The 55,693-nt window shown below is 68.4% G+C and carries 52 protein-coding genes (1 of these 52 cut by a window edge); 21 read left to right on the plus strand and 31 right to left on the minus strand.

From position 1 onward, the window contains the following. Window positions 1-108: 108 nt before the first annotated feature. On the minus strand, window positions 109-2,646 hold the full coding sequence (locus ACVOK1_RS06020) for a methyl-accepting chemotaxis protein (RefSeq protein ID WP_481561425.1): 2,538 nt from the start codon (window positions 2,644-2,646) through the stop codon (window positions 109-111). A 202-nt stretch (window positions 2,647-2,848) separates the two neighbouring features. Here ACVOK1_RS06020 and ACVOK1_RS06025 point away from each other — a divergent pair, with 202 nt between their 5' ends. Further along, the gene (locus ACVOK1_RS06025; protein ID WP_481561426.1) at window positions 2,849-3,691 is read left to right on the plus strand and encodes an arylamine N-acetyltransferase family protein; all 843 of its coding nucleotides are present in this window, start codon (window positions 2,849-2,851) and stop codon (window positions 3,689-3,691) included. Between the two features lie 49 nt (window positions 3,692-3,740). Here ACVOK1_RS06025 and ACVOK1_RS06030 read toward each other — a convergent pair whose 3' ends face one another. Genes ACVOK1_RS06030 through ACVOK1_RS06040 form a run of 3 tightly spaced genes read right to left on the minus strand, consistent with a single transcriptional unit; the run spans window position 3,741 to window position 5,856 of the window. Beyond that, on the minus strand, window positions 3,741-4,103 hold the full coding sequence (locus ACVOK1_RS06030) for a VOC family protein (protein ID WP_481561427.1): 363 nt from the start codon (window positions 4,101-4,103) through the stop codon (window positions 3,741-3,743). 17 nt (window positions 4,104-4,120) lie between these two features. Continuing rightward, window positions 4,121-4,759 (minus strand): response regulator transcription factor, encoded by a 639-nt coding sequence (locus tag ACVOK1_RS06035; RefSeq protein ID WP_481561428.1) that lies wholly within the window; start codon window positions 4,757-4,759, stop codon window positions 4,121-4,123. Next, a complete protein-coding gene (locus tag ACVOK1_RS06040; RefSeq protein ID WP_200751576.1) occupies window positions 4,756-5,856 on the minus strand; it encodes a sensor histidine kinase in 1,101 nt (366 codons plus the stop codon). The genes ACVOK1_RS06035 and ACVOK1_RS06040 overlap by 4 nt, the downstream gene beginning before the upstream one ends. A gap of 149 nt (window positions 5,857-6,005) precedes the next feature. Here ACVOK1_RS06040 and ACVOK1_RS06045 point away from each other — a divergent pair, with 149 nt between their 5' ends. The 3 genes from ACVOK1_RS06045 (at window position 6,006) to ACVOK1_RS06055 (ending at window position 8,765) form a co-directional block, all read left to right on the plus strand. Continuing rightward, on the plus strand, window positions 6,006-6,428 hold the full coding sequence (locus ACVOK1_RS06045) for a DUF2141 domain-containing protein (protein WP_200751575.1): 423 nt from the start codon (window positions 6,006-6,008) through the stop codon (window positions 6,426-6,428). A 26-nt stretch (window positions 6,429-6,454) separates the two neighbouring features. Continuing rightward, entirely contained in the window at window positions 6,455-7,978 is a 1,524-nt protein-coding gene (locus tag ACVOK1_RS06050; protein ID WP_481561429.1) for a carotenoid oxygenase family protein, read from the plus strand. Window positions 7,979-8,048: 70 nt separating this feature from the next. After that, window positions 8,049-8,765 carry a transporter substrate-binding domain-containing protein gene (locus tag ACVOK1_RS06055; protein ID WP_481561430.1) on the plus strand — a complete coding sequence of 239 codons (717 nt, stop codon included), beginning with the start codon at window positions 8,049-8,051 and terminating at the stop codon, window positions 8,763-8,765. Window positions 8,766-8,900: 135 nt separating this feature from the next. On the opposite strand, the gene ACVOK1_RS06060 is transcribed toward ACVOK1_RS06055, so the two are convergent. Continuing rightward, window positions 8,901-9,839, minus strand: coding sequence for an AEC family transporter (locus tag ACVOK1_RS06060; protein ID WP_481561431.1), 939 nt, complete (start codon window positions 9,837-9,839; stop codon window positions 8,901-8,903). Window positions 9,840-9,932: 93 nt separating this feature from the next. On the opposite strand from ACVOK1_RS06060, the gene ACVOK1_RS06065 reads away from it, so the two are divergent. Then, window positions 9,933-10,808: a LysR substrate-binding domain-containing protein gene (locus tag ACVOK1_RS06065; protein ID WP_164074821.1), complete on the plus strand. Its 876-nt coding sequence runs from the start codon at window positions 9,933-9,935 to the stop codon at window positions 10,806-10,808. Window positions 10,809-10,921: 113 nt separating this feature from the next. Here the strand turns inward: ACVOK1_RS06065 and ACVOK1_RS06070 are convergent, their stop codons facing one another. After that, window positions 10,922-12,481 carry an alkaline phosphatase gene (locus tag ACVOK1_RS06070; RefSeq protein WP_481561432.1) on the minus strand — a complete coding sequence of 520 codons (1,560 nt, stop codon included), beginning with the start codon at window positions 12,479-12,481 and terminating at the stop codon, window positions 10,922-10,924. Between the two features lie 117 nt (window positions 12,482-12,598). Between ACVOK1_RS06070 and ACVOK1_RS06075 the strand changes: the two genes are divergently transcribed. After that, window positions 12,599-13,396: a D-alanyl-D-alanine carboxypeptidase family protein gene (locus ACVOK1_RS06075; protein ID WP_481561433.1), complete on the plus strand. Its 798-nt coding sequence runs from the start codon at window positions 12,599-12,601 to the stop codon at window positions 13,394-13,396. Here the strand turns inward: ACVOK1_RS06075 and ACVOK1_RS06080 are convergent. After that, on the minus strand, window positions 13,380-13,976 hold the full coding sequence (locus ACVOK1_RS06080) for a TetR/AcrR family transcriptional regulator (RefSeq protein ID WP_234455869.1): 597 nt from the start codon (window positions 13,974-13,976) through the stop codon (window positions 13,380-13,382). The genes ACVOK1_RS06075 and ACVOK1_RS06080 overlap by 17 nt on opposite strands. Window positions 13,977-13,993: 17 nt before the next feature. Next, window positions 13,994-14,587 (minus strand): NAD(P)H-dependent oxidoreductase, encoded by a 594-nt coding sequence (locus ACVOK1_RS06085; protein ID WP_200751569.1) that lies wholly within the window; start codon window positions 14,585-14,587, stop codon window positions 13,994-13,996. Between the two features lie 244 nt (window positions 14,588-14,831). Here ACVOK1_RS06085 and ACVOK1_RS06090 point away from each other — a divergent pair, with 244 nt between their 5' ends. Then, window positions 14,832-16,883 (plus strand): TonB-dependent receptor domain-containing protein, encoded by a 2,052-nt coding sequence (locus ACVOK1_RS06090; protein ID WP_481561434.1) that lies wholly within the window; start codon window positions 14,832-14,834, stop codon window positions 16,881-16,883. Window positions 16,884-16,950: 67 nt separating this feature from the next. Here ACVOK1_RS06090 and ACVOK1_RS06095 read toward each other — a convergent pair whose 3' ends face one another. The 3 genes from ACVOK1_RS06095 to ACVOK1_RS06105 are packed head-to-tail and all read right to left on the minus strand — an operon-like array spanning window position 16,951 to window position 18,728. Further along, the gene (locus ACVOK1_RS06095) at window positions 16,951-17,217 is read right to left on the minus strand and encodes a hypothetical protein (protein ID WP_200733385.1); all 267 of its coding nucleotides are present in this window, start codon (window positions 17,215-17,217) and stop codon (window positions 16,951-16,953) included. Window positions 17,218-17,221: 4 nt separating this feature from the next. Further along, complete coding sequence (locus ACVOK1_RS06100; protein ID WP_481561435.1) at window positions 17,222-18,049, minus strand: isocitrate lyase/PEP mutase family protein; 828 nt, start codon at window positions 18,047-18,049, stop codon at window positions 17,222-17,224. A gap of 52 nt (window positions 18,050-18,101) precedes the next feature. After that, a complete protein-coding gene (locus ACVOK1_RS06105) occupies window positions 18,102-18,728 on the minus strand; it encodes a hypothetical protein (protein ID WP_481561436.1) in 627 nt (208 codons plus the stop codon). Between ACVOK1_RS06105 and ACVOK1_RS06110 the strand changes: the two genes are divergently transcribed. The 4 genes from ACVOK1_RS06110 to accC all read left to right on the plus strand — a co-directional run bounded on the left by ACVOK1_RS06110 (window position 18,727) and on the right by accC (window position 22,093). Then, the gene (locus ACVOK1_RS06110) at window positions 18,727-19,437 is read left to right on the plus strand and encodes a DOPA 4,5-dioxygenase family protein (RefSeq protein ID WP_481561437.1); all 711 of its coding nucleotides are present in this window, start codon (window positions 18,727-18,729) and stop codon (window positions 19,435-19,437) included. The genes ACVOK1_RS06105 and ACVOK1_RS06110 overlap by 2 nt on opposite strands. A 293-nt stretch (window positions 19,438-19,730) precedes the next feature. Further along, window positions 19,731-20,174, plus strand: coding sequence for a type II 3-dehydroquinate dehydratase (aroQ, locus tag ACVOK1_RS06115; protein ID WP_108770182.1), 444 nt, complete (start codon window positions 19,731-19,733; stop codon window positions 20,172-20,174). A 61-nt stretch (window positions 20,175-20,235) separates the two neighbouring features. Then, a complete protein-coding gene (accB, locus tag ACVOK1_RS06120; protein ID WP_079223759.1) occupies window positions 20,236-20,715 on the plus strand; it encodes an acetyl-CoA carboxylase biotin carboxyl carrier protein in 480 nt (159 codons plus the stop codon). Window positions 20,716-20,725: 10 nt separating this feature from the next. After that, entirely contained in the window at window positions 20,726-22,093 is a 1,368-nt protein-coding gene (gene accC, locus ACVOK1_RS06125; protein ID WP_481561438.1) for an acetyl-CoA carboxylase biotin carboxylase subunit, read from the plus strand. Window positions 22,094-22,242: 149 nt separating this feature from the next. Here accC and ACVOK1_RS06130 read toward each other — a convergent pair whose 3' ends face one another. Beyond that, a complete protein-coding gene (locus tag ACVOK1_RS06130; RefSeq protein WP_108770185.1) occupies window positions 22,243-22,617 on the minus strand; it encodes a hypothetical protein in 375 nt (124 codons plus the stop codon). After that, window positions 22,614-23,579: a hypothetical protein gene (locus tag ACVOK1_RS06135; protein WP_108770186.1), complete on the minus strand. Its 966-nt coding sequence runs from the start codon at window positions 23,577-23,579 to the stop codon at window positions 22,614-22,616. The genes ACVOK1_RS06130 and ACVOK1_RS06135 overlap by 4 nt, the downstream gene beginning before the upstream one ends. Before the next feature lie 163 nt (window positions 23,580-23,742). On the opposite strand from ACVOK1_RS06135, the gene prmA reads away from it, so the two are divergent. The 3 genes from prmA to fis all read left to right on the plus strand — a co-directional run bounded on the left by prmA (window position 23,743) and on the right by fis (window position 25,863). Next, entirely contained in the window at window positions 23,743-24,663 is a 921-nt protein-coding gene (prmA, locus tag ACVOK1_RS06140) for a 50S ribosomal protein L11 methyltransferase (RefSeq protein WP_481561462.1), read from the plus strand. A 42-nt stretch (window positions 24,664-24,705) separates the two neighbouring features. Continuing rightward, window positions 24,706-25,473, plus strand: coding sequence for a DUF3426 domain-containing protein (locus ACVOK1_RS06145; protein ID WP_406234383.1), 768 nt, complete (start codon window positions 24,706-24,708; stop codon window positions 25,471-25,473). Window positions 25,474-25,587: 114 nt separating this feature from the next. Further along, the gene (fis, locus tag ACVOK1_RS06150) at window positions 25,588-25,863 is read left to right on the plus strand and encodes a DNA-binding transcriptional regulator Fis (protein WP_006397198.1); all 276 of its coding nucleotides are present in this window, start codon (window positions 25,588-25,590) and stop codon (window positions 25,861-25,863) included. A gap of 181 nt (window positions 25,864-26,044) precedes the next feature. On the opposite strand, the gene ACVOK1_RS06155 is transcribed toward fis, so the two are convergent. From ACVOK1_RS06155 to ACVOK1_RS06180, 6 genes are read right to left on the minus strand one after another with little or no spacing between them, the layout of a single operon-like run. Beyond that, window positions 26,045-27,040, minus strand: a complete 996-nt coding sequence (locus ACVOK1_RS06155) for a phosphatidate cytidylyltransferase (protein ID WP_108770189.1) — start codon at window positions 27,038-27,040, stop codon at window positions 26,045-26,047. Further along, a complete protein-coding gene (locus ACVOK1_RS06160; RefSeq protein WP_079223777.1) occupies window positions 27,037-27,666 on the minus strand; it encodes a lysophospholipid acyltransferase family protein in 630 nt (209 codons plus the stop codon). Before ACVOK1_RS06160 ends, ACVOK1_RS06155 begins: the two co-directional genes overlap by 4 nt. A 12-nt stretch (window positions 27,667-27,678) precedes the next feature. After that, complete coding sequence (locus ACVOK1_RS06165) at window positions 27,679-28,116, minus strand: hypothetical protein (RefSeq protein WP_481561439.1); 438 nt, start codon at window positions 28,114-28,116, stop codon at window positions 27,679-27,681. Further along, on the minus strand, window positions 28,113-29,447 hold the full coding sequence (locus ACVOK1_RS06170; RefSeq protein WP_481561440.1) for a phosphatase PAP2/dual specificity phosphatase family protein: 1,335 nt from the start codon (window positions 29,445-29,447) through the stop codon (window positions 28,113-28,115). The genes ACVOK1_RS06165 and ACVOK1_RS06170 overlap by 4 nt, the downstream gene beginning before the upstream one ends. After that, on the minus strand, window positions 29,447-31,198 hold the full coding sequence (locus tag ACVOK1_RS06175) for a bifunctional alpha/beta hydrolase/class I SAM-dependent methyltransferase (RefSeq protein WP_481561441.1): 1,752 nt from the start codon (window positions 31,196-31,198) through the stop codon (window positions 29,447-29,449). Before ACVOK1_RS06175 ends, ACVOK1_RS06170 begins: the two co-directional genes overlap by 1 nt. 34 nt (window positions 31,199-31,232) lie before the next feature. After that, complete coding sequence (locus tag ACVOK1_RS06180) at window positions 31,233-31,850, minus strand: CDP-alcohol phosphatidyltransferase family protein (protein ID WP_481561442.1); 618 nt, start codon at window positions 31,848-31,850, stop codon at window positions 31,233-31,235. 181 nt (window positions 31,851-32,031) lie between these two features. On the opposite strand from ACVOK1_RS06180, the gene purH reads away from it, so the two are divergent. From purH to ACVOK1_RS06200, 4 genes are all read left to right on the plus strand, one after another. Next, window positions 32,032-33,615 carry a bifunctional phosphoribosylaminoimidazolecarboxamide formyltransferase/IMP cyclohydrolase gene (gene purH / locus ACVOK1_RS06185; RefSeq protein WP_481561443.1) on the plus strand — a complete coding sequence of 528 codons (1,584 nt, stop codon included), beginning with the start codon at window positions 32,032-32,034 and terminating at the stop codon, window positions 33,613-33,615. A gap of 16 nt (window positions 33,616-33,631) precedes the next feature. Further along, entirely contained in the window at window positions 33,632-34,498 is an 867-nt protein-coding gene (locus tag ACVOK1_RS06190) for a hypothetical protein (RefSeq protein WP_481561444.1), read from the plus strand. A gap of 58 nt (window positions 34,499-34,556) precedes the next feature. Continuing rightward, on the plus strand, window positions 34,557-35,840 hold the full coding sequence (gene purD / locus ACVOK1_RS06195) for a phosphoribosylamine--glycine ligase (protein ID WP_481561445.1): 1,284 nt from the start codon (window positions 34,557-34,559) through the stop codon (window positions 35,838-35,840). A 191-nt stretch (window positions 35,841-36,031) separates the two neighbouring features. Beyond that, window positions 36,032-36,469 (plus strand): hypothetical protein, encoded by a 438-nt coding sequence (locus tag ACVOK1_RS06200; RefSeq protein WP_406234364.1) that lies wholly within the window; start codon window positions 36,032-36,034, stop codon window positions 36,467-36,469. Window positions 36,470-36,511: 42 nt separating this feature from the next. On the opposite strand, the gene ACVOK1_RS06205 is transcribed toward ACVOK1_RS06200, so the two are convergent. From ACVOK1_RS06205 to ACVOK1_RS06230, 6 genes are all read right to left on the minus strand, one after another. Then, window positions 36,512-36,844, minus strand: coding sequence for a helix-turn-helix domain-containing protein (locus ACVOK1_RS06205; RefSeq protein WP_481561446.1), 333 nt, complete (start codon window positions 36,842-36,844; stop codon window positions 36,512-36,514). Window positions 36,845-37,097: 253 nt separating this feature from the next. Then, window positions 37,098-37,973, minus strand: coding sequence for an RNA polymerase sigma factor RpoH (gene rpoH / locus ACVOK1_RS06210; RefSeq protein ID WP_481561447.1), 876 nt, complete (start codon window positions 37,971-37,973; stop codon window positions 37,098-37,100). A gap of 285 nt (window positions 37,974-38,258) precedes the next feature. Continuing rightward, the gene (locus ACVOK1_RS06215; protein WP_481561448.1) at window positions 38,259-39,881 is read right to left on the minus strand and encodes a TonB-dependent receptor; all 1,623 of its coding nucleotides are present in this window, start codon (window positions 39,879-39,881) and stop codon (window positions 38,259-38,261) included. A gap of 27 nt (window positions 39,882-39,908) precedes the next feature. Beyond that, window positions 39,909-42,434, minus strand: coding sequence for an Ig-like domain-containing protein (locus ACVOK1_RS06220; protein ID WP_481561449.1), 2,526 nt, complete (start codon window positions 42,432-42,434; stop codon window positions 39,909-39,911). A 109-nt stretch (window positions 42,435-42,543) separates the two neighbouring features. After that, window positions 42,544-44,373, minus strand: a complete 1,830-nt coding sequence (locus ACVOK1_RS06225) for a hypothetical protein (RefSeq protein WP_481561450.1) — start codon at window positions 44,371-44,373, stop codon at window positions 42,544-42,546. A gap of 156 nt (window positions 44,374-44,529) precedes the next feature. Continuing rightward, window positions 44,530-44,700 carry a hypothetical protein gene (locus ACVOK1_RS06230; protein WP_481561451.1) on the minus strand — a complete coding sequence of 57 codons (171 nt, stop codon included), beginning with the start codon at window positions 44,698-44,700 and terminating at the stop codon, window positions 44,530-44,532. Window positions 44,701-45,023: 323 nt separating this feature from the next. Between ACVOK1_RS06230 and ACVOK1_RS06235 the strand changes: the two genes are divergently transcribed. Beyond that, window positions 45,024-45,377 (plus strand): helix-turn-helix domain-containing protein, encoded by a 354-nt coding sequence (locus ACVOK1_RS06235; RefSeq protein ID WP_481561463.1) that lies wholly within the window; start codon window positions 45,024-45,026, stop codon window positions 45,375-45,377. Between the two features lie 18 nt (window positions 45,378-45,395). Here ACVOK1_RS06235 and ung read toward each other — a convergent pair whose 3' ends face one another. The 5 genes from ung to rhlB form a co-directional block, all read right to left on the minus strand. Continuing rightward, the gene (gene ung / locus ACVOK1_RS06240; RefSeq protein ID WP_481561452.1) at window positions 45,396-46,109 is read right to left on the minus strand and encodes a uracil-DNA glycosylase; all 714 of its coding nucleotides are present in this window, start codon (window positions 46,107-46,109) and stop codon (window positions 45,396-45,398) included. 10 nt (window positions 46,110-46,119) lie between these two features. Then, window positions 46,120-46,962 (minus strand): response regulator, encoded by an 843-nt coding sequence (locus ACVOK1_RS06245; RefSeq protein ID WP_200751548.1) that lies wholly within the window; start codon window positions 46,960-46,962, stop codon window positions 46,120-46,122. 7 nt (window positions 46,963-46,969) lie between these two features. Next, window positions 46,970-47,917, minus strand: coding sequence for a permease-like cell division protein FtsX (gene ftsX, locus ACVOK1_RS06250; RefSeq protein WP_481561453.1), 948 nt, complete (start codon window positions 47,915-47,917; stop codon window positions 46,970-46,972). Between the two features lie 3 nt (window positions 47,918-47,920). Beyond that, the gene (gene ftsE / locus ACVOK1_RS06255; protein WP_079223801.1) at window positions 47,921-48,607 is read right to left on the minus strand and encodes a cell division ATP-binding protein FtsE; all 687 of its coding nucleotides are present in this window, start codon (window positions 48,605-48,607) and stop codon (window positions 47,921-47,923) included. A gap of 217 nt (window positions 48,608-48,824) precedes the next feature. Further along, window positions 48,825-50,552 carry an ATP-dependent RNA helicase RhlB gene (rhlB, locus tag ACVOK1_RS06260; protein ID WP_200751546.1) on the minus strand — a complete coding sequence of 576 codons (1,728 nt, stop codon included), beginning with the start codon at window positions 50,550-50,552 and terminating at the stop codon, window positions 48,825-48,827. A 523-nt stretch (window positions 50,553-51,075) separates the two neighbouring features. Between rhlB and trxA the strand changes: the two genes are divergently transcribed. Continuing rightward, on the plus strand, window positions 51,076-51,405 hold the full coding sequence (trxA, locus tag ACVOK1_RS06265) for a thioredoxin (RefSeq protein ID WP_025878607.1): 330 nt from the start codon (window positions 51,076-51,078) through the stop codon (window positions 51,403-51,405). 227 nt (window positions 51,406-51,632) lie between these two features. Continuing rightward, entirely contained in the window at window positions 51,633-53,384 is a 1,752-nt protein-coding gene (gene rho / locus ACVOK1_RS06270; RefSeq protein ID WP_481561454.1) for a transcription termination factor Rho, read from the plus strand. Between the two features lie 154 nt (window positions 53,385-53,538). Here rho and ACVOK1_RS06275 read toward each other — a convergent pair whose 3' ends face one another. Then, window positions 53,539-55,693, minus strand: partial view of a glycoside hydrolase family 3 protein gene (locus tag ACVOK1_RS06275; protein ID WP_481561455.1) — the 3' portion only. It continues 377 nt past the right edge of the window; only the last 2,155 of its 2,532 coding nucleotides appear in the window; its start codon lies off the right edge, out of view — the gene reads right to left on this strand; its stop codon occupies window positions 53,539-53,541.

Below are 55,693 nucleotides of genomic sequence, written 5' to 3' on the forward strand. Positions count from 1 at the left end.
GCGGGGGCCCGCCGCCCCCGCCCCCCCGGGCCGCGCGCGCGCCCGCCCCCCCCCCCCCCCCCCCCCCCCCCCCCCCCCCCCCCCCCCCCCCCCACTACCGGCGCGCCATCACGCGGCCACGCGCGGGCGCCGCTCCGGCTGCAGGCGGAACGCCGACACCGCTTCGGCCAGCGCCTGCACCTGGGCCTGCATGTGCGCGGTCGATGCGCCAGCTTCCTCCACCAGGCTGGCATTGCGCTGGGTGCTCGATTCCATCTGCACGATGGTCTGGTTCACCTGCGCGATGCCGGCGTGCTGGTCCTGCGATGCACTGCGGATGGCCGTGAGCAGTTCGGCCAGCTGCTGCACGCTGCCGACGATCTCTCCCATGGTGGTACCGGCCTGCTCGGCCTGCACATTGCCCTGGCCGACGCGGGTGACCGAATCCTCGATCAGCTCCTTGATCTGCTTGGCCGCCTCGGCACTGCGCTGGGCCAGCAGGCGCACTTCGGACGCCACCACGGCGAAGCTGCGGCCCTGCTCGCCGGCACGCGCGGCTTCCACGGCGGCGTTCAGCGCCAGGATGTTGGTCTGGAAGGCGATGCCGTCGATCAGCTGGGTGATGTCGCCGATGCGGCGCGAGGCTTCGCTGATGCCATGCATGGTGGCTACCACTTGGCCGACGGCCTGGCCGCCACGCGCGGCCACCGCCGCCGCGCCCTGCACCAGCGCATCGGCGCGGCCGGCGGCATCGGCGTTGCGGCCGACGGTGTCGGTCAGTTCGTGCATCGACGCGGCGGTCTCTTCCAGGTTGGCCGCCTGCTGTTCGGTACGCTGCGAAAGATCATGGTGGCCGGCGACGATCTCGCCCACGCCCACATCCAGCCGCGACGTGGCCTGCTGGATGCGGGTGACGATGCGGCCGAGCTGGCCGACGGTGGCATTGGCATCGTCGCGCATGCGCGCGAACACGCCCTGCAGGTCGCCCTCCATGCGCACGCTCAGGTCACCGCGGGCCAGTGCCGCCAGCAGCGCCTGTAGATCGCCCAGATTGGTTTCGAACGTGGCCAGCAGATGGTTGATGCTGGTGGACAATGTACGCACGAAGCCCTGCTTGCCTTCCAGCGCGATGCGACCTTGCAGTTCACCGTGTGCGGCCGCGTCGACCAGCGCGGCCACTTCGGTTTCCAGCAGGGTTTCCAGCGCGCGGCTGCGCCATTCCACCGCCACGCCGAGGAAATGACCTTCATCGACGATCGCGTTGGCGATCAGCTGGTAGCGCACGCCGAGGTGATTGATCTCGCGTTCCTCGCTGCGGCGCACGCCGGACAGGCTGGTCATGACCGGGTGCAGGCGAACGGCATCGCTGCCAACCAGTGCGTCGGCCGGCATGCCCAGCAGCTGCAGCAGGGCGGGATTGGCGTAGGCCACCTGCCCTTCCGCATCGATCACCATCAGCCCGGTCTGTGCGCTGTCCAGCGCCTGGCGCACGCGGGTGTTGCCACGGGCCACCGCGCGTTCCTCCTCGATGCGCGCGCGCAGTCGCTGCTGCATGTCGATCAGGCGCTGCGCCAGCTGGCCGATCTCATCGTTGGCGTTGTGCACGCGCAGGGTGGTGTCGAGGCGATCATCGGCAATGTCCCTGGCGAAACGCAGGGTGTCCTGGATCGGACGGCGTACCGCGCGCAGCACCAGCACCAGGCTGGTGATCAGCACACCGGCCACCAGCACGAGCGTGGCGGCGAACAGCACGCTCATGGTGCGTGCACCGGCCTGCTGGCGTGCCTGCGCCTGGGCCAGCGCCTGCACCTGGGCCTTCTGGAAGGCGGCCAGTGCAGGCGCCACGCTGGCGGCGGTATCCAGCAGCGACTGGGCTTCCACATCCAGGCCGACGCGGGCGGCGGTGTAGCCCAGCAGCGCGGCCTGGTAGGCATCCATGTCGGTGCGCAGGCTTTCCTGCGCCTCGGCCGGCAAGCCGGCCAGGGCCAGGTCGAAGGGCAGTTTTTCTTCGCTGGCGCGGTCGGCATGGGTGGAATCGCCATCGAGCAGCAGCAACGCCTCCTGCCGACGCATCTTCTGCACATGCAGTTCCAGCGCCGGACGCTGCAGCGCGGTCACGTTCGCCTGCAGCGTGTCTGCGGCCCGCTGCAGCTGCGCGGCCAGGCCCGCGTCGCCGCGGCCCATCTCATCCACGCGCTCGAACAGCGCGGCGATGCCCTGCGAAAAGCCGTCGACCGCCTCGGCCAGGGACTGCAGCGCCTTGCGCCGGCCGGCATCCATCGGCATCGCGCGCAGCGCCTGCAGATCCTGCTTCAGCTCCTGCTGGGTGGCCAGCAGCTGGCTGCGGTCGGCATCATCGAAACTGCGCGCATACTGTGTCTGCAGGCGCCGTGCTTCGGCCACGCGGGTGGCCAGCGCCGCCGCCAGATCGCTGCCGTGCTGGTAGCTGGCCTGGGTGCGGGCAGCCTGTGCGCTGGCGTGGCCGGTCCAGGCGTAGACGCCGGCGATGGCGACCAGGCCCAGGCCGCAGACCCACAAGGTGGCCTTCAGCTTGTCGGCCACGCTGAGCCGGTGCGGCTGCAGCCAGCGCAACGGGCCGGGAAACGCCGAGCGCAGCCCATCGAAGTGGGTGCGCAGGGACCGAAGGCGAACAACCGCGGTCGACATGACAGACTCCAGGCAAAAGGACGCACCTGTATCGGCCTGGATCAGCGGGACTTTAGAACTATTTTCGAGAACTGCCACCGGGGCGCACTTGCGGTCTTTGTACCGGCCGCAGGCGACGGGGCGATGACATCGGCGCCCTGCCCTTGACCTCAACCCCGGTTGCGGTTGCACAGTAGGTGTCCCTGCCCCGCCTGGTGCCGTCATGACCACGCTCGATATCCCCCGCTACCTGCAGCGCCTGCAGCTGCCGGCCGCGCCGCCGGCCACCCTGGCCGGGCTGACCCTGCTGCAGCAGCGCCACAACGCCCATGTGCCGTTCGAGACCCTCACCTGCCTGCTGCGCGATGCGGTGCCGATCGACCTGGACAGCGTGCAGCGCAAGCTGCTGGACGCGCAGCGCGGCGGTTACTGCTTCGAGCTCAATGGCGCCTTCCTCACACTGCTGCAGGCGCTGGGCTTCGATGCCCATGCCCTCAGCGCGCGCGTGCTGCTGTCGGCCGCCGAAGGCGAACTGACGCCACGCACCCATCTGTTGATCCGGGTGCGGCTGGACGGCGAGGACTGGCTGGTGGATACCGGCTTCGGCAGCCTGACCCCGACCGTGCCGCTGCGCCTGCTGGAAACAGCCGCACAGGACACGCCGCATGAACGCTACCGGCTGCAGCGCCTGGATGACGGCGATTACCTGTTGGCGGCCAGCAGCGGTGACGACTGGCGGTCGCTGTACCGGTTCGACCTGACGTCGCCGGCGGCGGCCGACAACGAGGTGGGCAACTGGTATGTGTGCACGCACCCGCACTCGAGTTTCCCCGGGGAACTGCGTGCTTCGCTGACGTGGCCGGAGGGGCGGCGCACGATCGGCAGCGGCAACTACACCGAGTACCGGCCAGGCCACGCGCCGGAGAAGCGTGCGCTGCGCGATGTGGCCGATGTGCGGCAGGTGCTGCAGGAACGCTTTGGCGTGCGGCTGCCGGACGATGCGCGGCTGGACCCGGCCATTGCCGGGTGGCTGCAACGCTGGCAGGCGACGAATTGCGCACGTTGATTCTGTAGAGCCGAGCCCATGCTCGGCTCTACAATTTGGCGTCAGGCCGTTATCGGGGCCTGCACGGCGATGCGGTTGCCTTCGCTGTCGGCGATCTCCGCCACGCGCCAGCCCCTGCCTCGGCGGGGCCGAATCGCAGCGCGGCACCCGCCTGCAGCGCACGGGCAAGGCTGGCATCGAGATCCTGCACGCCGACATAGATGCGCGCGCCCCGCTCGGACGGCAGGTAATCCGCGCCATGGACCAGCGCCATGCTGGCACCGCCTGCATCGTCGTCGAACGGCAGGTACGCCATCGTGCAGTCGTGCACCTCCACCGGGGCACCGATTTCCACCTGCAGCCACTGCTGGTAGAACGCGATGGCGCGGGCCAGGTCGGCCACCGGAATCTCGACGTGCATGACAGGGTTCATCGCCGCACCATACCGCTTCAGATGATGCGCAGGGTAATCGCCTTCAGCACTGCGCGGGTGCGGTCGCGGGTGCCCAGCTTGTCGAGGATGCTGGACACGTAGTTCTTCACCGTGCCTTCGGCCAGGAACAGGCTGCGCGCGATTTCCTTGTTGCTGTAGCCACCGGCCAGCAGGCGCAGGATGGCCACTTCGCGTTCGCCGAAGGTGTCGCTGGGCGGCGCTTCATCGTGGAAGCGGTAGCGCGAGCGCACCGGTTCGGTACTGACCGGCAGCAGCAGGGTTTCGCCAGCGGCGACGCGCTCGATGGCTTCGCGCAGGTCGGCCGGCGCTGCATCCTTCAGCAGGAACCTCTGTGCACCCGCTTCGCTGGCGCGCAGCAGCAGGTCGCTTTCATCGAAGGTGGTCAGAAGCAGGCAGGGCGTGGCGTCGCCGCGCCCTCGCAGCTGGCGCAGTGCCTCGATGCCATCCAGGCCGGGCATGCGGATATCACTGAGCACCACGTCCACCGGCTGCGTGGCCAGCGCATCCAGCAGTGCCTGGCCATCCTCGGCTTCCAGCACCACCTGCACGCCCAGGCCCTGCAGCAGCGCGCGCAGGCCGGCGCGGACCAGGGCCTGGTCATCGGCCAGGGCGACACGGATCGGTGCGCCGCTCATGCCGGCAACCGCGCGATCAGGTGCATGCCGCCCTGCTCGGTACGGGCCAGCTCCAGCTGCCCCTGCACATCGGCCAGGCGCTCACGCATGCCGGAAATGCCATTGCCCTCGCGGATGCGCTCGGCGCGCTGGCCGTCATCGCGGATATCGATACGCAACCGGGAATCCTCTTCGCTCATCGTCAGCCATACGTTATCGGCTTCGCCATGCCGTGCGGCGTTGGTCAGGGCTTCCTGCACCAGGCGCAGCACCGTCTCGGCCGTGCGTGGATCGGTGACCCGCACGCCCTCGGCAATCCGCAGCTGCAGGCGCGGGCGCGGGAACGGCGCGGCCAGCGCATGCAGGGCGGTGTCCAGATCCAGCCCGCGATCATCGCGCATGGACTGCACGACCTGGCGGATGTCGGCGAGCAGTTCGCCGGACAGCTGTTCGGCGGTCTGCAGGCCCTCGCGTCCGGCCAGCACCGGATCGGCGGCCAGCGCACGCAGGTTGAGGCGCATGGCGGTGAGCTTGTGCCCGGCGACGTCGTGCAGTTCGCGCGCCAGGCGCAGGCGCTCGGCATCGCGGGCGCTGTCGGCCAGCAGGGCACGGGTGGCCAGCAGATCGGCATTGACCCGCGCCAGCTCGTCGCGGGCCAGCGCCGTGCTGCGCGCATAGTGCGCGGTCAGCGCGGCAAAGGCCTGGAAGCCGCCGTACAGCAGCACCACCAGCAGCGGCTGGGTGAAACCACTGTGGCGCAGCACGGCGTACTCGGCCAGGTTGGCCAGCAGCGCAACCACCAGCACGAAGCGCGGCGGCCAATGCTCGGCCAGCTGCGCAACCAGCACCACCAGCAGCACCGGTGCCGTGCCGGTGCGTGGCTGCAGGGCGATGAGGGCGACCGCCAGCAGCGCCTGCAGCACGGCAACGACCGCGCGGAGGCGGGTCGGCAGCCCGACCCAGCCGTGCACCGCGAACAGCAGCAGGAAGGCGCCGAGCAGCAGCAGGCTTGATCCGGCCCCGCTGCGCTGCACGCCGAATGACAGGCCGACCACCAGCACGGTGATCACGCCGGCAAGGCTGAGGGGACGCAGGAGATGGCGGAGCAGGCTGGGCATGGCGGCATGCTGACCGGCCCGGCCCCCTGCCGGCAATGGGTCCAGCGCAGAAAGTGACTTCTGGCACGTCGGATCGATGACCACTGGCCCTGAACCCGGGCCAGCCCCCGGCGCAGACTGGCCCCACACCTCCAGACGGAACTGCCGCCATGATCCGCACCGCCCTGACCTGCTCCCTGCTCGCTGGCCTGCTGCTTGCCGGCGGCACCCATGCCGCCGAGCTGACCGTGAACGTGCACGATGTCCGCGCCCAGACCGGCACCCTGCGCGCCGCCCTGGTGTCCTCCGACGAGGCTTGGAACGGCAAGGCCGCACCGGTGCAGGCGCAGCAGGCACACCCGCAGGGCGACAGCGTGCACTTCACCTTCAAGGATCTGCCGGCCGGCAACTATGCCGTGCTGCTGACCCACGACGAGAATGACAACGGCAAGCTCGACACCAACCTGGTCGGCATGCCGATCGAAGGCTACGGCTTCAGCAACAATCCGCAGGTGATGCGCAAGCCGACCTTCGAGGAAGCACGCTTCGCGGTGTCCGCCGCCGGCACCGCCATCGACATCACCCTGCGCTGATTCTCCTTCCCGCACCGAGGCCCGCCATGGATCGTCGCCGCTTCCTCCGCACCCTGATCAGCAGCACCGCTGGCCTGGCCCTGGGCGCCACCGCCCTGCGCAGCGCCCCGGCCTTCGCCAACGACCCGGCGCAGTTCGCCCAGGGCCTGCAGGCGCATCCGTGGCTGCTGGGCTGGCGCGGGGTGAGCAGCGAGACGCTGGGCCCGGCCACGGTGCAGCTGCAGGGCCGGCTGCCGGCCGGCCTGGCCGGCACCCTGTACCGCAACGGCCCGGCCTGGAGCGAGCGCGGCACCCTGCGCTACGACCACTGGTTCGACGGCGACGGCATGGTCCACGGTTGGCACTTCAACGGCGACGGCAGCCTGACCCACCGCGCACGCATGGTGGCCACGCCGAAGTTCACCCGCGAGCAGAAGGCCGGTCGCTTCCTCTACCCCGCCGCCGGCACCAGCGTCCCCAACGCACAGGCCGTGCGCAACAACGACGATGCCAACGTGGCCAACACGTCGGTGATGGCGCTCAATGGCCGCGTGTTCGCCCTGTGCGAATCGGGCTCGGCGTTCGAGGTGCATCCCGATTCGCTGGAGACGATCGGCCCGGTGACCTGGCGCCCTGACCTGGCGGCCCTGCCGTTCTCGGCGCACCCGCTGGTGGACCGCGATGGCAGCGTCTGGAACTTCGGCTCGATCAGCCTGATGGGCGGCGCCGGCCTGCTGGTCTGGCACATCGGCAAGGATGGCCAGCTGATCAGCGCCGATGTGATCGCCACGCCGGGCCGTGGCTACCTGCATGCCTTCACCATGACCGACCAGCACCTGGTCTTCGTGCTGGCGCCGTTCGACTTCAATGAGAGCGGCGGCAGCTTCTTCGAACGCATGCAGTTCGCCCCGCAGCGCGCGGCCAACATCGCGGTGGTATCCAAGGATGCGCCGGACAAGGCGCAGTGGTTTGAAGCACCGTTCGCGGCGATCTACCACTTCGGCGATGCACACCGCAGCAAGGACGGCATCGTGGTGCGTGCCGTGCGCCGCGACAACATGGACGAAGCTCGCTCGCCGATGAAGGAAGCGATGGCCGGTGACGGCGCCCACGCCACCAACGGCCACAGCAGCCTGGTGGAACTGCACCTGGACCTGCGCCGTGGCCAGGCGCGCTGGCAGGATACCGGCATCAGTACGGTGGAATTCCCGCTGTTCGACCCGCGCACGCCCGACAGCCGCGCGGCCCGCCTGTACGCACCGACCGTCGATGGCGCCAGCAACACGCCGTACTTCAATGCGGTGGCCGCCTTCGACGTGGAACGTGGCCGCCGCCAGGTGTGGCGCTATGGCAGCGACATCATGGCCGAGGAGCATGTGTTCGTGCCCCGCCCCGGCAGCCGCAATCCGGATGATGGCTGGCTGGTCGGGACCCTGCTGGATCCGGTGAACAAGCGCAGCGGTATTGCCGTGCTGGATGCGCGCCATGTGCAGGACGGCCCGCTGGCGCAGGCCTGGCTGCCGTACGCGGTGCCGCTGGGTTTCCACGGCACGTTTGCCGCGCGGGCGTAACCGCAGGCGCACGCCGCGCGCACGCGGCCGCTGGCATGCTGGCGTTCCCCGTGTTCCCCGGAGTGCCCCCATGCCGCTGTCCGACCACCGCGCTGTACTTGCTCCACACGGTCACCTGCGCGTGGCGATCAACCTGGGCAACCCGGTGCTCGCCCAGGGCGATGCGCGCTCGCCGCGCGGACCGTCCGTGGAGCTGGCCACGACGCTGGCGCAGCGGCTGGGCGTGCAGGCGCGTTTCACCTGCCACGATGCGGCGGCCTCGGTCGTGGCCGCTGCCGCCGAGGATGGCTGGGACCTGGCGTTCCTGGCGGTGGATCCGGCGCATGCCGACCGGATCGCGTTCAGTGCGCCCTATGTGGAGATCGAAGGCACCTACCTGGTGCGCGGAGCCAGCCCGGCGCGAACGGTGGCCGACCTCGACCGCGAAGGCGTGCGCATCGCGGTGGGTCGCGGCGCGGCCTACGACCTGTACCTGAGCCGCGAGCTGAAGCATGCGCGGATTGAGCGCGCCGAGACATCGGCGGCAGCGATCGCGCTGTTCGACCAGCAGCAGCTGGATGCAGCGGCCGGTGTACGCCAGCCGCTGCAGGCCTGGGCGCAGGCACATCCCGGGCATCGGGTGCTGGCCGATCGCTTCACCGCGATCCAGCAGGCGGTGGCCGCCCCGGCCGCGCGCCCGGCGGATGCACTGCAGGCGTTGTTTGCCGAGGTGGAAGCGATCAAGCAGGGGCCGTTGCTGGGGGAGGCGTTCGCGCGGGCCGGGCAGGCGGTGACGCTGGTGCGGTGAGGGGTTCGTTTTTTCTGTAGAGCCGAGCCCATGCTCGGCTGCCGTGTGCGGGGTTCCTGCGAAGAGCAGCCGAGCATGGCTCGGCTCTACTGGGTGATGGGTTCCTGCGAAAAGCAGCCGAGCATGGGCTCGGCTCTACAGCTGCAGCAGCGCCAGGTAGCCGGTCACCGTCAGCAGGGACAACAGGGTTGTTCCCAGCACCGTGGCGGCCGTGGTCGATGCTTCGCGGCGGTGGAACTCGGCCAGCATGAAGGGGCCGGTGCCGGTGGGTAGCACAGCCATGAGCACCGCGGCGTGGGCAAGCGCGGCCGGCAGCGCAAACACCTGCGTGGCGAGCAGCCACACCAGCAGGGGATGCACCAGCAGCTTCAGGCCGCCCAGCACCACCGCGCTGCGCCCAGCACCCGGCACCGGCGTGCGCCGCTCCCCGAGGAAAAGGCCCAGCGCGATCAGCGCACACGGGGCCGCCGCGCCGCCGAGCAGCTTCAGGAAGGTTTCCGCCGGCGCCGGCATCGACAGGCCCAGCGCCATCGGCAGCACGCCGGCCAGCGGCGCCAGCAGCAGCGGATTGCGCAGCAGCGAGCGCGCCACCTTGCCCAGCAGATGGTGCAGGCGATGCTCGCGCTGCAGGCCGACCTCGATCAGCACGATGGCTGCGGCGAACAGCACGCACACCGTCAGCAGGGTCGCGACCAGCGTCGGGGCCAGCGCCGACGGCCCGAGCGCGGCCACCGCCAGCGGAAAGCCGACGAAGCCGGTGTTGGCATAAGCGGCGTTGAGCCCGTCGATGCTGGCATCGGCCAGCGCATGGCCGCGGCGTCGACGCCACCACACCGTGGCGGCAAACAGCAGCGCGGTGCCACCGCCGAAGCTGGCGATGAAACCCGGATGCCAGAGCTGCTGCCAGCGCGCATTGGCCACCACGTCGAACAGCAGCGCCGGCAGCGCCAGCTGCACCACGAAGCGGTTCAGCTCACTGGTCGAATGCGGGCCCAGCGCACCACTGCGGCGGGCCAGCCAACCGGCAAGGATCAGCGCGAACACGGGAAGGACGATGGCCAGGACGGACAGCATGGGCGGCGCGAAGGGAGGGAATGCCGCGCAGGCTACGCGCCATCATCAATACCTTCCAATGCTTTTAACGGGCACCAGCGATACCATTCGCGCATGATCGACATCCGCCCGCTGCGTTACTTCCTGGCCGTCGCTGACACCCTGCACTTCGGTCGGGCCGCCGAACGCCTCAATGTCACCCAGCCGCCGCTGAGCCGGCAGATCGCCGCGCTGGAGGACTCTCTGGGCGTGGCGCTGCTGGAGCGCGACTCGCGGCACGTGCGCCTGACCGCGGCCGGCCAGCGCTTCCAGGAGGACGCGCGCGGGGTGATGAACGCCCTGCAACAGGCCTGCCACGCTGCCCGCCAAGTCGGTGCGGGCGAGCTGGGTGAGCTGCAGGTGGGCTTCATGATGCATGCCGCGCACAGCTCGGTACCGCCGCTGGCCCGTCGCTTCATTGCCGCGCATCCACAGGTGCAGCTGCGCCTGCGGGAGGCGCTGCCGATGGCCCTGCTGGACGGGGTGCGTTCGGGTGCGCTGGATGCAGGTATCGGCTTTGCGCCGGCGTCGCTGCGCGGGCTGGAACTGCTGCCGCTGCAGGAAGAACCGCTGTGCGTGGTGGTGCCGGCCGACCATCGCCTGGCGCGCCGCCGCAGCGTCGATATCACCGCTCTGGCCGGCGAGGCGCTGATCACCGCGCCGGCCGACGTGGTGCCGACCCTGCGCGAGGCCATCGAAGCCAGCTTCCATGCCGCCGGCCTGCAGGCCGATGTGCGGCTGGAAGTGCAGCTTCAGCAGAGCATCGTCAGCCTGGTGGGCGAAGGGCTGGGCATCGCGCTGGTGCCAGCCTCGCTGCAGCGCATGGGCATGCCCGGCGTGTCCTTCGTTCGCCTGAAGGACGCGCCGCGCGTGCAGCAGGTGGTGTTCTGGAAGGCGGACAACCGCAATCCAGTGCTGCCGCGGTTCCTGGCCTGCGTGGTGGATCGGTAGAGAAGCAGCCGAGCATGGGCTCGGCTCTACAGAGAGCCAGAGCAGTCGAGCATGGCTCGACTCTACAGAGAGCGAAGAAGAGCCGAGCGTGGGCTCGGCTCTACAGGGGGCGGTCAGCGCTGCAGGGCGTCCTGCACGGCCTTGGCCACGTCGGTGTTGTCGATGTAGCTGCCGTCGTTCCAGCGCACGTGCTGGCGGTAGCCGGCATCGACGCCGCGCACGCGCTGGCCCAGCAGTTCGGCACCGTTACCCTTGGCCCACAGCGGCACCAGGCCGTTGGAGTGGTTGCCGGTGGGGCGGAAGCTCATGCCCGGCATCTGCCCGCGGCCGTTGTTGCGCACCGGCTCGAAGGCCACCTTCTGCGCGTCCGGGCCCATCGGCATGCTGTTGTCGTGGTCGGTGGTGACGATCAGCAGGTTGCGCTCCCAGCCGCCGTTCTGCTCGATCCACGCCACCACTGCCGACACCGCATCGTTGAACTCGGCGGTCTCTTCGATCAGGCGGCCGTACTGCGGCTGGCCGGTGCAGGCACCGTAGTGCCACTCGGTACCGCAGGCGCTGGTGTGCGCGGCCCAGTCGGTGGCGCCACCTTCAACCATCAGGAACAGGCCCTTGGGCGAGCGCTGCTGCAGGAAGCGCAGCGCGCCGCGGGTCATCGTGGCCAGGTCCGGCACGCTGTCGATCTTCTTCACCCCCGACGGCGTCGCGGCATCGCGCCCGACCACCGGCAGCTGGCGCGCCTGCTGCAGGGTGTTGGCCACGCGCGGCACGCCGATCAGCGGGCGGTCGGCCGGAAGGCGGCCATCGGCCAGTGCGGCGAAGTCATCCTTGCTGCGGATCAGGCGCCACGCGCCGGACGGGTTGCCGGCAATCGGCGTGCCCGCTTCCAGCTGCTGCCAATCCTGCTGCGACACCCATTCCCACGGGTTCTGGCAGCCTTCGGCGGCGACCTTGTCCATGCCGTCCACGCAGGGCGTGCCGTCGACGCTGTAGCCGGGGCCGCCGGTGCCCAGCACCAGATCCATGTGGCCCTGGGCCAGCATCTGGTGGGCGATCTGGTGGTAGCTGTTGCGCGATTCGCTCTGCGCCGCGAACGCCGCCGGCGTGGCGTGCGGGAACGGCACCGAGGTGACCACGCCGGTGGCCATGCCCAGCGCCTTGGCGCGCAGGGTGTTGAACTCCACCGGCTGGCCATCGTTGTTGTAGTTGATGGCGTTGTTGTAGGTCTTCACCCCCGACGACAACGCGGTACCCGCAGCAGCGCTGTCGGTGGCGACGGCAGCCAGGTACTGGTAAGCGCCGAACGGCAGATCGGGCGCCGGCACCTCGGTGGTGTCCCAGGCCTGCATGGGGTCGTAGCCGATGCGCTGCGAATCATCGCGGGTGGGCTGGCCACTGGCGTTGAGCGGGAACGTGGTGACGGCCAGGCGCTGCGGGAAATCCGCATACGGTGCGCCTTCGCGGCTGCCGTACTGCCAGTAGGCCGCCGCATCCCAGGTCCCCCAACCGGCGCCGTCGTTGATCATCACGATGACGTTGTGCGGGCGCGCTTCGGCGGTCGTTGCGGTGGCCGGCTGCGCATCGGGGCGCGTCGTCGGCTGACAGGCAGTGAGCGCGGCAAGCGCCGCCAGGATCGACGGGCACAGCCAGCGTCGCGCGAGGGGTCGGGTCATGGAGATTCCTGCAGTACGAAAGGCGGCGACACCGCCAACAGCGGCACGTTATATCATTGCAATGTTGCAGATTCGTGCGGCTTTTCGCCCTGCGTGCTGCGCGTTATCGTGTTGATGATGTCACTGCCTGCTTCGCCGATACCGGCACTTTCTTCGATCACCGTGGATGCGGCCACGCTGCACACCCTGCAGCAGCACGAGGCCAGGCTGCCTCGCGCGCCCGCCTCGCTGACCAAGCTGATGACCGCGCATGTGGCCTATGAGGCCATCGCGCGCGAGGGTCACGCGTGGACAGACAGCACCGTGATCGATGCGCGTGACGTGCACGCGGTGGCCGCCGATGAAACGCGGATGGGCCTGGTGCCGGGCGAGACCGTCACCCTGGGCTTCCTGCTGGAAGGCCTGATGGTGGTGTCCGGCAACGATGCCGCGTTGGCGCTGGCCCGCCACCTGGCAGGTTCGGAGGCTGCCTACGTGCAGCACATGAACGACACGGCCGCACGCATGGGCCTGCGCGATACGCACTTTGTTTCCGTCTCGGGCATCACCACGCCGGGCCATGTGTCGACCGCGCATGACATGGCGATGCTTGCCGCGCGACTGCTGGCCGATCATCCGCAGGTGCTGGCCATCACCGCGCAGCGCCACTTCAGCCACGGCACGTTCTGCAAGGACAACCAGAACACGCTGCTGGGCTCGGATGGCATCGATGGGCTGAAGACCGGCTATACCCGCGCGGCAGGTTTCTGTCTGGCGGCGACCGCGTGCCGCGACAGCGAAGAGGCCACGCACCGGCTGATCAACGTCACCCTCGGCGCGCCCACGCGGGAAGCGCGCAACGCGTGGGTGCAGCAATGCCTGCAGGACGGTTTCGCGCAGCTGCAGCGCGACGCGGCGATCAGCGCGCGCGGCTGACGGTTTCGACGATCAGCCGTTGCAGTTCCGCTTCCGCATCCGGCTGCAGCAGTGCGCCGGCAGCCACCGCCTCGGACAGTGCTTCGGCGGCGCCAAGGATCGCCCAGCGCCCGGCCACGGGCACATCGCCGCCAGCGGCAAACGGGCCCAGCCACTGCGCACACTGCTCGACGAAGTCCTGCTGGTACCGGTGGCGCACGTCGCGCAGCTCGGGCGAACCGGCCAACGCGGCGAGGATCGCCTGGATGTCGCTGCCCTGCGACAGCACGCAGTCGATGTAGCCCGACGCGATGGCCTGCGCACGCTCGTGCAGGCGCGCCGGTGCCGCGCCGATGCGCGCATCGAACACGGCGGTCTGGCGCTGGTCGTAGTCCGCATACAACGCGGCCAGCAGGCCGTTGCGGGTGATGAAGTGATCGTAGGCCACCGGTTTGGTCACGCCGGCCGCCTCGGCCAGGCGTCCCAGGCTGAGCGCGTCGGTGCCCTCGCCGCCCACCAGTGTCCAGGCCACGTCCAGCAGCTGGCGGCCACGCTGTTCGCGTGACATCCGGCGACGGGTGGGCGTGGCGGCGGTGGACATGCAGCGGCTCTACATCATCAGGCAGGTGTGCCTATGGTACGGCCGATGCCCGTGGCGGTCTGCAGATGCGCCGCGGCCTGGCCGCTGTCGGCATCCAGCAGCAGCGTGGACGAGTGCACGGTGGCACCGCAGTAATCGAAGATGCCCATGTCGATCTGTGTCTTCATTGCCGCACCGTAACCGCGGCGTTCGATCATCTCCGCGCCCGCGCCGCCGATGCCGACCAGGTGCACCTGCAGCCGCTGCAGTTTCTTTTCCACCTTGCCGTCGGCACCGTCGGCGTAGGCCCAGCCCTGGGTGAACACCCGGTCGATCCAGCCCTTCAGCAGCGCGGGGAACGACCACCAGTACAGCGGATAGACCAGCACCAGCGTATCGGCGGCATCCAGCCGCGCATGTTCGGCGGCTACGTCGGCCGGCACCGCCGCGCCCTGCTTGAACAGGCCGATATCGGCGGCGTTGAAGCGGGGATCAAAACCCTCGGCGGCGAGATCGGCCAGGGTCACGCTGTTGCGCGCATCGGCATCGGTGATGGACTGTCCGATGCGCGCGGCAACGGCATGGGTAAGCGAAGCGGAATCGGGATGGGCGACGACGATGAGGCTGTGCATGGGGAAAGACCCGCAGATTGATTAGTTACCAACGGTAACTAGTGGCAGAAATTCCACCAGTACACCCCGCAGGACGCTGATTTCGGCGCGCTGGCTCTCCCTGGGCTGCCGCCCAAGCGGACATCGATATGTCACCAAACGTCAAATGCGAATGATTCGTGATACGATTGTTAAGGAATTCTGAAACCCCCACACACGGACGTCCCAGCCATCGCCAGTGGACCCTCAACAGGAGTACTGCGCGATGTCGCATGCCGTTCTGAAATCCCGTCGTTCCGTTGCCGCCCTGACCGCCGCGATTGGTTTTGCGCTGGCCAGCACCGCCCACGCTGATGCCGCTGCCGACGCTTCGTCGGCCAAGCAGATGGACACCGTGGTGGTAACCGCCACCGGCGCCCAGCAGTGGATCAAGGATGCGCCGGCCAGCATCAGCGTCATCACCCGCGAGGAGATCGAGCGCAAGCCGGTCACCAGCATCGGCCAGCTGCTGAGCACCGTGCCGGGCGTGACCGGCGGCTATGCACTGTCCGGCGCGCAGTCGAAGATCCGCCTGCGCGGCCTGCCCGAGCAGTACACGCTGATCCTCATCGACGGCCGCCGCCAGGGCAATTCCTCCGGCGTGAACTACCGCGACGACCTCGGTCCGCAGGATCTGAACTGGCTGTCGCCGGACATGATCGAGCGCATCGAAGTGGTGCGCGGCCCGATGTCCTCGCTGTACGGCTCGGATGCGATGGGTGGCGTGATCAACATCATCACCCGCAAGATCAGCGACCACTGGGGCGGCTCGGTCACCCTCAACCACAGCATGCCCGACTCGGACACGCGCGGTGACACCACGCAGATGGGCGCGCTGTTCAGTGGCCCGCTGACCGAGAACCTGGGCGTGCGCATCGGTGCCAACGTCACCGACCACAAGTCCGATACCGGTGCGCGGCAGACGCCCGGCAACAAGGCGCAGAACGCCAACCTGCAGTTCCACTGGCGCCTCAACGACGATCACGCGCTGACCCTGGAAGGTTCGCGCGGCGAACAGCGCAACACCGGTGCCGGTGATGTGTATGCCTGGGGCCTGTCCAAGCTGGTGCAGACCGGATATGTCGTCAGCCACGACGGCCGCTACGGCGACAGCACCACGTCCAAGAGCACGCTGGTGCAGAACGACTACAAGGACAAGGGCAGCGTGCTGGGCACCCACTCCAAGGAGACGGTGTTCGACACCGCCTTTACCCACGGCTTCCACTGGGGCTTCGAGCAGAGCCTCAACGTGGGTGCGCAATGGAAGCGCGAGGAGCTGGAGAACCCGGACACGATCGGCACCGTGCCGGTGACCTGGACCGGCAGCGGCCGCATCAGTCCGGTGAGCCAAGCCGATTCGTGGGCGCTGTTCGCCGAGGACCACATCACCCTGCACGAGCGCTTCGTGCTGACCGTGGGCCTGCGCTGGGACAACACCGACAACTACGATGACAACATCAGCCCGCGCATCTACGGCGTGTGGCATCCGGGCGATGCATGGACCGTGCGCGGTGGCGTGTCGCAGGGCTTCAAGGCGCCGAACCTGAAGCAGGGTACGGCCGGTGCGGCGACCCAGTCCGGCGGCAACGGCTGCACGGCACTGACCGCCGAAGGCTGGACCAGCCGCTCGGTGAGCGCCGATGGCACCACCGGCTGCTACATGGCCGGCAACCCGAACCTGGAACCGGAAACCAGCACCAACTACGAGCTGGGACTGGGCTACGACAAGAACGGCTGGTCCGCATCGGCGACCTACTTCCTGACCGACTTCGACGACAAGATCCAGCAGGTTCCGCTGCGCGAGATCTCCGGCCAGACCACCAGCTTCGTCAACGGCTTCTGGTGGACCGTGGCGCAGAACGTACAGAAGGCCCGCACGCGTGGCATCGAAGCCAGCGTGACCGTGCCGCTGCACGAGCGTGTCAGCTGGACCACCAACGCCACGCGCATGCTGGAATCGAAGAACCGCACCACCGGCGCCAGCCTGCTGGTGGTGCCGAAGATCACCGGCAACACCTCGTTGAACTGGGACGTGACCGATGCCTGGTCGCTGAACCTGAGCGCACAGCACATCGGCAAGCAGCTGGTGTCCTCCACCAGCGCGACGTTCGCCAAGGCCTACACCACGGTGGATCTGGTGACCGGCTATGACGTGAACGAAAACCTGACCCTGCGCGCGGGCGTGCAGAACCTGGGCGACGTGTCCACGATCGAGGAAGGCAACAACTACGACGGCGGCGCGCGTACGTTCTTCGTGGGCCTGACCGCGCGGTTCTGAGGAAGTAACGGGGTCGGATCCCTTCGTGCAACGAAGGGCTCCGACCCCATCCACGCATGGCGTGGATCTACACCAGATCCTGCAGTGGCACGACCAGGGTTTCCCGCAGGTGCTCGTGGTTCCACGTGCTGGCGCCCCGCGCGTGGCCCTCCAGCCGCAGCGCCGTGTGTCCGGCATCCTGCCAGCGCACGAGGATCTCCAGCTCCAGCGGTCCCTCGTCGCGCTCCAGCACGCGTACAAGCGCCGGACCGTCGACGCGGGCCAGCAGCCCCGGCGCCTGGCGCAGCGCCTCCATCTCCCTCACCAGCGCCGCGTAGGCGGTGACGTTGTCCATGGCCTCAGCGGAACAGGACGTTCAGTGCCGCGCCCGCGGCGGCCTGCTGCAGGCCATCGAAACGGCCGTCGCGCAGGATCGGATCCGTGGCGTGCATCAGCCCGCCCCATGCCGCGCGCGCCAGGGCCCCGCCCAGGCTGACCCGGCGCACGCCCAGCGCGGCGATCTCCTGCAAGGTGAGCGGCGTGGGCCCACCGACCAGCAGGTTCACCGGCTTCGGTCCTGCGGCCGCAACCACCGCCGCGATCTGCTCGCGCGTGGTGATGCCCGGTGCGTACAGCACGTCGGCGCCGGCGGCGGCATAGGCGTGCAGCCGCTGCAGGGTGTCTTCCAGATCGGGCACGCCGACGAAGAAGTTCTCCGCACGCCCCACCAGCAGGACGTCGGCACCGGCACGGTCGATGGCCGCACGCGCAGCCGCCAGGCGCTGCACGGCTTCCTCCAGCGGCCGCAGCGGCGCCCCCGCCACGCCGCTGGCATCTTCGATGGACAGCGCGGCGATGCCGGTATCCAAGGCGGCGGTGACCGCTGCGCCGACCTCGTCCGGCGTCGCGCCGAAACCATCGCCTAAATCCGCGTTCAACGGCAGCGACGTCGCGCCGGCCATCAGGCGCAGATGTTCCAGCGTGGCTTCCAGCGAAACGGCACCATCGGGCCGGCCCTCGCTCCACGCGCAGCCGGCACTGGCGGTGGCCAGCGCCTGGAAGCCCTGCCGCTGCAGATAGCGCGCACTGCCCACGTCCCACGGGTTGGGCAGCACGAAGCAGCCCTGGGCGTGCAGTTGGCGGAAGGCAGCGCGCTTGCGGGCAGTATCGGCATCAACAGCGGTCATGGCGAAGGTCCGGTGCATGGCCCGGCCACCCTAGCCCGGCCGCGGGCACGACTCAACGTGGGAGACCCGGGGCCAGGCCGGTGTGCTCGCGCAGCGTCCGCTCGATCACCGTGCGGTTTATCCGGGCGGACAGGAACACCCGATGATCGACGCCGGCATGATCGCGCAGGCTCAGTGCGCCTTCGCCCTCCACCGTGACGAAACCGTAGCTGGCAATGGCCTGCCATGGCAGGAGCAGAATGCTCTCGCCCTTGATGATGACGATGCCATTCGGTCCGTGATCGATCTTGCGCGGGCTGAGCCAGTAAAAGATGTAGGTCAGCAACGCGATTGCGGGCCCCATGCCGACGCAGATCGCCAGCGACAGGGCGATATCACTCGCACTGCGTTCCCGGGTGAGCACCGTCACCACCCCGACGACAGCGAAAATTCCGCTGCACACCAGCGCGCTTTTCAGTACCTGCCACTGGAAAGGGTTGAATCGCGGCTGGTGCTGCAGTCCCAGCAGCCAGGGTTCACGCCACTTCATCGATCGGCCACGTCCGTTGTGCAGTCGCACGTTGTAGCGCATCGCGGCGACGCCCGGAAGATGCGCGGCATCACCTGATGCCTGCTGCTTATTGGACGGCGCGGCCACCATCGCCGAGCGTGGCGGCTCCGCCACCAGGACGCTGGCCATGCCGCCGCATACCCCTGCCCCACCCTTTGATGCGGCCGAAGACGCCGGTTGGGCCGACCTGCTTTCACCCGTACGCCGGCGCCTGATCGCCTCGGCGGGCGTGGCGATGGGCGGGCTGGCCGCTGCGAGCACGGCCAGCGCCGCGCCCAACACCACCGAACCCGGCCGCCCCGGCTTCCGCCCGATCGTGCCGCCGCCGGCGCAGGGCCACAGCCCCTGGGGCCAGGACACGGCCGCCGAAGCGACACCGCGCCCGGCCAGCGTGCGTCCGGGCGAGTCGCCGCTGCCCAGCCGGCCGCGTGCCTATACCGATATCAAGAGCTACCACGCACACATCTATTTCGACGAAGACAGCTACCAGAAGGCTGCCCTGCTGCGGCGCTGGGCCGCCGAGCGCTTCCCGGTGGAACTGGGCAACTGGAACCTGGAACCGCGCGGCCCGCATGTCACGCCGTCGTTCTATTTCGGCTTCAGCAACGACCTGCTGCCGGTGCTGGTGCCGTGGCTGCAGCTCAACAGCCTGGGCCTGACCATCCTCATCCACCCCAATACCGGCGATGGCCGTGCCGACCATCTGTATTACGCGCTGTGGGTGAACCGCGCGCAGCCGGTGAACGCCTACAACTGGCCGGCGCCGAAACCCGGAGAGACCGAGGCGCTGGAAGAGGTGCTCCCGAACGTGGTGCCGACGGTGCCGCTGGAGACCTGAGTCCGGCGGCGGTCATCCACGCATGGCGTGGATCTACCGGGCGCGGACGTGGTCATCCACGCATGGCGTGGATCTACCGGGCACGGGCGAGCGTGGATCTACGCCATCGTCGGCCTTCGTGCGGGCATCCCCGCCGCCATGGCGTTCAGCGGGCCTTGATCCGGCGCCACCCATACGGCCGCAAGCGCTTCCACGATTTTCAAACGATTGCTTTAAACACCTGCAATTTCGCCGAACTGGACAGCATCCACAGGTTCCGCCAGACTGCCGCCCTTTCCTGTTGATCGGATTCCATGGCGAAGCTGCTGGTCCTGCATGGCCCCAACCTCAACCTGCTCGGCACCCGCGAGCCGGAGGTCTATGGGCACACCACGCTGGCCGACATCGACCAGGCGCTGGCCGCCCAGGCCGCTGCGGCCGGGCATGCGCTGGAAAGCCTGCAGTCCAACGCCGAACACGTGCTGGTGGACCGCGTGCAGGCCGCGCGCTCCGACGGTACCACGTTCATCCTGATCAACCCGGCCGCCTTCACCCACACCTCGGTCGCCCTGCGCGATGCGCTGGCGGCGGTGGCCGTGCCGTTCATCGAGATCCACCTGTCCAACCCGCACACCCGCGAACCGTTCCGCCAGCACAGCTATTTCAGCGACAAGGCGGTGGGCGTGGTGTGTGGCTTCGGCGCCGACAGCTACCGCTACGCGATGGACGCGGCGCTGCTGCGGGTGTCCGCCACCTGATTGTCGACCCGGGCGCCAGCCGGCGCTCTACCTCACCTAGATAGAAACCAAAGAGGCCCTCATGGATCTGCGCAAAATCAAGAAGCTGATCGACCTGCTGGAAGAGTCGAACCTGGCTGAAATCGAAATCAAGGAAGGCGAAGAGTCCGTGCGCCTGTCGCGCGCCCCGGTGGCCGGCTATGCCGCACCGATGCCGGCCCCGGTGTACGCCGCTCCGGCTGCCCCGGCTGCGCAGGCCATGCCGATGCAGTCGCCGACCGAAGCCTCCACCGGCGGCACCGCCAAGCCGGGCCCGGCCCTGCCGGAAGGCCACGTGCTGCGTTCGCCGATGGTCGGCACCTTCTACGCATCGGCCGCTCCGGACAAGCCGGCCTTCGTCACCGTTGGCCAGCAGGTCAAGGAAGGCGAGACCCTGGCCATCATCGAAGCGATGAAGATGTTCAACCCGATCGAAGCCGACAAGTCCGGCACCATCGTCGCCATCCTGGGCGAGAACGGCCAGCCGGTGGAGTTCGACCAGCCGCTGTTCGTGATCGGCTGAGGGGCACGCCATGCTCGACAAAGTCGTCATTGCCAACCGAGGGGAGATCGCGCTGCGCATCCTGCGCGCGTGCCACACCCTGGGCATCCGCACGGTGGCCGTGCACTCCACGGTCGACCGCAACCTCAAGCACGTGGCCATGGCCGACGAGTCGGTCTGCATCGGCCCGGCACCGTCTCCGCAGAGCTACCTCAACATCCCGGCGCTGATCGCCGCGGCCGAAGTCACCGACGCCCAGGCCATCCACCCGGGCTACGGCTTCCTGTCGGAGAACGCCGACTTCGCCGAGCGCGTGGAGGAGTCCGGCTTCATCTTCATCGGCCCCAAGGCCGACACCATCCGCATGATGGGTGACAAGGTCGAAGCCATCCGCGCGATGAAGTCCGCCGGCGTGCCGTGCGTGCCCGGCTCGGGCGGCCCGCTGGGCGAGGATATCGTCGCCAACACCAAGATCGCCCGTGAGATCGGCTACCCGGTCATCATCAAGGCGGCCGGTGGCGGCGGTGGCCGCGGCATGCGCGTGGTGCACGCCGAAGCCTCGCTGAAGAACTCGATCGAAACCACCAAGAGCGAGGCCAAGGCCGCGTTCGGCAATGGCGAGGTCTACATGGAGAAGTTCCTGGAGAACCCGCGCCACGTGGAGATCCAGGTGCTGGCCGACGGCCAGGGCAACGCCATCCACCTGGGTGAGCGCGACTGCTCGATGCAGCGCCGCCACCAGAAGGTGGTGGAAGAAGCACCGGCACCGGGCATCAGCGCCGAACAGCGCGATGAGATCGGCAAGGTCTGCACCGAAGCCTGCGTGCGCATCGGCTACCGCGGCGCCGGCACCTTCGAGTTCCTGTACGAAGACGGCCGCTTCTACTTCATCGAAATGAACACCCGCATCCAGGTGGAGCATCCGGTCACCGAAATGGTCACCGGCATCGACCTGGTGGCCGAGCAGCTGAAGATCGCCGCCGGCCAGAAGCTGTCGATCAAGCAGAGCGACGTGGTGCTCAGCGGCCATGCCATCGAGTGCCGCATCAACGCCGAAGATGCTGAAACCTTCGTGCCGAGCCCGGGCACCATCACCGGCTTCCATCCGCCGGGCGGCCCCGGCGTGCGCGTGGACACCCACATCTACAGTGGCTACCGCGTGCCGTCGAACTACGACTCGATGATCGGCAAGCTGATCGTGCACGGCCCGGACCGCGAGACCGCCATCGCCCGCATGCGCGTGGCGCTGAGCGAGATGGTGGTGGACGGCATCAAGACCAACGTGGCCCTGCAGCAGCGCATCATGCGCGACAAGGGCTTCCAGGCCGGTGGGCAGAACATCCACTACCTGGAAAAGCGCCTGGCCGAACGCAAGAACAAGCCGATTGCCCTGACCTGATCGGCGGCAGATGCTGGACACGAAAAGGGCGGGGATTTCCCCGCCCTTTTCTGTTGCCTTTCGGTAGCGCCGGGTCATACCCGGCGGACCTGCAATGTGGCATCGGCACGCAACACCGCCGGGCATGGCCCGGCGCTACCGGGCACGCGTCAGCGCTTGTCGGCGACTTCGGCCGGAATCTGCGTCTCGGCCAGCGGGCGCACGCCGTTGGGCGAGGTCGGGTCGACGATCACCATGGTTTCGGTGGAGCCATCGGGCCAGACCACCTGGAAGGTGCTGCCGGCCGGCAGCGAGGCAAACGGCGCGCCACTCTGCGCGCGGTACACCGCGGCCACCTGGCTGGCACCGGCGCGGCGCACGTCTTCCTGCGCCTTCACCGAGGTCAGTTCAACCTTGGAAAGGTGCCGGTAGCGATCCTCGTAGGTGTCGATCATCAGCAGGCCAACCGCGCCGGCCGAGTACGCGACAAACAACGCCACCCAGAACCAGAACTTGGCCCCGTGCAGGAATCGACGGTAATTCATTGCCCGTTCCTCTTTCCAATCAATTGCTTGATCCATTCGTTCATCTTCCCCGCACCTTGCCGCGATACAGCAGCGTCATACACGAAATCCTGGAAATCCTGCGTCCCATCCTGCGAACAGATCCCTCCGTTCGCGCAGTAACTGTTCATCAGCACACTGTCGGCCCCACACGGTAGACCGAGCTGGCAGGCCGCCACCCGCCACGCCATCTCACTGAGCTGCTCGCCGGCCACCATGTTGGCCAGGGCCTTGTCGCCAGCAGCGCGCACGCCCATGCCCGGCGCCAGGGCCATGTAGGCCTCCGGGTCGCGCGAGGTACGCACGCGCTCCACCAGGTCGCGGCGGTACTGGTCATTGCTGTGCAGCGGCTCACCCTCGGCGAACAGCGCGGCTTCGGCGGCCAGGTTGCCCTGCAGGGCCGCACGACGGCGTTCGTTGAACACCAGCGACGGGCCCAGCTTGTCACCCGGCACAAAACCACCGCAGCGCTGCGCCACGCGCTCGCGCGCCTGCACCATCGCCGGCGCCGCGCTCAGGCCGAGGCCGGCCAGCACGTTGTTGTCCAGGCGGTAGCCACCGGGATCGACCGCGTACTGCGCGCAGTAGTCGTAGACCCGGCTGAGCATCCAGCGCGCTTCATGATTGCCCTGCTCGGCCTGCGCCTTCAGGCGCTGCGCGTAGGCAAACAGATCGGTCTCGCCTTCGATGTCGGCGCGGATATCCAGCGGCAGGCCCGAAGGCAGCGCGCTGCTGCGCTCGAAGCCAGCCAGGCGGCGGGCAAGCGCTTCAGGCATCACCGGTTCCAGCGCATCCTGCACGCTGGCGGCGGACACCGCCATCGGCGCGCCCACGTCCACCTGCGCCGCGTGGCCATGGCCACTGGCCCGATAACCGGCCACGCCCAGCACGGCCACGGCCGGCAGCACGAGCAACCAGGTTTTCAGGGTCGGGGCGAGAGCCATCGGCGGTCGGTTACGGCACGTCGGGCAGGAAAGCGCCAAGTTTAGCAAGGCCCGTGAGGCCTGTCCGAATCAGCCTCGTTCAGCCCCGGCCAGCATCTCAGGGGATACGGAGACGGCCGGATGGTCTAGCATGGCCCCCTTTCCCGCGATTGCCCCCACCGCCATGCCGTTCCTGGAACTGACCCTGCGCTGCACCGAAGCCACCCAGCCCCGCTATGAGAACGCGCTGGAGGACGTGGGCGCGCTGGCGGTCACCCTGCTCGATGCCGAGGCCGACACCAGCAACGAACAGGCCATCCTCGAGCCGGGCGTGGGCGAAACCCCGCTGTGGGACACCCTGGTGCTGAGCGCGCTGTTCCCGGCCGACAGCAACGCGCTGTTGCTGCTGGCGGCGCTGGAAGCGTTCGACCCGGAGCTGGACTGGACCGGCGGCAGCTTCCGCGCGGTCGAGGACGAAGACTGGGAACGCGCCTGGCTGGACCAGTTCCAGCCGATGGATTTCGGCAGCCGCACCTGGATCGTGCCGTGGAACCATGAACTGCCGGAGGCGGCGCAGGCCGCCGACGCCGCCGTGGTCCGCCTGGACCCGGGCCTGGCGTTCGGCTCGGGCACCCACCCGACCACCGCGCTGTGCCTGCGCTGGCTGGACCAGCTGGCCATGGATGGCCTGCTGCAGGGCCAGCGCGTGCTCGACTTCGGCTGCGGCTCGGGCATCCTCGCCCTGGCCGCGCTGAAGCTCGGTGCCGGCGAAGCGATCGGCGTGGACAACGATCCGCAGGCGCTGATCGCCACCGCCGACAACGCCGAGCGCAATGGCGAGCAGGCCCGCATGCACGTGTACCTGCCGCAGGACGAGCCGGTGGCCACCTACCCGATCGTGGTCGCCAACATCCTCGCCTCGGCACTCGATGCACTGGCCGAACTGCTGGCCGCGCGCGTCGCTGCCGGTGGCCGCATCGCCCTGTCGGGCATCCTGCATGGCCAGGAAGGCGAACTGCTGCAGCGTTACGCGGCGTGGTTCGACGACCTGCAGGCCACCCAGGACGGCGACTGGATGCGCATCACCGGCGTACGCCGCGCCTGATCGTGGTTGAATGACCGCTGGATCCGAGCCCGCGCCCTGAGCATGTCCGAGCCGAACCCGCCGCGTCGTCCGCTTGCCACCTTCCTGCGTTCCGCGCCGGGAACCGACGCGCCGCCCGACACCGGGCAGGCGCAGGAACCCGCTGACGACACGACGGATGCCACCGTCGATCAGACGGCGCCGTTGGAACTGCCGGCCGAACCGGTGGTGGACACAGCGCGACCGCCGCAGACGCGACAGTCCGATGACACTGTCATCGAAACGTCCTCGCGCATCGACGCGCCGGCATCGGTCGCACCCGCCAGCGATGCGCCCAGTTTCCTCGGCGCCCGCCCGCGTGCCCTGCCGACGCCGCGCTGGCACTGGGCCCTGGTAGCCGTGTTGGCATTGCTGGTGGTGCTGCAGAGCGTGCTGGCCGATCGTGCGCGACTGGCTGCTGATGCCGCGCACCGCCCGTGGGTCAGTGCGTTGTGCGGTGTCCTGCGGTGCAGCCTGCCGGCATGGCGCGAACCGACCGCATTGACCATGACCAGCCGCGAGATCCGTCCGCTGCCCGGGCAGGCCGGTGTGCTGCAGGTCCAGGCCAGCATCCGCAACGATGCGCGCTGGGCTCAGGCATGGCCCGACCTGCGCCTGTCACTGGCCGATGCCGATGGCCGGGTGATCGGCACCGGTGTGTTCCCGCCCGCGCAGTACCTGGGCGAGAACCCCGGTGCGGCCCTGCTGGAACCGGGGCAGAGCGCACGCATCGCCTTCCGCGTACAGGAACCTGCGGCCTCCACGGTCGCATTCACCTTCGAGTTCCTCTGAGCGGGACGAAGGCGTCCAGCCGTGGCAGGTCGGGCACGCTCGCGCTAGACTGGCCGCCACCACCTCGTCCGGCCGCGCGCTCCGCGCGCACGGGCCACCGAATCGGGAACCCCCTTGAACGCTGTCCTTTCTCGTCCTGACAACAGTCGTGGCGCTGCCCGGCCACCGCTGCGTGAACACGTCGCCCAGTCCGTGCGCCGCTACCTGCGTGACCTCGATGGCTGCGACGCGGACGATGTCTACGAGATCGTGCTGCGCGAGATGGAGATTCCGCTGTTCGTGGAAGTGCTCAACCACTGCGAAGGCAACCAGAGCCGCGCCGCGGCGATGCTGGGCATCCACCGCGCCACGCTGCGCAAGAAGCTGAAGGAATACGGCATCAGCGCGTAGTAGATCCACGCCATGCGTGGATAAAGGTCCGGCGCTACCGATGCCGGCCAGCGGCCGGCACTACCATTGCATAGCCCGGTCATCCGCCAGTAGATCCACGCCATGCGTGGATGAAAGCCCGACGGAATCGCAATGAGAGTCAGAGCCCTTCGCTGTGCGAAGGGATCCGACCCCGGGTTGATCACCCTACTCCGCCGGCCTTCCAGTAATACCGCACCACATGGAAGAACACCGGCGCGGCGAAGCACACTGAATCCAGCCGGTCGAGCATGCCGCCATGGCCCTCGATCATGTGGCCCCAGTCCTTGATGCCGCGGTCGCGCTTGATCGCCGACATCACCAGGCCACCCCAGAACCCCATCAGGTTGATCAGCAGCGACAGGCCGAATGCCTGCAGCGGCGTGAACGGGGTGATCCACCACAGCGCCGCACCCAGCGCGCTGGCACTGAGCACGCCGCCGACGAAGCCTTCCACCGTCTTCGACGGCGACAGCTTCGGGGCAATCAGATGCTTGCCCAGCAGCTTGCCCCAGATGTACTGCAGGACGTCCGAGGACTGCACCACGATCACCAGGAAGGCGAACAGCAGCACGTTGCGCGACGGGTCGTGGCCGGGCACATGCAGGTTCAGCAGCAGCGGCACGTGCGAGATGCAGAACACGCAGATCATCAGCCCCCACTGCACCTTGGCCGTGCGTTCCAGGTAGTGCGTGGTGTCGCCACCGATGGTCGACAGGATCGGCAGGAACAGGAACGCATAGACCGGAATCAGCAGCGTGTACATGCCGTACCAGTCGATCCACACCAGGTAGTACTGCCATGGCAGCACGATGTAGAACGCGGCCAGCAGCGCGTAGTAATCACCCGAGCGCGTGGGCGCCAGGGTGATGAATTCGCGCAGCGCGAACAGCGAGATGATCGCGAACAGCACGATCACCCCGGCGCGGCCGAACAGCAGCGCACCGCCGACGACAATCGCCATCACCCACCACGCGCGGATGCGCGAGACGAGATTGGCGATGACCGCGCTGGGGTTCTCGCGCTGGCGCCAGCGCAGCGTCTCCGATACCAGCGTGGCCAGCACCAGCACCGCGCCGACACCGGCAAACAGCAGGCCGGTCTGCTGGCCCACGCTCTGCGTGGCCAGGTCGCCGGATACATCCAGCAGGAAGCTCATGCGCGGCCTCCGTTCGGTGCCAGGTCCAGCAGCGCCTGGCGGCTGCGCGCGAGGAACGCGGCCTTGTCCTCATCGGCCTGCAGCCGCAGCGGCGTGCCGAAGGTCGCCGTGCACAGCAGCGGCAGTGGCAGGAAACGCCCCTTGGGCATCACCCGCTTCAGGTTGTCGATCCACACCGGTACGAACTCCAGTTCCGGGCGCTGCCGCGCCAGATGATAGATGCCACTCTTGAACGGCAGCAGCGGTTCATCGCCGATGTTGCGCGTGCCTTCCGGGAACAGGATCAGCGAACATCCTTCGTCCACCGCATCGCGCAGCCCCTGCAGCGGATCCTGCTGGCGCCGCGCGGCGTCGCGCTCGACCAGCACGCCGTTGAACACCGCATCGATCAGGTAACGGCGCAGCGCATCGCCCTGCCAGTATTCGGCGGCGGCGACGGGCCGCACCTGGCGACGCAGTGCCGGCGGCATCGACGACCAGATCAGCACGAAATCGCCATGGCTGGCGTGGTTGCCGTAGTACACGCGGTGTTCGCTGGACGGCGCACAGCCGATCCACAGCGCGCGCGCACCGGTCACCACATGGATCGCGCCACTGCAGGCGCGGGCGATCAGCTCAGCAAACATCGTTATCTCCGCTCAGGTCTGCGGCCACAGCACGGCCAGAAGCAGCACCGAAAACTGCAGCAGCGTGGCCACGTACTGGCGGACCAGCAGGCGGCGCATGCCGATCCAGCGTACGTCCCAGCCGCGCACCGGCGCCTGCGCATCGCGGCGGCGCAGGCCGGCGGTGTGCAGGGCCGCGTCCACCCGCTCGGCCGCCGCCTCGCCCTGCAGGTGTTCGCGCAGCAGCAGCTGCAGCAGGCTGGCATCCAGCTGCACGCGCACGGCGTAGTACGCCTGCACCACGCCCACGGCCACGCTCAGCAGCAGCAGGCCGGCGGCGAACATCGCCAGACCGGGCTCGGTGCCCAGCAGCAACAGCGCCACCAGCAGCAGGCCCAGTGACAGCGCGGCAGGCAACCGGCCCTGGCGCAGCAGCAGGTGCATCATCGGCAGATCGGCAGCGGTACTCATGCGTTGCTCTCCCGTGTGGCGGCGGCCGCGATGGCCTGTAGGTGAACGTCATGCAGGACGATGGACGGCCGTGCGGCACGCACCCGCGCCACCGCCTCGGCGGCGCTGCACACCCGGCCGCTGCGCAGCAGCCAGGTGGCGACGCTGGCCGCACTGCGCGAGTAGCCCAGCGCGCAGCACACCAGCAGCGGCCCCTGCGCACGCAGGGCTTCGATGACATCGGCGGCCTCGGCCAGCTGCGCCGGCGTGGGCACCACCAGATCCAGCATCGGCACGCTGGCATAGGCTGCGCCCGGCGCCGTGCAGGACAGCTCGGCGCAGGCATCGACCACGCCGCGCAACGGCACTGGCAGCGCGGCGCAGGGAATGCGGCCCAGCCACACGCCACCGGCCACTTCCACCGGCTGCGGCGCACTACGCGTCCACAACCGCGAATTGATCCAGGCCGCGGCCAAGTACGGCGCCAGCAGCCAGCGCGCGGCCATGGTCAGTCGCCCATCGGCGCGCTTCTGGAACACCGCCGTGCCCAGCCCGGCATAGGCCAGCGCCACCAGCAGCTGCGACACCAGCGGCCACAGCAGCCACAGCGCCGCGCCCCCAATCAGCACCACCGGCACCAGCAGCACCGCGGCGCCCAGCAGATAGAACGAGGCCAGGCGCCAGCGCTTTGGATCACGCGCCGTGCGCCACGCCCGCAGCGGCGGCGTGCCCTGCTCCGGCCACAGCCACACGCACAGCCAGCCGGCCAGCAGGCCAGTGGGCACATCGATGAAGTGGTGCTGGAAGGTGGTCAGCACCGAAACGCCGATCAGCAGCGCCCAGCCATGCAGCAGCCAGCGCCACGCGCCCTGCAGGTACTGCGCGTACTTCACCCACAGCACGATCAGCAGCACGATGTGCAGCGACGGCGCCTGGTTGAACGGCTTGTCGAAACCCAGCAGCACATCGAACAGCCAGCCGAACACGCCGCCGATCTCCGGACGTTCAAAGCTGAAGCGCAGCGGCCACAGCAGGAAGCAGGCCACCGCGATCAGCTGCGCACTGAACAGCCGCAGCGCGTGCCGGTCCAGCTCGAGGCGCTGCCGGCACAGGAAGAACGAGATCGCGTAGAACAGATCGATCGACCAGTACGGCACGATCGTCCACGGCACGAACGGAATGTGCGATTCCCAGGCGAACGCCATCACCGGCAGCACCGCGTGGCGCCCGGCCATCCAGTTGGCGAAGCCATAGCTGGCGAAGAAGAACGGACCCAACAGCACCAGCCACAGCAGGGCGCGCCGCCAAGGGCGCCCTGCCGCGGCCAGCGGGCTGGCAGCCAGCGTCGCCATCAGGCGGTCCGGCGCGCCAGCGACACGGTGAAGATGCCGAACTCGTCGATGCGCTGCGCCACCTTCTCGAAGCCGGCCAGGCGCACCAGCTCATCCATTTCCTGCTGGGTACGACGGCGCATCACCCACGCCGCACCACCGCGGTGGCTGGTCAGCGCGCGGGCGATGAATTCCAGCTGCGGGTGCCATGGCTGGCCGGTATAGGCCAGGTAGCCGCCCACCGGCACGGTCGCGGCGATGCCCTGCAGCGAACGCAGCACCGCATCGTTGTCGGGGAACAGTTCGTACAGGCCCGACACCACCGCCAGCGTCGGCGCCGGGTCGACCTGCGCCAGCTGCATCGGATCGAACGCATCGCCCTGCTCGAAACGGGCAATGTCGGACGCGCCGAGGCGCTCGATCAAGGCCTGGCCCTGGGTCACGTTCAGATCGCTGAAATCACGCAGCACGATGCGCTCGGCACGCTGTTCGCCCTGGCCCAGTGCTTCCAGCACATAGCGGCCGTGGCCGGCGGCCACGTCCAGCACGCGCACCGGCGTGCCCTGCCCGCGCAGGCGCTGGGCGGCGTCGCGCAGCAGTTCCTGCAGGTGCTGGCCACGGATGCGGATGCCACGCCAGCCGATCGCATCGAGATAGTTGCGGTCGACCATGCGGCCCAGCGGGCCCTTGCCGCGCGCTTCGTCGCGATAGATGTAGTCCAGCGTGCTGCCCGAATCGAAGCCGGTCTGCAGGCCCAGCGCAATGCCTTCGGAAAGCGTGCCGCCAACGCGCAAGCCGCCACGCACCACGCGCCAGCGCAGGTCGGCCAGGCTGTTGCGCTCCGGCGGCCAAGCCAGGATTTCCGACTCTTCGAAGGTCGGCCCATGGCGATGCGCATCGCGCCGTGACAGTTCGCGCAGCGGCTCGGCGAAGCGTGCCTGGATGAAGCTGCGGATGCGCGCCAGCGCCGGCGCACGGTCACGCTCGCCGAGAGTGTCGTGGAAGAAGCCCGGCAGGTGCACGCGTTCCTTGATCGGGCTGGACAGGCGCTCGTAGAAGCGGTCCTGCGGGCCACGGTGCACGACGAAATCCGAACCGGACACCAGCAGCTGCACCGGCACGCTGATCGCCTGCGCATCGGCAACAATGCGGTCGGCCGCCTCGTACAGGCCCAGCAGCACGCGCACCGAGATCGGCCGGGTGATCAGCGGATCGGTGCGGTAGCTTTCCACCCGTGCCGGATCGTGGGTCAGCCACTGCGGCTTGACGTAGCTGTTGACGAAGAAGTTGCCGCGCAGCTTCTGCATCAGGGTCAGGCCAGCGCGCGCGAACGGCACGTACAGCTTCACCTTGAACGCCGGCGAAGCCATGACCAGCGCGCGCAGGCGCGGCGCGTAGTCGTGCACCCAGGTGGCGGCAACCACGGCGCCCACGCTCTGCGCGATCACCACGATGTCCTCCACCGCGATGCCGTGCTCGGCACCGATGTGGGCGATGAAGCTGTCCAGGTCGCGCACCAGCGCCGGGAAGCCCGGTGCATCGCCGCGCGCGCCCGGCGAACGGCCGTTGCCGCGCGCATCCCAGGCGAAGAACGCGGTATCGGGCAGGTCCAGCTCATCGACCAGGTGGGTAACCCGGCCCGAATGCTCGTGGCCGCGATGCAGCAGCACGATGGCCTTGGCCGGCGTGGTGGTCGTGGTGCTCGCCCAGTACCGGTAGAACAGCGGTACCTGGTCGAAGCTGTGGAATTCCCGTTCCTGCGCCTGACGCATGCAATCTCCAGATTGTCTTTTGGTATGTACTTGATTACTGCGGCGGAGTCGCCGCTTCCTGCAGCCCGCGGCGGACGCGGTTGATCATCGTCAGCACGCACAGTGCGGCCATGGCCGCAGCCACGCCAGTGACCGTCAGCGCGCCAACCCACCCGAACGCCAGCAGCAGGCCCAGCGCCCCGATCACGAACGCGCGGTCGCTCTTGCCCATCGGGCCGTCGTAGCGGCGGCTGGCACCGACCATCAGCCCCAGTACGCCGGCGTATTCGCTCAGCGCCGCCGTCCAGGCCAGCAGCCACAGCGCCGCGGGCCGTACGCCCGGCACGCTGAGCAGGGCCAGGTACAGCGCGGCGTCGGCGATCACATCGCACAACTCGTTCAGGTAGGCGCCCAGCTTGGACTGCTGGCCGAACTCGCGGGCCAGCATGCCGTCGACGGCGTTGAGGGCCATGCGCAGCAGCATCCACATCGGCAGCAGCAGGTACAGCAGCGGCTGCGCGGGCGCGCAGCACCCTACGGCGGCGGCCACCAGCAGCGAGACCACGGCGGCAGCCACGGTCACCGTATTGGCGGTGATGCCGAGGCGGTAGAGCCCGCGCACGGCCGGACGCAAGAGGTCCTGGAAACGTCCTTTCAAAGCATAGATCGACACGATCTGAACCCGCTGATCCTTGGCAGTTCCGGCATAGCCTACCCCATGGCGTGTTCAGCCCGGCATGCCGATGCAGGCCGTTTTCCCCTGCCGGGGCCAGCAAAGCGCGTCGGCAGCGCCCGCCACCGCCCCCCACGAACTACAATATCGGCCCCGCTCCGCTGCCGATTGCCCTGTCCCCATGACTGCTGATCTGTTGCCCGTCCGTCGGGCCCTCCTTTCCGTTTCCGACAAGACCGGCCTGGTCGAGCTGGCCACCGCGCTGGCCGCCCGCGGCGTCGAGCTGCTGTCCACCGGCGGCACCGCCAAGGCGATCCGCGATGCCGGCCTGGCCGTGAAGGACGTGGCCGACGTCACCGGTTTCCCGGAAATGATGGACGGCCGGGTCAAGACCCTGCACCCGATGGTGCACGGCGGCCTGCTCGGCCGTTCGGGCCTGGATGACGCGGTGATGGCCGAGCACGGCATCGGCGCCATCGACCTGCTGGTGCTGAACCTGTACCCGTTCGAATCGGTCACCGCCAAGGCCGACTGCACCCTGGCCGACGCGGTGGAGAACATCGACATCGGCGGCCCGGCCATGCTGCGCTCGGCGGCCAAGAACTTCGCCCGCGTGGCGGTGGCCACCGACCCGTCGCAGTACGCCGAACTGCTGGCCTCGCTGGACGCCAATGATGGCCAACTGAGCGCGGGCACCCGCTTCGCCTTCTCGGTGGCCGCGTTCAACCGCGTCGCCCAGTACGACGCGGCCATCAGCAACTACCTGTCGGCGGTCACCGCCACCGATGCCGCCGTGCCGGCGCGTGCCGAGTACCCGGCGCAGATGAATTCCACCTTCGTGAAGGTGATGGACCTGCGCTACGGCGAGAACCCGCACCAGAGCGGCGCGTTCTACCGCGACCTGTACCCGGTGCCGGGCACCCTGGCCACGTTCCAGCAGCTGCAGGGCAAGGAACTGAGCTACAACAACCTGGCCGATGCCGATGCAGCGTGGGAATGCGTGCGCCAGTTCGATGCGCCGGCCTGCGTCATCGTCAAGCACGCCAACCCGTGCGGCGTGGCCGTCGGTGCCGGCAACGGCGATGCCTACGAGCTGGCCTACGTCACCGACCCGACGAGCGCCTTCGGCGGCATCATCGCCTTCAACAAGCCGCTCGATGCGGCCACTGCGAAGGTCATCCTCGACCGCCAGTTCGTCGAAGTGCTGATCGCCCCGGACTACGAGCCGGCCGCGCTGGAATACGCGCAGAAGAAGGCCAACGTGCGCGTGCTGCGCATCCCGCACGGTGATGGCCTGAACAACTTCGACAGCAAGCGCGTGGGCTCGGGCCTGCTGCTGCAGTCCTCGGACAACCGCGGCATGACCCGTGACGAACTGAAGGTGGTCAGCAAGGTCGCGCCGACCGACAAGCAGTTCACCGACCTGCTGTTCGCCTGGAACGTGGCCAAGTTCGTGAAGTCCAACGCGATCGTCTACGCCAAGGACAACCGCACGATCGGCGTCGGCGCCGGCCAGATGAGCCGCGTCTACTCCGCGCGCATCGCCGGCATCAAGGCGGCCGACGCGAACCTGGTGGTGGAAGGTTCGGTGATGGCCTCCGATGCGTTCTTCCCGTTCCGCGATGGCATCGACGCCGCAGCGGCCGCCGGCATCAAGGCCGTCATCCAGCCGGGCGGTTCGATGCGCGATGCCGAAGTGATCGCCGCCGCCGACGAACATGGCCTGGCCATGGTGTTCACCGGCGTTCGCCACTTCCGCCACTGATCCTGGAGCGACACGGATGTCCGCAGTCTCGATCAAGCCCCTGGTTCTGCCCGCCCTGATGGGCGCGGCCCTGCTGGCCGGCTGCAAGCCGGCCGCCGAGCCGGCACCCGCCCCCCCGGCAGAGGCAGAGGCACCGGCCGCGGCCAGCACCGCAGCGGCCGGGCATGTCAGCCGCACCGCGCGCCTGCAGGCCTTCCTGACCGCGCGATACGGCAAGGACGCGCAGCTGTCCGACGGCTGGCGCGGCAACTGGACTCAGGACGGCGACACCCGCCCGGTCGACTGGGCGGTCTGCGCCGAACAGCCGGTGGTCAGCGGTGACAGCTGGCAGCAGCTGCTGGCGGTGTGCGGCGAAGTGGTCGACGCCGGCCATGCCGACGCGGGCACCATCGATTACTACGTGCTGCGCCCGGCCGGCGATGGCTTCGAAGTGGCGGCCGAGCTGATCGGCGGCACCTATGGCAGCAGCGGCCGCCCGGGCAGCGTCGAGATCCTGCGTTTCGGCAGCGATTTCTACGGCTTCCGCAACGTCAGCGGCTGGTACGGCCAGGGCTATTCGCTGCAGACGCAGAGTTTCATCCTGCCCGGCCCGAACGGTCTGGTGGATGCCGGCAGCGTGCGCAGCCACATCGACAACACCGCGGCCTACGACTGCGACGACGCCGAACAGGCCGAAGACTGCCGCACCCGCATGTTCGACTTCGACTTCGCACTGCGCATGGACGACAGCAACCGCAGCTCGCGCATCTGGCCGCTGCTGATCGAGGAAACCGGCAGAAGCTGTGGCGGCAACAACGTGCGCCGCACGCACCGCTTCACCCTGGACCCGAAGTCCTGGACCTATTCCTTCCCCGACGCGCTGCAACGCGAGGGCTGCGAGTGAACCACGCGCGCCGCCGGGGACATCGCCCCTCCCTTCCCACGCAATCTGGAATCTCGTGATGAACGTACTTGTCATCGGCTCTGGCGGCCGCGAACACGCCCTGGCATGGAAGCTGGCCCAGTCCTCCCGTGTCACCGAAGTGATCGTGGCGCCCGGCAATGCCGGCACCGCCAACGAAGACAAGTGCCGCAACGTGGCGGTGAAGGTGACCGACATCGACGGCCTGCTGGCGCTGGCCCAGTCCGAAGGCGTGGCGCTGACCGTGGTCGGCCCGGAAGTGCCGCTGGTGGCCGGCGTGGTCGACCGCTTCCGCGCCGCCGGGCTGCGCATCTTCGGGCCGACCGCCGCCGCCGCGCAGCTGGAAGGCAGCAAGGCCTACGCCAAGGATTTCCTGGCCCGCCACAACATCCCCACTGCGTTCTACGCCGTGCACACCGAGGTGGACGCCGCGCTGGCCTACATCCGCGAGAAGGGTGCACCGATCGTGGTCAAGGCCGATGGCCTGGCCGCCGGCAAGGGCGTGATCGTGGCGATGACCCAGGCCGAGGCCGAGGACGCGGTGCGTGACATGCTCTCGGGCAACGCCTTCGGCGATGCCGGCGCGCGCGTGGTCATCGAGGAGTTCCTTGATGGCGAGGAAGCCAGCTTCATTTCGATGGTCGACGGCGTGCACGCGCTGCCGATGGCCACCTCGCAGGACCACAAGCGCGTCGGCGATGGTGACACCGGCCCGAACACCGGTGGCATGGGCGCCTACTCGCCCGCGCCGGTGGTGACGCCCGAGGTGCATGCGCGGGTGATGCGCGAAGTCGTGAACCCGACCGTGCAGGGCATGATCGCCGACGGCATCCCGTTCACCGGCTTCCTCTATGCCGGCCTGATGATCGATGCCAGCGGTGCGCCGAAGGTGATCGAGTTCAACGTGCGCTTCGGCGATCCGGAAACCCAGCCGGTGATGCTGCGCCTGCAGTCGGACCTGGTCGACCTGGTGGAAGCGGCCATCGATGGCCGCCTGGACCAGGTGGACGCGCAGTGGGATCCACGTCCGTCGCTGGGCGTGGTGCTGGCCGCAAAGCCTTACCCGGAAGCGCCGATCACCGGTGACGTGATCTCCGGCCTGGACGCCGTGCCCGCCAATGCCAAGGTGTTCCATGCCGGCACCACGCTGGATGCACAGGGCCAGGTGCTCAGCGCCGGCGGCCGCGTGCTGTGCGTGGCCGCGCTGGGCGACAGCGTGCGCGACGCGCAGGCCAATGCCTATGCCGGCGTGGCCAAGGTGACCTGGGCCAACGAGTTCCACCGCACCGACATCGGCTGGCGCGCGATCGCACGCGAGGGCTGAGGCCCGCGCGATATCAGGGCAGCCACGCCTGGCGTGGCTCTACTGGGTGCGGTGGGCCCCCCCCCCCCCGGGGGGGGGGGGGGGGGCGGGGGGGCGGCCCCCCCCCGGGGGGGGGGGGCCCACGGATGCCGTACCGCCGGGGTAGATCCACGCCATGCGTGGATGAAGCCCCGGCATCAGGAGTTGGCGACATGCCCCATCTGCAGGACTATCCCGAAGACATCGATTGCACATGGCTGGGCGTGGACCGCACGGGTGCGGTTGCCGCCTTCGTCACTGCGGGCAAAGGCGAGATCCCGACCGTGCTTCTGGCAGACGCCGCCGTCGACATCCTCCAGGTTGAAACGATGCTGATGGACCTTCCCGCGGTTGGGGACGCCGTGATGCACGTGACGCTTCCCCGGCCTGACGACTATCTGGCGATGGCCTCGCGCGGCGTCCACGTCTACGACTGGACCGGCCATGGCTACACGCGCTTTGCCACCCCCGCCACAGCCATCCAGTACTCCGCACTGCGCGATGAACTGCAGGTCATGGCACGTCTTGCGACATTCGATTCCGTGGACTTCAGGCAATGCCCGTCGCTGTCGATCGGCGATCTGATCGAGGCAATCCAGTCGCGCTTCTGAAGATGATCGCGGCATCAGGACCGGCCCTCCCGGGCCATCGCGTCAGAGCACAGCGTCCAGACCCTTGCGGTCAATCAGGTTCAGCAGCTTCAATGAGGGGCCGCTGGGCTTTTTCTCACATTGTTCCCAGCTGCGTACGGTGGAAACGCTGGTATTGAGAACGCCTGCAAAGACCGGCTGACTGAGCCTCAGCGAGGTACGCAGCGCTCGGATCTGGGCACTGCTGTACTCGGGTACGGTTTCAAGGCAGAGGGCCTCATACGTACTCATCCTGCGCTTGTCGATGACGCCATGCGCGTGCAGGCTCACAGCAGCATCGTGCACCGCCAGCAAGAGGGGGCTTTTCGCACGCATTCTCTCCGGGACATTGTTCACTGCCTGCCTCCTGCGCTGTTTCGCATATCCCATCAGAACCAGTTCGTCAGTTCGATAGCCGATCGCGTCACGGCACGGTCGCAGAGCAGCCACGCGTGGCGTGGCTCTACTGGATGCCGTATCGCCACGTCTGGTGTGAGTCCACGGATGCCGTACCGCCGGGGTAGATCCACGCCATGCGTGGATGCGCGCGCCCCACAAACAAAAAAGGCCCGGCATTGCCGGGCCCTTCTTCATTCCAACGCCTTCCCGCTTACGCGGTGAACAGCGCCTTCATCTTCTTCAGCGCGTTCGCCTCGATCTGACGGATGCGCTCGGCGGACACGCCGTACTCATCGGCCAGTTCCTGCAGCGTCACCTTGCTGTCGGCATCCAGCCAGCGGCGGCGGATGATGTCGCGCGAGCGGGCATCCAGCTCGGCCAGGCCTTCGCGCAGCAGCTGCATCTGGTTGTCTTCGTTGTCCTCGCGCTCGTAGGCCATCGACGGATCTTCGTCGTTGGACACCAGGAACGCAGCCGGCGACGGCGGCGCATGATCGTTGTCTTCGTCGGTCGGCGCATCGAAACCGATATCGCGGCCGGACAGGCGCGATTCCATTTCCATGACCTCGCGCTCGGACACGTTCAGGTCCTTGGCGACGGCGCTGACTTCGGCCGCGTTCATCCAGCCCAGGCGCGTCTTCGACTTGCGCAGGTTGAAGAACAGCTTGCGCTGCGCCTTGGTCGTGGCGACCTTGACGATGCGCCAGTTCTTGAGGATGAACTCGTGCATTTCGGCACGGATCCAATGCACGGCGAAGGACACCAGGCGCACGCCCATGTCGGGGTCGAAGCGCTTGACCGCCTTCATCAGGCCGATGTTGCCTTCCTGGATCAGGTCGCCCAGCGCAAGGCCGTAGCCGTTGTAACCGCGGGCCACGTGCACCACGAAGCGCAGGTGCGAATGCACCAGCTCACGTGCGGCGTCCAGATCGTCACCGTCGCGGAAACGACGGGCCAGGTCCTGTTCGTCATCGACCGACAGCACCGGAATCTGGTGCACGGCACCGATGTAGGCGTCCAGCGAACCGAGCGCACTGGGAATCGGGAGATTGTTTGCCACAAGGGCAGTAGAGGTGTTCTGGCTCATAGGGCTCATCTTAGCAGTCCGGCTTTTGGACTGCTAAAGCGGGAGGAAGTTCCAGTGTTCCGTGAACAGAACACTGGGCGATTCAACATCCCTACCCTATCGCGAATTGATGACAATGGCGAGCAGGCTCGACCATGGTCGAATACGTTCAAAATCAACCACTTGAAGCGAATCAGGTGCATGAATGGTCGTTTTGGGCCGCAAAATCCCACGGCGCCACCCCATTCAGCCCGGCGATGTTGCCGGTCGTTCAGCCCAGGGCCGCAGGACCGCCCTCGGGCGGCCTCAATAATACCCGGCCATGTTCAGGAAGAAGCCCTTCTGGTCGTACTTCAGCTCGGTCATGTCGTCGCTGAACTCGGTGAAGTTGTAACCCACGCCGACCTTGAAGTGCTCGCCCACCCGCCGGTCCACGCCCAGCAGCCAGCCCTTGCGGACGCCGCCATCGCGCACCTTCAGCCAGCGGTGCTCGGCCAGCCCTTCCCACTCCGCGAAAAGGCGGTAGCGCAGCTGCAGGGCGGCGAAGTCAGCGCGGCTGTCCAGCCAGGCGCCCTCGCCGCGGCCGGTGCGGTAGTCGCCCCAGCGCGAAGCCAGCTTGGCGGCCATTTCCCAGCGCTCGCCGATCTGGCGGATGCCCTCCAGCGACAGCACCTGCGAGCGCTGGTCGTACAGGTTGCCGCCTTCCTGGCCCAGCGAGGCCACGTCATAGAGATAGGTGAACTTGCCGAAGCCGGCCCAGCGCGTGTTGTCGTGCGGGCGCCAGGCGAAGCCGACATTGGTTTCCACCAGCTTGGCATCGGCCACCGGGTTGATCCGGTCCTGGGTGTCGGCGTAGTTCGCGCGCAGGGCGAAGCGCCAGTCTTCGTTGAGCTTGTACAGCAGGCGGTTGGTGGTCACCCACTGCTCGCGCTGCTCGGCGCCGCTGTCACGGCGGTATTCCAGCTTGCTGCTCCACTGCGCCACCGCATCGGTGCGGCCGCCGCTGACGCTGTACGCACGGCGGTTGATGCGGCCCACGGTGGATTCCAGCTCGCCATCCATCAGGGTGAAGCCCAGGTTCCAGCCCTGGGCCGGGTAGAAGTCCATGCCGAAGGTGTGCACCAGTCCCGCGCTGTCCTGGCGGCGGTCCTTCAGGTACTGGCTCTCGTTGTAGACGTTCACCTGGTTGCTCAGGCGCCAGCGCTGGCCGACCGTCCAGCCGCTCTGCAGGCCGCTGTCGAACAGCGGATCGGTGCCGGTGCGGTCGGTGCTGTAGCTGTAGCTGCCGTAGAGGCTGTGGTCGGGCGCCATGCGGTACTCGGCATCGACCTTGCCGCCGTGGCCGCGGCTGCCGCCACTCAGTTCGGCACCCACGCTGCTGCGGTCGCCGAACAGGTAGCGCGCGCCCAGGGTCAACAGGTCGTTCTTCTCGTAGGCACCGCCGTCATCGTCCAGGGTCACCTGGCCAGTGCCGTACAGCTCCCACGAGGAACCGAAGCGCTGGCGGTAGCCGATTGCCGCCAGCAGCGCGGAGACATCCTGCAGCTCCTGCTCCTCGCGCACCCGGCGCAGTTCGCCGGTCAGCTGGCCATCGTTGCCCAGCCGCCATTCGGCGGTCAGCTGGCTCTGCTCCAGCGCCAGTTCGCCCTGCTCGGTGCGGGTGTGGCGGCCGTACAGGCTGAAATCATCAGTGAGGTAGCCGAGGAACTCCGCGCCATATTCCTGGATCGGCAGGCCGGTGTCCTGGCGTGCCACCGAGAAGCCGGCATCGACGTCGCGCCACCAGGCGCCCAGGCTCCAGTCCTGGGTGGTCCAGCCGAGCTCGCGCAGGTTGGCGCGCGCTTCCACCGCCGAGGCCTTGCCCGAACGGCGGCCTTCGTACGGATTGCGGCGGATGAAGCTGAGGCCGCCGTTGTCCGAATAGAACACCGGCGCCGCGGTGGCATCGGTGCGGGTCTATTCCATCTTCAGGTAGGTGCCGCGGCCGGCCTGCAGGGTCAGGTCGGCGCCCTTCAGGCTGTAGTTCTCGCCGCTGCGGTTTTCCTCCACCCAGGTGCCTCCCACCGCCACGTGGTCACCAATCCACTGGCGGCCGCGCGCACCATAGGTCACATCGTTGCTGCTGAAGCCCAGCGGCACGTATTCGTAGTCCACCAGCAGCAGCTGGTCGTAGCCGTCCAGCGGCATGTCGCGGGTGATGCTGCGCACGTTCTCGCGGGTCAGCTGCGCCAGCGGCCGGGTCAGGATCAGCCGGCCCTGCAGGTCGTCGATCTCGTAGTCCACGCCTTCCTGCAGGGTGGCGCGGGTTTCGGTGCGGCCGGTGGTGCGGTCGCGCACTTCCAGCACCACCTGTTCCGAGCCCGGCAGCAGGTCGGTATGGCGCAGGTAGTACAGGCTGCCGCCGGTGCCGAGGAATTCGCTGTGGCCCGGCGCCGACTGCGCCTCCGAACCGAACACCTTCAGCTGTGAACGCGCTTCACCCAGCGGCGTGGCCGACAGCGAGCGCCAGTTCAACGCGCCGCCGTACAGCGAACGCACGTACTGGCCGTATTCGGTGCCGGTGATGCCGGTGGCGAAGTTGCCCCACAGGGCCTGGCTCTGGTCCCAGTCCACGCGCAGGTACAGGCGGCCCTGCGTGTCAACGTCGCGGTAAGTGGTGGAATCGTCGCCGTACACCGGGTAGTACAGGTCCGGGTCGAGGCGGCGGAACACGTCCTGCGCATCGGCACGGCTGAAATCACGGAACAGGTACTTGAGCTCGCGGTCCTGGGTGTCGGCCTGCGCGGTCACCAGGTATTTGCCGCGCATCTTGCCCTTCAGGTAGAACGCCAGCCGGCCTTCGCTGAGGAAGCCATCGGTGTCGCGGTCATCGGCAGCCAGCGGCTGCACGTTGCCACTGGCACTGTTCTTGGACAGGGTGACATCGGCGATGGCGACCAGGAACAGGTAGCGGCCGGTCACGTCCACGTCCAGCTGGCGCTGCGCGGACGGTGCATCGCGCGATTCCACCCGCACGTCATAGCGGTGCTGGCCGACCGGCTCGAGGAACTCGGCGGCGAACTTCTGTTCCAGGTCGACCGGGAAATCCTGGCCGTTGATGCGCACGCGGCTGTTCGGTTCCAGGTTGCGGCCGTACAGGCGCACGCGCGAGCCGCCGCTGGGCGCGCCGACCAGGCTGAGGGTCACGCCGGCCTGCGGCACCGGGTTGCCGGCGAAGGTATCGTTGAGCAGCACGCTGGGCGTGGTGCCGCCCGCACCCGGCGGCAGCGGCGTGTCAAAGGTGTCGTCGTTGGCGACCAGCACGTTGGCACCCACCACCACCGATGCGGTCGACGTCGAACAGACGCTGGCATTCGGCGCGGGCAGGCACACCTGGTAGTTGATCTGCACGGGCTGGGTGATGTTGCCGGCCGGTGCGTAGGTCAGCGTACCGGTGCTGCTGATGGTTGCACCGGCGACCGGCGTACCGGTCTGGCTGTAGGTGGCGCCGGCCGGTGCGTTGTCGTTGGCGGCCAGGTTGCCGGTCAGCGATGCGGTGCCCGCCTGCACGTTGAAGCTGTCGGCCACGGCGGTGGGTGCAATGATCAGGCTCGCCGTGGCGGTGGCGCAGTTGGTCGGCGAGGCGTTCTCGCAGATCTGGTAGCCGATCGACGTCGCGCCCGCCGCAGCACCGGCCGGCACCGCGATGACGCCGGCGCTGTTGATGGTGAAGCCCGCCGGCGCGTTCTGCAGCGAGATGATCAGGTTGCCGCCGACCACCGGCTGGCCGTTCAGGGTGTCGTTGCCCAGCACCGTCGGCGTGCTGCCGCCGGTGGTGGAGGAAATGGGCGTGGTGAAGCTGTCGTTGGCCGCGACCAGCGCATTGGCCTGCACCGGCACGGCCGGGGTGGTGGCGGTATTGTCGCCCGGGGTCGGGTCGGTCGTACCCGACGGCAGCACCAGCGACACACTGTTGGCCGGCACCGTGGCCGGGGTCGCGGCCGGCGCCGTGCCGTTCACCAGCAGCACCACGCTGTCGCCCACGCCGACGTTGACCAGCACGTTCACCGCATTGCCGCTGCCACTGGGCTGCGCACAGGACGACGCAGCCGTGGTCGCCTGGCAGGTCCAGGTCACGTTGGTCAGCAGCGAGCACACCGTATCGACCACGCCCACGCCACTGGCCGCCGACGGCCCTGCGTTGTTCACCTGGATGCGGTACTGCACCGGGCCACCTGCGGCCACGGGGCTGGCGCTGACCAGGCTCTTGCTCACGCTCAGCTGCGCCTGCAGCGCCAGTGCGTTGGTATCAGTAGCGCTGTTGTTGCCCGGCGTCGGGTCGGCCACGTCGGTCGGCGCGGTCACCGTGGCGGTGTTGTTCAACGGGTTCGGGTAGCTCTGCGCCAGCAGCGGCGGCGGCAGCAGCAACGCCAGCACGGCCATGGCATGCGCGATGCCGGCCGAAGCCCTGCCTGCCCTGCCCTGCCTGCCCACTGCTGCCATGCGTCCGTCCTCGAATGCACGCCGTCGCCTGCTGCAGGCATCCGGCATCGGTGGTCCTGTCCTTCCCCCGCGCAGGGCATTCCCCGCGCGCACTGCACCGCACCGCGCGCTAGTAGGCGCCCGGGTTGTTGCTGAAGCTCACTGGCACGCTGATCGTTGCCTGGCCACCGTTGACCAGGTTCACGCCCACGTTCACTGCATTGCCGCCCACCGCGCCGCCACTGGCCGCCGCGCAGGCGCTGCCGCTGGTCGCGCTGCAGGTCCAGGCGCCACGCAGGGTGGTGCCGTTGGGCAGGGTGTCGGTGACCGTCGCATTGGTCACCGCGTCGGGCCCGTTGTTGACCACCTGCAGCGTGTAGGTCGCCGTGCCACCCGGCGTATAGGCGCCGCTGCCATCGCTCTTGGTGATCGACAGATCGGCCTGCCGCGTGCGGTTGGTGATGCGGCACACCAGGGTGGTGGCGGTGGCGGTCATCGCCGGTGCCTGCAGGGTGAAACTGCCGCCGCTGCCGGACGAGTCCACGGTGTTGTTCTGGTCGGTGCACTGCCAGGTGCTGGCATAGCGGGTCAGCGTGGTACCGGCTGCCGCCGCTTCGGCCAACGCATAGCTGCCGCCGGGCACGGTGATGATCGCCGCCGTGGCACCGTTGTTGCCGACGTTGCTGGCCGAGCCCACCGTGCTGCCGTTGTAGGTGATGGACAGGTTGAAGCGGCCGGTATCGCTGGTCGGCTGCAGGTCCTTCACCAGCTGCAGGGTGGCGGCACAGGCCTGGGTCACGCCTTCCACGGTGAACACCGCCTGGCCCACGCGGATGCCGAGCAGGCCGAGCAGGTTGTCGACCACGCCGCCCAGCACGGCGGTCAGCACCGGTGTCACCACCGCATTGACCAGCGTGCGTACCGGCGTCAGCAGCGTGTTGACGATGCCGTTGACCAGGTCGGCCACCGGCAACGGCAGCGACACCGATCCCAGCAGGGTCACCTGTGGATTGCCACTGATGAGCTGGATGTTGAGCGAGTTGACCAGGGTGGATACCAGCGTGGCCGCACTGACCGTGCCGGCGGTGAGCGTGCGTGTCTGTGGATAGGGCCCGGTGAAGCTGGCGCTCTGCAGGCCCGGTGTCGCGGTGGCATAGCCGCGGATGCCCACCGCGATCGGGATGGTGATGTCGGCCACCGGCACCGGGGCGCCCAGCAGGACCACGCCCACCCGCACCTTCACGCTGAGGTTGGTCAGGGTGGCGGTGGTGAGGGCGGTGTCGGTCAGCACGGTGCTGCGGTTGAAGAAGGTGGCGTCGCTGATCTGGCCGACATACAGGTTGACCAGGCCCGGGCGCGCCTGCAGGGTCACCGCGTTGCCGACCAGGTTCACCGCCGAGATCGAGCCTTCGGCGCGGGCCACGTCGGCGTAGACCTGCAGGTGCAGCACGTCGGCGCTGACGCTGGTGTTGGACAGCGACACACCCAGCAGGTTGAGCCCGTTCAACGCGGCGGTGAGGGTGCCGGTGTTCAGGCCCTGCACCAGGTCCAGGTCGAGCTTGATGCGGATGGCCGCGCTGTGGAATGCCGCGCCCACCGTGCCGCAGTTGTAGCTCGGCGGTTCGATCACCTGCGCCCACAGGCGCACGTTGGCCACGCCATTCAGACCGAGTGCCGCGGTGTTCACCGTGATCGGCGTCGGCGTGGTCAGCACGTTGCGGAAGTTGTAGAGCTGCACGCCGCCGGTCAGCAGGTCGAGCACGTTCAGGCGCACCGTGGCCAGCGAACCGGTCGGCAGCGCGACCTGCAGGATGTCGGCCAGGCGGATGCTGCCGGAGGTTCCGGCCACGCCCAGCGGCAGCACGTTCAGCACGTTGGCCGCGGCGGTCTGGCCGTCGGCCTGCAGCACCTGCACCATCGCCGCACGCAGCTGGCCCAGGCTGATGTTGGTATTGAGCACCTGGCTGGGGTCGCTGACGGTGACGCCGCCATTGAGCTGGGTCAGCAGTGCATTCAGATTGACGTTGGCGCCGGCCAGGCTGTTCCAGTCGGCGACGCTGAGATTGAGGCTGGTGCCCGGCAGCAGCGCGCTGAACAGCAGGTTGAGGATCGGGCTCTAGGTGGAATCGACCGAGACCAGGCGCGGCCCGGCGCTGACGCAGGCCCCGGCGGTGCAGGCGGACTGGGCCTGTGCGCGGCCCAGGCAGGAAAGCACTGCCAGGACCACCAGCATCACCAGCGCCTGCCAGCGCAATGACGATGCTTTCACGCCCTTCACATTAACCATGCATCGTTCTCCGCCGATTTTGGGCAGAGGCACGCCGTGGCGACGTGATCAGCGCGTCGTCCTGGAGTAATCGCTCCGCCGGTGTCGCTCCCTGCGTGGGACTGCGTTCATTTCCGGTTCGGTGCGATTAATGCGAGGCAACGAAAGGCCGTCAAACAAGACGGCGTGAAATCGGGGGGAAGAGGCGCTTGCTTGCGCGCAGGAACGACGCGCAGACCTCTTGGAATGCAGACAGGGACAGCAATTCTGTACACGCAGAAAAAGTATTGCTGTCAGGGAAGCAGCGCTTACCGAACATGGAGAGGGGGTGAAAAATGCAGTCGATGTGCGACAGAATCCGGCGAGCCCGACTAACGGCTGGCCTTTCTCAAACACAGTTGGCGTTGCATTGCGGGGTCCGCCGCAGCGCCGTGGCCCAGTCGGAACGTGAGGGCGGCACCGTTCCCAGCGTGCAACATCTCTCGAAACTCGCGATTGTGACGCAGGTCCACTTTGAGTGGCTGGCCACCGGTCGTGGCCCCGGGCGTCCCGACGATGGCGAGCTGGCGCCACCGGAGACCGCAGTGGTGGAGGCGGCGCGCAGCCCGCAGGAAAACGCGATCCTGACCCTGCTGCGGCGGTTGCCGCCGCGCAAACGCCAGGTCGCCCACGCCATCATCGAAATGCTGACCGAGTAACGCCTCGCCCGCGTGCCGTCAGAGTGCAGCGCGCGGCGGCAGTGACCAGTCGATCGGTGCCTTGCCCTGGCGCTGCAGGTACTCGTTGGCCGTTGAAAAGTGGTGGCAGCCGAGAAAACCCCGGTGCGCCGACAACGGCGAGGGGTGCGGAGACTTCAGCACGCGGTGGCGACGGGTGTCGATCACCTTGCCCTTCTTCTGCGCGTACGCGCCCCAGAGCATGAACACCAGGCCGTCGCGCTCGCTGTTGAGCACATCCACCACGTGGTCGGTGAAACCTTCCCAGCCGCGCCCCTGGTGGGCACCGGCCTGGCCTTCCTCGACGGTCAGCACGGCGTTGAGCAGCAACACGCCGCGCTGTGCCCAGGGCACCAGGCAACCGTGGTCGGGCCGGGCGATACCGAGGTCGCCTTCGATTTCCTTGTAGATGTTCAGCAGCGACGGCGGTACCGGCACGCCCGGGGCCACCGAGAAGCTCAGGCCATGGGCCTGGCCGCGGCCGTGGTACGGGTCCTGGCCAAGGATCACCACCTTCACCTGCTCGAACGGCGTGGCGTCGAACGCAGCGAAGATCTGCGGGCCCGGCGGAAATACCGCCGCACCAGCAGCCTTGCGCTGGCGCAGGAAGGCGGACAGCTCGCGCATCTGCGGCTGCAACAGGTAATCCCCGACGTGCTGCTTCCAGCTCGGTTCCAGCTGGATCGTCGGGGTATCCACTACGTCATCAATCATCGCGCCACTTCTATCGCAACAGGGGTCCATCGTTCAAACGTGCCAGCCGCAGCTGGAACAGCACCTTGGTCACCAGCAGGCGCTCCTCGATCGGCTTGAGCACCAGATCGTTTGCACCGGCCTGCAGCAGCCCGGTCTGGTTGTGCGGGTTGCCGTCGCCGGTCATCACCAGCACCGGCAGGCGGCGCTTGCCGTAGCCGAAATCCACGCGCACGCGCTGCACCACGTCGCGGCCGCTCAGCTCACCCTTCAGGGTGACGTCGGTCAGCACCAGGTCGATGCGGTGACGGCTGCGGCCCAGCGATTCGGCGGTGAGCAGGGTAAAGGCTTCCTCGGCGCTGACCACGTGCATCACGTTCAGCTGCTGCCGCTCGAGCATCCGCTTGGTCGCTTCGGCCACCACCCGGCTGTCCTCGACATACAGGATGGTGGCGCCGGGAATGGTCTGCGGCTGGACGTAGCCGCGGATGAAAGTCGCCAGCGCCTCGTGGCCCAGCGCCTTGTCGAAATAATCGGTGACGTACTCGGTGAAGCGGCGCTGTTCCAGGTGCTGCTGCGCATCGCCGGAGACCACGATGACCGGCACGTAGGCCTGGCCGGCGGCTTCGCGCACGCTCTTGGCCAGCGCCAGGCCGTCGCCATCGCGCAGGGTCAGCGAGGTGGTCACCAGATCCACCGGACCCTGTGCCAGCACCTGCTGCGCTTCCTCGATGCTGTCGCAGCCGATGACTTCAACGCCCGGCAGGTCACGCTGCAGCACGTCGGCGATCAGCTTGCGCACCAGCTTGGAACCATCGACCACCATCACCCGCGTCGCGGGCCCTTCAAGGTGCTTCAACGCTTGCGGTCGCATGCCGGTCTCAGGTGTCGGTGGGGCGGGTCTGGCGGAGGAAGTGGCCGGTCACCAGCCAGGCACCCAGCCAGCCCAGCAGCAGCGTGCCCAGCAGCACCAGGCTGCCGTGCAGCAGGTCCAGGCCATGCAGCACGAACGGGCTGCCGTAGCTGCGCGACAGATCGGCCAGAGGCGCGCGCAGGGCGGTGCCGGCTATGCCGATCAGGGCCAGGGCGACCGCACCGGCGCCCAGGCCGTACCAGGCGCCCAGGTACAGGAACGGGCGGCGGATGAAGCCATCGCTGGCACCCAGCAGCTGCAGCACGCCGATTTCCTCGCGGCGGGCCTGGATGTCCAGGCGCACGGTGTTGCCCACCACCAGCGCGGCACCGGCACCGAGCAGCGCGGACAGCACCTGTACCAGGCGCGCACCGAAGGCCAGCCAGGCATCCAGGCGCTGCCGCCACAGGGCGTCGTGCTGCACCAGGTCGGCACCGGGCAGGCTTTCCAGCGCGCGCGCCAGGCGCGCGTCATCCTGGCCCTGGCCGGGGGTGACCACCAGCAGCGACGGCAGCGGGTTGTCGTTGAGTGCGTCGATGGCCTCGCCGAGGCCGGCATCGCGTAGTTCCTGCAGGCCCTGTTCGGGCGTGCGCACGGTCACGTTGGCCACGTCCTGGCGGTCGCGCAGCTCGCCGGCCAGGCGCAGCGCGCCCGGGCCATCGACGTCGGCCTTCAGGAACACATTGATGTCGCGCGACTGCTGCACGCTGCCGGCGAACTGCTTGAGGTTGTCCAGGGCGATGGACAGGCCCAGCGGCAGGGCCAGCGCCAGCGCCATGACCATCACCGTCAGCAGGGTCGCCCAGGGCTTGCGGCAGGCGCGGCCCAGGCTGAACACCACGCTGTGCGCGTGATGGTGGAACCACACGCCCAGGCGCGACGGTGCGGCGGCTTCGCTGTTTTCGTTCTTGCCCATGCGTTACTCCGCCAGGTCCTGCGGCGAGATGTCGTCCGCCAGCCGGCCATGGTCGAGGATCAGCACGCGCTTGCGCATGCGGCGCAGCAGCGGCAGGTCATGGCTGACCACCAGCACGCTGGTGCCGCGCGAGGGCAGCTCGGCGAACAGAGCCATGATCTCCGCCGCCAGGGTCGGGTCGAGGTTGCCGGTCGGCTCATCGGCCACCAGCAGCTTGGGTTCGCCCACGATCGCGCGGGCGATGCCCACGCGCTGCTGCTCACCGGCCGACAGCTGCGAGGGCAGCGCCTTCTCGCGGTGGCCCAAACCCATGCGTTCCAGCACCGAGCGCACGCGCTTGGCGATGTCGCCGCGGCGGGTGCCGCGCAGGATCAGCGGCAGGGCCACGTTCTCGGCGATGGAGCGGTCCATCAGCAGGCGGTGGTCCTGGTAGACCGCACCGACCGCGCGCCGGTGGCGCGGGATGTCACCGCCGCGCACCTTCAGCAGGTTGCGCTCGTCGAACACCACGGCGCCTCGGCTGGGCCGCTCGTCCAAGTGGATCAACTTGAGCAGGGTGCTTTTGCCCGCCCCGGAATGGCCGGTGACGAACAGCATTTCGCCGGGGGCTACTTCGAAGCTGACATCGGTCAGGGCTTCGTGGCCACCGGCGTACTGTTTGCTGACATTGTCGAAGCGCAGGACACTCATGCCCCGATTATGCAGGAGCCGCGCGACGGATCGGTAGCGCCCGGCCCATCCCCGCGGGTTTTTCGCCCACCCTCAAACCCCCCCGCCCAACCGGCGGGCCGAAGCCGGCCGGTGGGGGGGGTGCCGCCCCGGTGGGGTGGGGGGCCACCGTTGGTCGGCACGCCGTTAAAGCCACCCGACCAACGGTCGGGTGCTACCCGCTGATCGGCAGCGCCGATCAGCTGCCCGACAGCATCCGGCGGATCTTGCGGCCGATGCGGGTCAGGAACGAATCACCCGTGTCGGCGGCCGTACGCACCGGCTTGGCCACCACCTGCACCGGGGTGACCGGGCTGGCGCCATTGCCGGCGGTGTTCTGCGCGCCCTCGGCACCTTCGACCGGACGGCCGTGGCGACGACGACGACGCTTGCGCGTCTTGTGCTCGCCATCGGCGGCACCTTCCGGCGCGCCTTCGGCACGCGGCGGGCGCGGCGGACGCGGGGCCTGGGCAGCGGCGCCTTCGGCACCGGCGACCGGCGCGGCAGCAGCCTGCTCGCCTTCCACGCGCGGCTTGCGCGGGCCACGCGAACGGCGTTCGCCGCTGCGCTCACCGTCGCGACCACCACGGCCACCACCGCCGCTGCCGGAACGGCCGCCACTGCGGCCACCGCCACGACGCTCTTCCTCGGCGGCGCGGGCTTCGCGCGCTTCGCGGAAGATCTGGCCGACGCTTTCGTTGTCGTCGCCTTCCTCGCCTTCGGCCGGGGCCGGGCGTTCCGGGCGCGGCAGCGGGGTCATCAGTTCCTTGGTAACCGGCTCAGACGGAATCTTCTGCTCGATGTACGCCTCGATGTCGGGCAGGCCCATCGCGTAGCGCTCGCAGGCGAAGCTGATCGCATCACCCTCTTCGCCCAGGCGCGCGGTACGGCCGATGCGGTGCACGTAGTCTTCGGCGTCGAACGGCAGGTCGTAGTTGTAGACGTACTTGATGCCGTCAATGTGCAGGCCGCGGGCAGCCACGTCGGTGGCCACCAGGATTTCCAGCTGGCCCTTCTGGAAGCGGTTGAGCAGGCTCTCGCGCTTCTTCTGCGGCACGTCGCCGGACAGCACGCCGACGCGGTAGCCGGCCTTTTCCAGCGAACGGGCCACGCGCTCGACGAACACCTTGGTGTTGACGAAGACCATGGTGCGCGCGCCTTCGCTGCGCGACAGCAGGCCCAGCAGCAGCGGGATCTTCTCGTCATCGGCCGGGAAGTAGATGCGCTGGCGCACGCGCGCGGCGGTGATGGTCTCGGCTTCGACCACCAGCTTCTGCGGCTCGTTCATGTGCTCGTAGGCCAGCTCCAGCACGCGGTGGCTGAGGGTGGCGCTGAACAGCAGGGTCTGGCGGGTGGTGCGCTCCGGCATGCGGCGCAGCAGGAAGCGGATGTCCTTGATGAAGCCCAGGTCGAACATGCGGTCGGCTTCGTCCAGCACGCAGATCTCGCAGGCGTGCAGCGAGACCACCTTGTGCTGCTTCACGTAGTCGATCAGGCGGCCCGGGGTGGCGATGATGACGTCCACGCCCTGCTGCAGCAGCTCGCGCTGCTTGTCGTAATCAACGCCGCCGTAGACCAGGGCGAAACGCAGGCCCAGGTCGGAACCGAACTTCACCGCATCCTTGTGGATCTGGATGGCCAGTTCGCGGGTCGGGGCCAGGATCAGCGCGCGCGGGTCTTCCGGCTTGCGGTCGGCCAGCGCCGGACGCGTCAGCAGGCGGTTCACGACAGCGACCAGGAAGGCCAGCGTCTTGCCGGTGCCGGTCTGCGCCTGGCCGGCCACATCACCGCCGGGCAGCGCGACCGGCAGGGTCAGCGCCTGGATCGGGGTGCAGCGGGTGAATCCGGCTCCTTCAAGACCAGCCTGCAGGGCCGGATGCAGCTCGAAGGAGGAGAAGGTCAAATCGGTCAGCGGTTTGTCGCTCATGTGTCCGTCTTGGTATGGCCGCCGGCCCACGGGGCGGCTGGCACTTCAGCGTCTAGGGGAACCGTCGCAAACTGCGGCCCCTGCGGCGGGTTGGCAGGCTGGGACCACCCGGTCCGCACGCCGCACAATGCCCCAGTTTAACGCACTCGGGCCGGCAAACCGGAACCACCCGTCTCACCACCCCGGGAGACGCCGGACCCCTACCCGCCCTTCACCCAGCCGCACGCCACTTGAACGGCCCCGCCAGGGCCACTGGCCCCGCCCCGGTGCCACCCCCATGTTCTCGAAGACAGTGAAATCCGACACATACCGGGCTGGGACACGATCACGATACGCTGGGTTCCAGCCAGCAACTGTCCCCGCCGCGCGATAGGGGTACACTGCCGGCCGTGAGCGTCCAGGCATCCCGCCGAACGCACCGCGGCAGACCGCCGCGAGGCAACGACGAGGGTCGCGCCACCGGGCATGGCCCAGTTCACCCACCTCCGGCCTGGCCGGGTGCAATCCAAGACGAGAAACCAAGATGAGCGACAAGGTTGTACACGTCGGCGATGCCGACTTTGATAGCGCCGTGCTGAATTCCAAGGAACCGGTGCTGGTCGATTTCTGGGCCGAGTGGTGTGGCCCCTGCAAGATGATCGCCCCCGCGCTGGACGAACTGGCCGACGCATACCAGGGCCGCGCCAAGATCGCCAAGGTCAACGTCGACAACAACCGTGCGCTGGCCGCCAAGTACCACGTGCGTTCGATCCCGTACCTGGTCGTCTTCAAGGACGGCGAAAAGGTCGGCGAGCAGATCGGTGCGGTGGGCAAGGCCCAGCTGGCCGGCCTGCTGGACAAGGCCCTGGCCTGATCCTGCTGTTCCACGGCAGCCGCTGACCGCGGCTGCCGCTGGGCGCCCCGCGCCCACATGAATGCAGTTCCCGGTGACCCTTGCACGGCGCCGCTGGCCGATGATAGTGTCGGCATATCCGGCCGCGTTCGCGTGCCGCACCCTCTGGACGCAGTTTCTTCCAGACCCATTCCCAACGTTCGCCGCCCCAGCGGGGCGCTCGCACCTTCAAGCGAGGAATAACGCTCTTGTCCGATAACACTCCCGAAACCGGCAGCGCCGATGCGCCCGCCGAAAAGCGCGTGCGCAAGCCCCGCGTGAGCAAGGCAGCCGCTCCGGCCGCCGCCGAAACCAGCGCTGCCCCCGCGCAGCCGACCCTGCCGCTGGCAGCCGCGCCCGAAGCGCCGGCACCGGCCGCAGCCGCCCCCGCGCCGAGCGCGCCTGCCGCTGAAGCCCCCGCCTCCGGCGGCGGTGAAGGTGGCGAAGGCCGCGAATCCGGCCAGCGCCAGCAGAACCACCAGGGCGGTGGCCAGAACCAGGGCCAGGGCCAGAACAACAACCCCTACAACCAGGGTGGCCATAACGGCCAGCAGGGCCAGGGCAACCGCCGCGACCGCTTCCGCAACCGTCGCGACCGCGACCGTGGTGGCCGTGGCCGCGATGACGGCATGCCGCAGGACGGCGGCGAGCAGCCCTTCGTGCCGCGCCCGCACGCCAACGTGCCGGAAGGCTTCCCGGTCTACTCGCTGAGCGACCTCAAGCGCATGCCGGCGCAGAAGCTGCTGGAAATCGCCGAGCAGCTGCAGATCTCCGAAGGCGTCGCCCGCGCCCGCAAGCAGGACGTCATCTTCGCCCTGCTGAAGGTGCTGACCCGCCACGGTGACGGCGTCGCCGCCGACGGCGTGCTGGAAATCCTGCCCGACGGCTTCGGCTTCCTGCGCGCGGCCGAGGCCAGCTACCTGGCCGGCCCGGATGACACCTACATCTCGCCCAGCCAGATCCGCCGCTTCAACCTGCGCACCGGCGACCACATCTCCGGCCGCATCCGCTTCCCGAAGGACGGCGAGCGCTACTTCGCACTGAACATCGTCGACACCATCAACGGTGAGCCGATCGAAGCGTCGAAGAACAAGGTGCTGTTCGAGAACCTGACCCCGCTGTTCCCGCGTCGCCGCTTCACCCTGGAGCGCGGCAACGGTTCGTCGGAAGACATCACCGGCCGCATCCTCGACCTGATGGCGCCGCAGGGCAAGGGCCAGCGCTCGCTCATCGTTTCCCAACCGAAGGCCGGTAAGACGATGATGATGCAGCAGGTGGCCACGGCCATCACCACCAACCATCCGGACGTGCACCTGATCGTGCTGCTGATCGACGAGCGCCCGGAAGAAGTGACCGAAATGCAGCGCACCGTGCGCGGCGAGGTCATCAGCTCGACCTTCGACGAGCCGGCCGCGCGCCACGTGCAGGTGGCCGAAATGGTCATCGAGCGCGCCAAGCGCCTGGTCGAGCACAAGAAGGACGTGGTGATCCTGCTGGACTCCATCACCCGCCTGGCCCGCGCCTACAACAACGTGGTGCCGAGCTCGGGCAAGGTGCTGACCGGTGGTGTGGACGCCAACGCCCTGCACCGCCCGAAGCGCTTCTTCGGTGCCGCGCGCAACGTGGAAGAAGGCGGCAGCCTGACCATCATCGCCACCGCGCTGGTCGACACCGGCTCGAAGATGGACGAGGTGATCTACGAAGAGTTCAAGGGCACCGGCAACAGCGAAGTGCACCTGAGCCGTCGCATCGCTGAAAAGCGCGTGTTCCCGGCCATCGACATCAACCGTTCCGGCACCCGCCGCGAAGACCTGCTGATCGAACCGGAACTGCTGCAGAAGATCTGGATCCTGCGCAAGCTGCTGCATCCGATGGATGAAATGGCCGCGATGGAATTCCTGCTGGACAAGATGAAGAACACCAAGTCCAACGACGAGTTCTTCGGTTCCATGAAGCGATAAGAAAAAAGCCCCGCACTGCGGGGCTTTTTTTTGCGTTCGGGATGGCTCATCCACGCATGGCGTGGATCTACTGCGTTCGCCGGGCATGGCCCGGTGCCGTGCAACCCCGCGCGATCACGGACACGCCGGGCATGGCCCGGCGCTACCGTGTGGCTTACGGGCAGGCCACCGCGCCCTCGGCGTTGGCCGTATTGGCGGTCAGCTTGACCTGGGTGAAGGCCGCCGCGAACGGCGTGTCGGCGGTCACCACGAACGGCGCTTCCACCGCGCCCAGGGCAACACCCTGCCTGGCGAAGCACGCCAGCGGCACGGTCACCGTCTGCTTCTGCCCGGGCGACAGCTTGGCCAGCAGCGGGGCGATGTCCACCCCGCCCTCGCAGCCACTGCCGCATTGCATGGTCACCTTCACCGGCGAGGCCGGGCGCTTCACCAGCTGCACGTCGAACTGCAGCGCGCCGTTGCTGCGCGCCAGCGCGCCGAGGTTGCGGCGCGAGGTGCTGCGTGCGATCAGCTGCGCCGGGGCCAGCCAGGTCACTTCCTTGGCGTCCTGCTGGGTGTTCACCTGCACGGTGCGCACCTGTACCACCGGCTTGGCGGTGGGCCAGCGCAGCGTAGCGTTGAGATCGCTGCCCAGCGGCTGGGTCGCACCCGCGGCCGCCACGTGCAGCGCGAACGGCGGCGTATCGGCGCGGTTGAAGATCGGCAGCACGGTCACTTCGCCGCAGCTGTCCGGGTCGGCTTCGTCGAGCCTGGCGACCTTGCCGCCCTTGGCGTAGCTGAGGCCATAGCCGAGCGCGAACAGCGACGGCTTCTTCGCATCGGGCTGGTCGATCGGTGCCGGGCACGGCACGCCCGGCCACGGGAAGCTGAGGCGGCCGCGGAAGTCGTGTGCGGGCTTGCCGCCCTTGCCGGCCACCAGCACGTCGGTCACGCCCTTGCCTTCGGTGCCCGGCAGCCAGGCGGCCACGAACGCACTGGACAGGTTGAGCAGGTCGTTGGTGTACATCGGGCGGCCGGACATATAGACCGTCACCACCGGCTTGCCGGTCGCAGCCGCCGCCTTCAGCGCGGCCAGGTCCTGCGGGTAGGCACGGCTGTGGCTCACGGTGTCCGAGGCGAGGATGTCACCGTTGGTTTCCGCATACGGCGTCTCGCCGATCACCGCCAGCACCACGTCGAACGCTTTCGGATCGACGCCCTGGCCATCGGCACTGAAGCTGACCTTGTCCGCGCCAAGCTCGGCGCGCAGCGCGCCCAGCACCGAATCGGCGTTGGGGAAATCGGCGTTCTTGTTCTCGGTGCCCTGCCAGGTCAGCGACCAGCCACCGGACTGGTCACCGATGTTGTCGGCGCCCTTGCCGACCACCAGCACGCGCGCGTCGCGACGCAGCGGCAGCACCTTGTCGTCGTTCTTCAGCAGCACCAGCGATTCGCGCACTGCACGGCGCGCCAGCTCGCGGTGCTGCACGGCGGTGGCATCGCCGGCATAGCGGCTGTCCGACGGCTTGTGCTCGAACAGGCCGGCGCGCAGTTTCACCCGCAGGATGCGGGTCACCGCATCATCAATGCGCGCCATCGGGATCTCACCCTTCTGCACCTGCGCGGTGGTGTTGTCGATGAAGGCCTTCCAGTCGTCGGGCACCATCACCATGTCGATGCCGGCGTTGATTGCCTGCGCGCAGCTGTCGTTGCGGCAGCCCGGCACCTGGGCGATCCCGTTCCAGTCGGAGACGACGAAGCCGTCGAAGCCCATCTTGTCCTTCAGCGCATCGGTCAGCAGCGCCTTGCTGCCATGCATCTTGCCGTAGTCGACGCCGGCGGCACGATCGTTCCAGCTGTTGAACGAGGCCATCACCGTCTGCGCGCCTTCGGCCAGTGCACCGTAGTAGCCCTGCGCATGCACGTTGACCATCGTCGCCTTGTCGACCAGCGCCTCGCCCTGGTCGCGGCCGCTGTCGGTGGCGCCATCGCCAAGGTAGTGCTTGGCGGTGGTGACCACGTTGCCGTCATCCTTGAAAGCGCCCTGCGCGCCCTTGACGTAGGCATGGGCGAAGCTGCGGATCACCGCCGGGTCGGACGAATAGCTTTCGTAGGTGCGGCCCCAGCGCGGGTCGTGGGCGACGGCCAGCGTGGGCGCGAACACCCAGCCGATGCCGGTGGCGCGCACCGAGCGTGCGGTCGCTTCGCCGATGCGCTCGATCAGTTCCGGATCACCGGCCGCGCCCAGGCCGATGTTGTGCGGGAACAGGGTGGCGCCCAGCACGTTGTTGTGGCCATGTACCGCATCGGTGCCCCAGATCACCGGCACC

The sequence above is a fragment of the Stenotrophomonas sp. STEN087 genome (genome assembly GCF_056759115.1).

What these genes read in the sequence shown, in the direction of transcription:
- ACVOK1_RS06110 (WP_481561437.1), top strand. Translation starts at nt 18,727, where the DNA reads ATGCCGCCGCATACCCCTGCCCCACCCTTTGATGCGGCCGAAGACGCC.
- ACVOK1_RS06065 (WP_164074821.1), top strand. Translation starts at nt 9,933, where the DNA reads ATGATCGACATCCGCCCGCTGCGTTACTTCCTGGCCGTCGCTGACACC.
- ACVOK1_RS06060 (WP_481561431.1), bottom strand. Translation starts at nt 9,839, where the DNA reads ATGCTGTCCGTCCTGGCCATCGTCCTTCCCGTGTTCGCGCTGATCCTT.
- ACVOK1_RS06080 (WP_234455869.1), bottom strand. Translation starts at nt 13,976, where the DNA reads ATGTCCACCGCCGCCACGCCCACCCGTCGCCGGATGTCACGCGAACAG.
- prmA (WP_481561462.1), top strand. Translation starts at nt 23,743, where the DNA reads ATGCCGTTCCTGGAACTGACCCTGCGCTGCACCGAAGCCACCCAGCCC.
- ung (WP_481561452.1), bottom strand. Translation starts at nt 46,109, where the DNA reads ATGATTGATGACGTAGTGGATACCCCGACGATCCAGCTGGAACCGAGC.
- ACVOK1_RS06090 (WP_481561434.1), top strand. Translation starts at nt 14,832, where the DNA reads ATGTCGCATGCCGTTCTGAAATCCCGTCGTTCCGTTGCCGCCCTGACC.
- accB (WP_079223759.1), top strand. Translation starts at nt 20,236, where the DNA reads ATGGATCTGCGCAAAATCAAGAAGCTGATCGACCTGCTGGAAGAGTCG.
- ACVOK1_RS06170 (WP_481561440.1), bottom strand. Translation starts at nt 29,447, where the DNA reads ATGGCGACGCTGGCTGCCAGCCCGCTGGCCGCGGCAGGGCGCCCTTGG.
- ftsX (WP_481561453.1), bottom strand. Translation starts at nt 47,917, where the DNA reads ATGGGCAAGAACGAAAACAGCGAAGCCGCCGCACCGTCGCGCCTGGGC.
- ACVOK1_RS06245 (WP_200751548.1), bottom strand. Translation starts at nt 46,962, where the DNA reads ATGCGACCGCAAGCGTTGAAGCACCTTGAAGGGCCCGCGACGCGGGTG.
- ACVOK1_RS06040 (WP_200751576.1), bottom strand. Translation starts at nt 5,856, where the DNA reads ATGCCCAGCCTGCTCCGCCATCTCCTGCGTCCCCTCAGCCTTGCCGGC.
- rpoH (WP_481561447.1), bottom strand. Translation starts at nt 37,973, where the DNA reads ATGAGCCAGAACACCTCTACTGCCCTTGTGGCAAACAATCTCCCGATT.
- purD (WP_481561445.1), top strand. Translation starts at nt 34,557, where the DNA reads ATGAACGTACTTGTCATCGGCTCTGGCGGCCGCGAACACGCCCTGGCA.
- ACVOK1_RS06075 (WP_481561433.1), top strand. Translation starts at nt 12,599, where the DNA reads ATGTCACTGCCTGCTTCGCCGATACCGGCACTTTCTTCGATCACCGTG.
- ACVOK1_RS06220 (WP_481561449.1), bottom strand. Translation starts at nt 42,434, where the DNA reads ATGGCAGCAGTGGGCAGGCAGGGCAGGGCAGGCAGGGCTTCGGCCGGC.
- accC (WP_481561438.1), top strand. Translation starts at nt 20,726, where the DNA reads ATGCTCGACAAAGTCGTCATTGCCAACCGAGGGGAGATCGCGCTGCGC.
- ACVOK1_RS06035 (WP_481561428.1), bottom strand. Translation starts at nt 4,759, where the DNA reads ATGAGCGGCGCACCGATCCGTGTCGCCCTGGCCGATGACCAGGCCCTG.
- ACVOK1_RS06025 (WP_481561426.1), top strand. Translation starts at nt 2,849, where the DNA reads ATGACCACGCTCGATATCCCCCGCTACCTGCAGCGCCTGCAGCTGCCG.
- ACVOK1_RS06085 (WP_200751569.1), bottom strand. Translation starts at nt 14,587, where the DNA reads ATGCACAGCCTCATCGTCGTCGCCCATCCCGATTCCGCTTCGCTTACC.
- purH (WP_481561443.1), top strand. Translation starts at nt 32,032, where the DNA reads ATGACTGCTGATCTGTTGCCCGTCCGTCGGGCCCTCCTTTCCGTTTCC.
- ACVOK1_RS06235 (WP_481561463.1), top strand. Translation starts at nt 45,024, where the DNA reads ATGTGCGACAGAATCCGGCGAGCCCGACTAACGGCTGGCCTTTCTCAA.
- ACVOK1_RS06190 (WP_481561444.1), top strand. Translation starts at nt 33,632, where the DNA reads ATGTCCGCAGTCTCGATCAAGCCCCTGGTTCTGCCCGCCCTGATGGGC.
- trxA (WP_025878607.1), top strand. Translation starts at nt 51,076, where the DNA reads ATGAGCGACAAGGTTGTACACGTCGGCGATGCCGACTTTGATAGCGCC.
- aroQ (WP_108770182.1), top strand. Translation starts at nt 19,731, where the DNA reads ATGGCGAAGCTGCTGGTCCTGCATGGCCCCAACCTCAACCTGCTCGGC.
- ACVOK1_RS06200 (WP_406234364.1), top strand. Translation starts at nt 36,032, where the DNA reads ATGCCCCATCTGCAGGACTATCCCGAAGACATCGATTGCACATGGCTG.
- ACVOK1_RS06100 (WP_481561435.1), bottom strand. Translation starts at nt 18,049, where the DNA reads ATGACCGCTGTTGATGCCGATACTGCCCGCAAGCGCGCTGCCTTCCGC.
- ACVOK1_RS06055 (WP_481561430.1), top strand. Translation starts at nt 8,049, where the DNA reads ATGCCGCTGTCCGACCACCGCGCTGTACTTGCTCCACACGGTCACCTG.
- ACVOK1_RS06130 (WP_108770185.1), bottom strand. Translation starts at nt 22,617, where the DNA reads ATGAATTACCGTCGATTCCTGCACGGGGCCAAGTTCTGGTTCTGGGTG.
- ACVOK1_RS06155 (WP_108770189.1), bottom strand. Translation starts at nt 27,040, where the DNA reads ATGAGCTTCCTGCTGGATGTATCCGGCGACCTGGCCACGCAGAGCGTG.
- ACVOK1_RS06160 (WP_079223777.1), bottom strand. Translation starts at nt 27,666, where the DNA reads ATGTTTGCTGAGCTGATCGCCCGCGCCTGCAGTGGCGCGATCCATGTG.
- ACVOK1_RS06175 (WP_481561441.1), bottom strand. Translation starts at nt 31,198, where the DNA reads ATGCGTCAGGCGCAGGAACGGGAATTCCACAGCTTCGACCAGGTACCG.
- ACVOK1_RS06135 (WP_108770186.1), bottom strand. Translation starts at nt 23,579, where the DNA reads ATGGCTCTCGCCCCGACCCTGAAAACCTGGTTGCTCGTGCTGCCGGCC.
- rhlB (WP_200751546.1), bottom strand. Translation starts at nt 50,552, where the DNA reads ATGAGCGACAAACCGCTGACCGATTTGACCTTCTCCTCCTTCGAGCTG.
- ACVOK1_RS06045 (WP_200751575.1), top strand. Translation starts at nt 6,006, where the DNA reads ATGATCCGCACCGCCCTGACCTGCTCCCTGCTCGCTGGCCTGCTGCTT.
- ACVOK1_RS06070 (WP_481561432.1), bottom strand. Translation starts at nt 12,481, where the DNA reads ATGACCCGACCCCTCGCGCGACGCTGGCTGTGCCCGTCGATCCTGGCG.
- ACVOK1_RS06230 (WP_481561451.1), bottom strand. Translation starts at nt 44,700, where the DNA reads ATGGTTAATGTGAAGGGCGTGAAAGCATCGTCATTGCGCTGGCAGGCG.
- ACVOK1_RS06165 (WP_481561439.1), bottom strand. Translation starts at nt 28,116, where the DNA reads ATGAGTACCGCTGCCGATCTGCCGATGATGCACCTGCTGCTGCGCCAG.
- ACVOK1_RS06030 (WP_481561427.1), bottom strand. Translation starts at nt 4,103, where the DNA reads ATGAACCCTGTCATGCACGTCGAGATTCCGGTGGCCGACCTGGCCCGC.
- ACVOK1_RS06095 (WP_200733385.1), bottom strand. Translation starts at nt 17,217, where the DNA reads ATGGACAACGTCACCGCCTACGCGGCGCTGGTGAGGGAGATGGAGGCG.
- ACVOK1_RS06145 (WP_406234383.1), top strand. Translation starts at nt 24,706, where the DNA reads ATGTCCGAGCCGAACCCGCCGCGTCGTCCGCTTGCCACCTTCCTGCGT.
- ACVOK1_RS06105 (WP_481561436.1), bottom strand. Translation starts at nt 18,728, where the DNA reads ATGGCCAGCGTCCTGGTGGCGGAGCCGCCACGCTCGGCGATGGTGGCC.
- ACVOK1_RS06020 (WP_481561425.1), bottom strand. Translation starts at nt 2,646, where the DNA reads ATGTCGACCGCGGTTGTTCGCCTTCGGTCCCTGCGCACCCACTTCGAT.
- ftsE (WP_079223801.1), bottom strand. Translation starts at nt 48,607, where the DNA reads ATGAGTGTCCTGCGCTTCGACAATGTCAGCAAACAGTACGCCGGTGGC.
- ACVOK1_RS06050 (WP_481561429.1), top strand. Translation starts at nt 6,455, where the DNA reads ATGGATCGTCGCCGCTTCCTCCGCACCCTGATCAGCAGCACCGCTGGC.